The following is a 43,048-nucleotide window of genomic DNA, read 5'->3' on the forward strand; positions in this document are numbered from 1 at the left end:
ATCCGCAACTTCGGTGCGAAGTCCATCGACGAGGTCAAGGCGAAGCTGGCCGGCATGGGCCTGGCCCTCAAGGACAGCCCGCCCGGATTCGACCCGACCGCCGCCGCCTTCGACGCGGACGACAACGGGGGCACGGGCTTCATGGAGACCGAGCAGTACTGAGCGCCTGCCGGGCGGCCTTGCTCCGCAAGGCCGCCCGGCATCCGGAACACGTCCGACCGGGACGGAAACCGAGATGGAATCCGAGACGGACAAAGTCGAAGGGCCCCACTGCGAACAGTGGGGCCCTTCGACATCGTGCCCGGTGAGGCACTGGCGGAGGATACGAGATTCGAACTCGTGAGGGGTTGCCCCCAACACGCTTTCCAAGCGTGCGCCCTAGGCCTCTAGGCGAATCCTCCGGTGGGAACATTACATGACCGAGGGGAGTGCTCGCGAACTCGTTCCCGCAGGCTGTCATCGGGTGCAGCGCCCGGGCCGCGATCGGGTACTGTGGGGCCCAGCCCCTCACGCGGCGCTATCTGACTGAACTCCCCCAGGGCCGGAAGGCAGCAAGGGTAGGTCGGCTCTGGCGGGTGCGTGGGGGGCGCTTGCGTGTGCCGGGCGGAAGCCTTCGGCGGGGTGGGTTGTCGGTGGGCGCCTATAACCTCGTATGCGTGTCGTCTCTCGCGCTGTACCGCCGCTATCGCCCGGAGACCTTTGCCGAGGTCATCGGGCAGGAGCATGTCACCGACCCGCTGCAGCAGGCGCTGCGGAACAACCGGGTCAATCACGCGTACCTGTTCAGCGGGCCGCGTGGCTGTGGCAAGACGACCAGCGCGCGGATCCTGGCGCGCTGCCTGAACTGTGCGCAGGGTCCCACGCCCACCCCGTGCGGCGAGTGCCAGTCGTGCCAGGACCTGGCGAGGAACGGGCCGGGGTCCATCGACGTCATCGAGATCGACGCAGCGTCGCACGGTGGTGTGGACGACGCCCGTGAGCTGCGCGAGAAGGCCTTCTTCGGCCCCGCCTCCAGCCGGTACAAGATCTACATCATCGACGAGGCCCACATGGTCACGTCGGCCGGCTTCAACGCGCTGCTGAAGGTCGTCGAGGAGCCGCCGGAGCACCTCAAGTTCATCTTCGCCACCACCGAGCCCGAGAAGGTCATCGGGACGATCCGGTCGCGTACGCATCACTATCCGTTCCGGCTGGTGCCCCCGGGGACGCTGCGGGAGTACCTCGGCGAGGTGTGCCGGCGGGAGGACATCCCCGTCGAGGAGGGTGTGCTGCCGCTCGTCGTGCGGGCGGGCGCCGGCTCCGTGCGTGACTCCATGTCCGTCATGGACCAGCTCCTCGCCGGTGCGCGGGAAGAAGGTGTGACCTATGCCATGGCCACCTCCCTCCTCGGCTACACCGACGGCTCGCTCCTCGACTCCGTCGTCGAGGCCTTCACCACCGGTGACGGCGCCGCCGCCTTCGAGGTCGTGGACCGGATCATCGAGGGCGGCAACGACCCGCGTCGTTTCGTCGCCGACCTGCTGGAGCGGCTGCGGGACCTGGTGATCCTCGCGGCCGTGCCGGACGCGGTGGAGAAGGGGCTCATCGACGCCCCGGCCGACGTCCTGGAGCGCATGCAGGCCCAGGCGGGCACCTTCGGGTCGGCCGAGCTGAGCCGCGCCGCGGACCTCGTCAACGAGGGCCTCACCGAGATGCGCGGCGCCACCTCGCCCCGCCTCCAGCTCGAACTCATCTGCGCCCGCGTCCTGCTCCCCGCCGCCTACGGGGACGAGCGGTCCGTGATGGCCCGCCTCGACCGTCTGGAGCGCGGCGTCAACTTCGTGGGCGCGGGTGCCGCACCCGCCATGGGGTACGTCCCCGGACCCGAGGCCCACGCGGGCACCGCCCAGGGCGGTGCGCCCGTGCAGCCCGGCGGCGGACCCGCCGCCGCTCGTGCGGCCGTACGGGCCTCGGGTGCCCAGGGTGGCCCCGTCGGCCCGGGCGGCACCGGCGGCCCGGCCGGAGGGGCGCCCACGGCCCCTGCGCCCGCTCCTGCGCCCGCCCCGGCACCGGCACCGGCTCCGGCACCTGCGGCGCCCGCTCCGGCCGCCTCTGCTCCGGCCGCCGTCGCTCCGGTCGCCCCTGCCCCGGCACCCCCTGCTCCGGCAGCCTCTGCTCCGGAGGCGGCCCCGGCTCCTCCCGCCGCTGCCGCCCCCGGCGCGTGGCCCACGGCCGCCCAGGCCGGCGGCGGCCGGCGCCCCGGCGGCTGGCCCACGGCCGCTCCCGCGGGCGGCGCCCCGCAGAGCCCCGCGCCGCCCCAGCCCCAGTACCAGGCCCCCGCTGCCCCGGCGGCGCCCTCGGCCCCGGCTCCGGCCGCCGCCCCCGCCGGGGGCCTCGACCCCCGCATGCTCTGGCCGAACATCCTGGAGGCCGTCAAGAACCGCCGCCGCTTCACCTGGATCCTGCTCAGCCAGAACGCCCAGGTGGCCGGCTTCGACGGCACCACCCTGCAGCTCGGCTTCGTCAACGCCGGTGCCCGCGACAACTTCGCGAGCAGCGGCAGCGAGGACGTGCTGCGCCAGGCGCTGGCCGAGCAGTTCAACGTGCAGTGGAAGATCGAGGCGGTCGTCGACCCCTCGGGCGGCTCGGCGCACCCGCCGTCCGGCGGCTCCCCGGGCTTCGGCGGAGGCGGCGGCGCGGCCTACGGCGGCGCGCCCGCCGGCGGTGGCTACGGCGCCCCGGCCGCGACGCGCCCCGCGGCACCCCAGTCGGCGGCCCCCGCGCCCGCCGCGCCCCAGGGACCCGCACAGCCCCAGTACCAGGCACCCTCCGCGCCGCAGCCCGCCTCGGCCCCCGAGCCGCCCCCCGTCGCCCCCGAGGACGACATCCCCGAGGACGACGACCCCGACCTCAACGAGTCGGCCATGTCCGGCCACGAACTGATCGTGCGGGAGCTGGGGGCGACAGTGGTGGAGGAGTTCTCGAACGAGTAGGTGCATACACCGGCACCACCCCGTTCGTAGGAAGCCACAGCTTCCCCGCCCCCCGACCTTCGGCAACCTTGCCATTAGGCTGACCCCCGTGAAGGTCCTCGTCATCGGTACCGGCGCCCGCGAACACGCCCTGTGCCGCTCCCTGTCCCTCGACCCCGACGTCACCGCGCTCCACTGCGCTCCCGGCAACGCCGGCATCGCCGAGGTCGCCGAGCTGCACCAGGTCGACGCGCTCGACGGCAAGGCCGTGGCCGCGCTGGCCGGCCGGCTCGAAGCCGACCTCGTCGTCGTCGGTCCGGAGGCCCCGCTGGTCGCCGGTGTCGCCGACGCCGTGCGCGAGGCGGGCATCCCGGTGTTCGGCCCCTCCGGGGAGGCCGCGCAGCTCGAGGGGTCCAAGGCCTTCGCCAAGGACGTCATGGCGGAGGCCGGGGTGCCCACGGCCCGGTCGTACGTCTGCACCACGGCGGAGGAGGCCGCCGAGGCCCTCGACGCCTTCGGTGCCCCCTACGTGGTCAAGGACGACGGGCTGGCCGCCGGCAAGGGTGTCGTCGTCACGGACGACCTCCAGGCCGCCAAGGAGCACGCCGCAGGCTGCGAGCGGGTCGTCATCGAGGAGTTCCTCGACGGGCCCGAGGTGTCCCTGTTCGCCATCACGGACGGCCGTACCGTGGTGCCGCTCCAGCCCGCGCAGGACTTCAAGCGCGCCCTGGACGGCGACGAGGGGCCGAACACCGGCGGCATGGGCGCGTACTCGCCGCTGCCGTGGGCGGACCCGAAGCTGGTCGAAGAGGTGCTGGAGACGGTGCTGCAGCCGACGGTGGACGAGCTGCGCCGCCGTGGCACGCCCTTCTCGGGTCTGCTCTACGCCGGGCTTGCGATCACCTCGCGCGGCGTCCGGGTCATCGAGTTCAACGCCCGCTTCGGCGACCCCGAGACCCAGGTCGTGCTGGCCCGTCTGAAGACCCCGCTGGCCGGTGTCCTGCTGGCCGCCGCGAACGGCACCCTCGACGACCTGGCGCCCCTGCGCTGGAGCGAGGACGCGGCCGTCACGGTGGTCATCGCCTCGCACAACTACCCCGGCACCCCGCGCACCGGCGACCCCATCACCGGTCTGGACGAGGTGGCCGCCGAGGACGCCCCGCACGCCTACGTCCTGCACGCCGGGACGAAGCGGGACGGTGACGCCGTCGTCAGCGCGGGCGGCCGGGTGCTGTCCGTCACGGCGACCGGCGGGGATCTCGCCGAGGCCCGCGAGCGGGCGTACCGGGCGGTGGCCCGCGTCCGCCTGGACGGTTCGCAGCACCGCACGGACATCGCGGCGAAGGCTGCGGGCGCAAAGGAAGCCGAGTCGGCCGGGGAGTCGACGGAGGCGTAAAACCGCTGGTCAAGCGCATCCCGTACCCATTCAGGCCCCGGACGAAAATCCGGGGCCTGATCTTTGCTGTCTGTCATCCACCTCTGACCAAAGCCATTCCATCGAGTGAGCAATCGCCTATCCGGCTGACGGGGGCCGAGGCCCCAACTAGGGTGCGGCGCAAGCGTTCCGGCACTTGGCCCACCGGCATTGCGATGTCGGTGCCGGGTGCCACAGTGGGGGAGTGAGCAACGCCAGGACAGCGTGGGATCCGCAGGGAGGGGGTGGAGTCCGCTCGTGACCGGAATCGGTGTGGAGGTGGGTGCGCAGGCCGCGCGCTCGCGGGCCCTCGCCGTGCTGCGCATCCGCGGCCGGGCGCTGGCCGTGGCCGTGCTGCCGGCGGCCGCCGAGGTGATCCTGCTGACCGGCGGTTCCACCGGCCATTTCGTCGGCCCGGTCTGGTCCGCCGCCCGCTGGGTCGTGGGCGTGCTGGCCGTGGTCGTGCTGCTGGCCGCCGCCGGTATCGCCCTGGTCGTGGCCCGTGCCCGCCCCGCCGTGACCCCCACGGTCCCGATCCCGGAGGACTCCGCCCCGGACCTGTACCGGCTGGTGCGCGACCTCGCCGACCGGCTCGAAGTCCCCGCGCCCTCGGCGATAGCGCTCACCCCGGACTGCGACAGCTGGCTGGAGGACCGCACCCACCCGGCCCACGGCCCGCCCCCGCGGCCGGTGCACGACGAGCTGGCGGGCCCGGGCCAGGGCTCCGGTCCCGGCGCCCACCGCCGAGCCGTCACCGCCCCGGTCCTCGTCATCGGCTCCCCGTTCCTGTGGTGGATGCGCGTCGCCGAGCTGCGCGCGGTACTGGCCCCGGTCGTCGCCGGTACGGGCCCCTCCGCGCACCCGGACATAGCCGCGGCCCGTCGCTTCGTGCGCGGTCTGGACGCGGCGGTCGCCGTGGCCTCGACCCCCGGCCGCTGCCCGCTCACCCGGGTCGTGTGCGCGGCCGTGGGCTGGGTCGCCCGACTGCTGCTGCGCGGCTGCCGCGAGCACGCGGCCCTGATGGAGCGCGGGGTCGCGGCGGCCGCGGCCGAGCGCGCGCAGGCCGTGGACTACGGACTGCGGATCGTCGCCCAGGAGCAGGTCGGTCTCGCCTACGCGGGCTGGGACCGGCTGCTGACCCGGGTGGCGCTGCCCGCCTGGCGCATGGGCCGCTGGCCCGCCCGGCTGGACGCGGGCGTCGTGGCCGCGCTCACCGAGCTGTCGCGGCGCGACCGGCTGGCCGAGGGCTTCGCCTCCCGCCTCGGCGAGCGTCCCGCCTGCGATCTCCTGGAGGAGCCGGGCACGGTGGACGAGGCCGCCTCCCTGCTCGCGGCCCGCCTCTTCCACGGCGGCCCGGCCGAGTGCGGCCCGGACTGGGCCCCGGTGGACTGGCAGGCGTACCCGGAGGAGGTCGTCGACCGCACCTGGCGCGCCGACGCGGCCCGCCTGCACCGCGTCCTGGACTCCCTGGGCGTCCGCCCCACCGCCGACCCCACGGCTCCCGAGTCCGCCGGCCCCACCCTGGCCCGCGTCCTGGACCATCTGACCGAGCCCCCCGATCGGAACGCCCCGCGGGGCGCCGCCGCCGAGCACGCCCCACAGGGGCCGCTCGCACCCGGCGACGGCAAAGAAGCCGAGGCGGACCCGGCCGAGGACACCGACCCCGGTACGGAACGCAGCGCCGCCCTGGCCGCGGTCCTGACCGCCGCGCTGGCCCGCGAGGAGGCCGCCGTGCCGAGAGGCGCGACCGCCGCGGGCCAGGGCCCCGACAGCGCCCTGTGGGACGACGGCGCGCTCCCCCTGTTCCCGTTGCAGCCCCCGCGTACCGCTCGTGACCTGCTCGCCGATCACGTCACGGCGATGGTGTGCTGCGCCGCCGTCGACACGGCCGGGGCGGTCCCCGGTCTCGACTGGCTCGACGGCCCCTCCCTGCTGCTGGGCGGCGAGCGAGCCGGCGACCTCGCGCCCAAGGTGCTCAGCCTGATCGAGGAGGGAGATCCGGGCCCCCTGCGCGACTGGCTGGCCGCGTCCGGGATACGCCCGGAGAAGCCGGTGCGGCTCGTCTGAATCCGGACAGAGTCGAATGCCGTGGACTCCCCGGCGGCCTGGGCGTTGTAACGGAGAAGCGTCTTCCACTTCAGGTCAATTCGCAACGAATAGTGACCAGACCCATGCGTTATGTGATGTGCTGGGGATCGACCTCGCACATGGCAAGCGCATGCGACATACGACAGCATCACCGAGCACCACACCGCACCACCGTCAGAGCGACACGGGGGCATGAGGGAGGGGAGCGACCATGGCCTCGGACCACATCCGCCGCTGGGAGTCCGGAGCACTCGCGCACGCCGTCACGGACCCCTTCGGCCTGGGCCCGGTCCCCTGGCTGCGCGGCAGTGAGACCTACTTCGACGACACGGGACACGTCGTGCCCTGGTACGTCGACCCGAGCCCGCAGCAGCCGGCCGGGGAGCGGCCACGCGTCCCGGCGCCGCGCACGGCAGGCTCCGGCCCCCGCTCGGCCGACGACGTGCACCGGCAGATCAAGGGCTTCACCTCCTCCGGCGCGGTCACGCCCGGCGCGGCGATCGACTTCCACATCACGGTCGACCCGCCCCAGCAGTTCAGCGTGGACATCTACCGCATCGGCCACTACGGGGGCGACGGCGCCGCCAAGATCACCACGAGCCCCCGGCTCTCCGGCATCGTCCAGCCCGCGCCGCTGGCCGCCGACCGCACGGTCTCCTGTCACCACTGGTGGCTGTCCTGGCGCCTCCAGGTGCCCTCCCACTGGAGCATCGGCGCCTATGTGGCCGTCCTCACCACTGTCGACGGCTACCGCTCCCACGTGCCGTTCACGGTCCGCGACGACCACCCGGCCGACCTGCTCCTGCTGCTGCCCGACATCACGTGGCAGGCGTACAACCTCTACCCGGAGGACGGCCACACGGGTGCCAGCCTCTACCACGCCTGGGACGAGAAGGGCCGGCTGCTCGGCGAGGCGGACGCGGCCACCACGGTCTCCTTCGACCGTCCGTACGCGGGCGCGGGCCTGCCCCTGCACGTCGGCCACGCCTACGACTTCATCCGCTGGGCCGAGCGTTACGGCTACGACATCGCCTACGCCGACGCCCGCGACCTGCATGCCGGCCGCGTCGACCCCAGCCGGTACCGGGGCCTGGTCTTCCCGGGCCACGACGAGTACTGGTCGCTGCCGATGCGCCGCGCCGTGGAGGACGCCCGTGACCGAGGCACCTCGCTGGTCTTCCTCTCCGCCAACACCATGTACTGGCAGGTGGAGTTGGGCCCCTCCCCGTCCGGTGTGCCCGACCGGCTGCTGACCTGCCGCAAGCGCAAGGGCCCCGGAAGGCCGGTGCTGTGGCGCGAGATCGACCGGCCCGAGCAGCAGCTGGTCGGCATCCAGTACGCGGGCCGGGTCCCCGAGCCGTACCCGCTGATCGTCCGCAACGCGGGCCACTGGCTGTGGGAGGCGACCGGCGCGCACGAGGGCGACGAGATCGAGGGCCTGGTCGCCGGGGAGGCCGACCGCTACTTCCCGCGCACCCCGTTGCCCGAGCACGAGGAGCGCATCCTGCTCGCGCACTCGCCCTACACCGACAACGACGGCGTCCTGCGCCACCAGGAGACCTCCCTCTACCGCGCTCCCTCCGGCGCCTGGGTGTTCGCCTCCGGCACCTTCGCCTGGTCCCCGTCCCTGGACCGCCCGGGCCATGTGGACCCCCGTATCCAACGGGCCACGGCGAACCTGCTTGACCGCATCTGCAAGCGGGACTGACCCCCGGCGGACCGCCACCGCCCCCCTGGCCGAAACCGATCGTCCCCATAAGGGAGAATCGAGGCACTTGGACAGAACCACGGGGAGGAACCGTGTCCGGATTCGTAGAAAAGCCCGAGCCGATCCAGGTTCCGGGCCTGGTGCACCTGCACACCGGAAAGGTGCGCGAGCTGTACCAGAACGAGGCGGGCGACCTCGTGATGGTCGCCAGCGACCGTATGTCCGCGTACGACTGGGTGCTGCCCACGGAGATCCCGGACAAGGGCCGCGTCCTCACCCAGCTCTCCCTGTGGTGGTTCGACCAGCTGCGCGACCTGGCCCCCAACCACGTGCTGAGCACCGAGCTCCCGGAGGGCGCGCCCGCCGACTGGGCGGGCCGCACGCTGGTCTGCAAGTCCCTGAAGATGGTCCCGGTGGAGTGCGTGGCCCGCGGCTACCTCACCGGCTCGGGCCTGGTCGAGTACGACGAGTCCCGGACCGTCTGCGGCCTAGCCCTCCCCGAAGGCCTGGTCGACGGCTCGGAACTGCCCGGACCGATCTTCACACCGGCCACCAAGGCCGAGGTCGGCGAGCACGACGAGAACGTCTCCTACGAGGAGGTCGCCCGCCAGGTCGGCGCCGAGACCGCGGCCCAGCTGCGCCAGGCCACCCTCGCCGTGTACTCCCGCGCCCGGGACATCGCCCGCGACCGGGGGATCATCCTGGCGGACACCAAGTTCGAGTTCGGCTTCGAGGGCGACACGCTCGTCCTCGCCGACGAGGTCCTCACCCCGGACTCCTCCCGCTTCTGGCCGGCCGACCAGTGGCAGCCGGGCCGCGCGCAGCCGTCGTACGACAAGCAGTTCGTCCGTAACTGGCTGACCTCGGCCGAGTCCGGCTGGGACCGCAGGAGCGAGCAGCCCCCGCCGCCGCTGCCGCAGCACGTCGTGGACGCGACCCGGGCGAAGTACGTGGAGGCGTACGAGCGCCTGACGGGCATGAGCTGGGCGTAACGCGAAAGGCCCCCGGTGAGAACCGGGGGCCTTCGTTGTGGAGCGGACGACGAGGCTCGAACTCGCGACCTCAACCTTGGCAAGGTTGCGCTCTACCAACTGAGCTACGTCCGCAGTGCGCCGTGGCGCGAGGCCAACTATACCCAACCTCGGTCCCGTGCGAGACGCACTGCCGCATGACGGTTCTCCGCACCGAGCTTCGTGACGGCCGAGGAGAGATAGTTCCGCACGGTTCCCGGCGACAGCGCGGCCCGCTCGGCGATCTCCGCGACCGGCGCGCCGTCGGCCGCCAGCTCCAGCACCTCGGCCTCCCGCGCGGTCAGCGGGGAGTCCCCGGCGGAGATCGCGTCGGCGGCCAACTCCGGGTCGACGTAGCGGTTTCCCGCGTGCACGGTCCGGATGATCTCGGCGAGCCGCTGGGCGCTGACCGTCTTCGGGACGAACCCCCGCACACCGGCAGCGAGGGCCCGCTTCAGGTGCCCGGGCCGACCGTGACCGGTGACGATCAGCACCTGACAGCCGGGCAGTTCGGCGCGCAGGGATGTGGCGACCTTCACACCGTCGGCGCCCGGCATCTGCAGATCGAGCACGGCCACGTCGGGTTCGTGCGCGCGCGCCATCGCCAGCGCCTCCGGCCCGCTCGCCGCCTCCGCGACGACGATCAGGTCGTCCTCCAGGGAGAGCAGGGCGGTCAGCGCGCCCCGGATCAGATGCTCGTCGTCGGCGAGCAACAGCCGTACCGGGCTGCTCATGAGGTGACTCCGCTCACTTCCTGTTTCACCGGTACCTCGGCCACCAGCCGGAACCGGTCCCTGCCGACGAGCCCGGCCTCCAGCGTCCCGTCCACGGCGGCCAGCCGTTCCCGCAGCCCGGCGAGTCCCGAGCCGCCGTCGCCCGTCGGGTCTGCCGCCCCGTCGTTCTCCACCGTCAGCACCACACGTCCCTCCCGCACCCGCAGCCTCAGCGCACACCGCCCCGCGTCCCCGTGCCGCAGCACGTTGGTGGCTGCCTCGCGCACCACCCAGCCGAGCGCGGACTGCACCTCGGCGGGCAGCCCGCCGGCCTCGGCGCGGACCTCGCAGACGATCCCGGCAGCCGTCAGCACGCCCTGCGCACCGGCGAGTTCGACCAGGAGATCGGCCTCCCGGTAGCCGCGTACGACGTCCCGCACCTCCCGCTGCGACTCCTGGGCGATGCGCTGCACCTCGATCATCTGGTCCACGGCCTCCGGCCGCCCGCGCCGGGCGAGCTGGACGGCCAGCTCGCTCTTCAGGGAGATGACGGAGAGGTTCCGCCCCAGCACGTCGTGCAGATCGCGGCCGAACCGCAGCCGCTCCTCTGCGACGGCGAGCCGGGCCTCGACCTCCCGGGCGCGTTCCGCCTCCCACAGCACGGCGAGCGTCCAGGCGCCGCAGCGGCCCGCGAGCAGCGCGAAGACCGCCTGGAAGGCGGTGATCAGGGCGGTCGCCACCAGGCCGGGGGCGTCGCGGTCGGCGAGCCCGATGGCAGCCGTGAGCAGGACCGTGAACACGGCCGACCGGCGCAGGAACACGCCGACCGGGACCGTGAGTCCGTAGAGCAGCGCGAACGGCAGCAGCAGGCCGCCGATCGAGAACCGGATCGCCATCGGGGTGGCCGCGTCCAGCCCGGCGAGCGCCACGAGCAGCGCCAGGGCCAGCCCCAGCAGGACGGCCGGGGTGCGGTACGTGCCGGCCGGCAGCTCGGCGCGCCCGAGGTAGTGGTCGAGCGCGGTCCTGGTGAGCTTGTTCGACAGGACGCACTGCAGGATCCCGACGAGGGCGACGAGGGCGCCGAGGACGACCGCCACGGGCCGGTGGGCGAGACCGCCGCCGACCAGCGGCAGCAACAGCCAGCAGCCCATGATGAACCAGACCGTGCTGTACCAGGTGAGGAGGCTGTACAGCTCGACCCGCTCGGCCTTGCTGCGCTCTCCCCAGTGCCGCTGCTGCCACCGCCGTATCCGCCCGACCATGTGTGCCCCCGTGCTCAGCGCCGCGGCTCCCACCGGAACCACCGCCGTACAGCAAACACCGCCACGACGGTCCAGGCCAGGGTGGTCGCCACGGCGCCCAGCACCTCGTACGCGCTCAACTGGCCGGTCCAGCCCGCGCGGACCAGCCGGATCGCGGGGGACAGCGGAAGGAGTTCGCAGACGGAGGCGAGCCGGTCGGGCAGGACCTCGGCCGGGATCGCGATGCCGGAGCCGATCATCGAGAAGAACACCAGCGGCAGCGCGGTGACCTGACCGCTCTCCACGCTTCGGGTGACGGACGCGGTGAGCGCGGCCAGCGCGGCGCTCAGCACGAGCCCCGCCACGAGTCCCAGCAGGGTCAGGTACGGCGCCCTGGGCGCCCCGGTGTGCAGCAGCACCGCGCAGCCCGCGCACAGCAGCAGGCACTGGGCCAGGGCGAGGCCGACGGCCGGCAGCGCCGTGCCGGTGAGGATCTCGGCGTCGGAGAGTTCGCCGGTGCGCAGCCGTTTGAGGACGAGTTCCTCGCGGCGGGCGACGTAGGCGTTGACCAGGGAGGTGTAGACGGCGAAGAGGAAGGAGAAGCCGACCGCGGCCGTCATCATCACCGCGCCGACGGAGAGCCCTTCCTTTTTCAGGTCTATCTGCCCGAGGGCCGGCCGCACGCTGAACGGCAGGGCGAGCGGCATGACGAGCGCGGTGAGGACGACGCCGCGGTTGCGGCCGAGAAGGGCGAGTTCGGCGCGGGCCAGCGCCCGCAGCCGCCGGCCCGCCGGTGCCCAGGCGAGAGTGCTCATGCCATGACCTCCTGCTCCCGTGCGATCCCGAGGAACGCCTCCTCCAGCGAGGCCGAGCGCACATCGAGCCGGCGCAGCTCGACCCCGGCCCGCTCGGCCCAGGCCAGCACCCCGGCGGCGGTCCGCTGCAGCTCCCGGGTGCGCAGCCGTACGAGGCGGCCGTCGTTCTCGTGCCCGCAGACGCCGAGGTCGGCGAGGGGCGGCAGATCGCCGAGGAAGTAGCCGTCGGGCAGTTCGAAGGACATCCGGGAGGGCCGGCCCGCGGTGACCTCCGCCGGGGTTCCGGACACGGCGATGCGCCCCTCGTGCAGGATGGCGAGCCGGTCGGCGAGGCCTTCGGCCTCCTCCAGGTAGTGCGTGGTGAGCAGCACGGTCGTGCCCGCGGCCCGCAGGCCGCGCACCAACTCCCAGGTGTCCCGGCGGCCTTCGGCGTCGAGCCCGGCCGTCGGCTCGTCCAGGAACAGCACTTCGGGGTCGCCGAGCAGGGCGAGCGCCAGGTCCAGGCGCCGACGCTCGCCACCGGACAGCTGCTTGACCCGTACGTCGCCCTTCCGGGCCAGCCCGACCAGCTCCAGCACCTCCGTTTCGGGCCGGGCCCCGCTGGTGCAGCCCGCCCACATCCGGGCCGTCTCGGCGATGGTCAGGTCGGAGGGGAAGCCGCCCTCCTGGAGCATCACCCCGGTCCGCGGGCGTACGGCGGCCCGCTCCCGGTAGGGGTCGTGGCCGAGGACCCGGACCCGGCCGCCGGCCGGTGCCGCGAGGCCTTCCAGCAGTTCGACCGTCGACGTCTTGCCCGCGCCGTTGGTGCCCAGCAGGGCGAAGATCTCCCCGCGTGCCACGGAGAAGGTGATTCCGCGTACGGCCTCGAACCCGCCCCCGTAGACACGCCTGAGGTCGGTGACCTCGATCACGTGCTCGTGTTCGTTGGTGTTCATGTCTTCAGCGTCCCGGCGCGCGGGCCGCAAGAGCAGTGCGCGGTGTCATCACCCCGCATGACAAATGTCAGATGGCGGAGGGCACACGAAAAGACCCCGGTCCATTGGACCGGGGTCTCATTCCCGAGCGGACGACGAGGCTCGAACTCGCGACCTCAACCTTGGCAAGGTTGCGCTCTACCAACTGAGCTACGTCCGCACTGCCCCCGACCGGCTCCCACCGATCGGTGCGAGCACCAGCCTACCTGATCCACAGGAGTGGTCGTGTCGACCGGTGCCAGAGCGGGTGACAGGAATCGCACACTGCGCCTTCCCCCTGGAAGGGGGATGTTCTACTACTGAACTACACCCGCATGTCCGTGGGATCCGGCCTTTCGGCCTCGCCCCTCGACGTGTCCCAGACATTAGCTGATCAGCAGGGGGGTAGCGCAAGTCGGTTCCCGGCGCGGCCAAGTGCACGGTCCTCAGGGTCCGCTGACGAACCCTGAGGACCGCCCCTTCGCGGGCTTCACTGCGCGGCGCTGAACGCCTCGTAGACCTTCTTCGGGATGCGTCCGCGCGCCGGCACGTCCATCTTGTTCGCCTGGGCCCAGGCCCGGACGGCCGCCGGATCGGGAGCGACCTCCGTCTGCTTGTACGCCTTGCCGGAGCGCGAGCGTTTGCGGCCGGCGTCCACGTAGGGCGCGAGCGCCTTGCGCAGTTTCTTGGCGTTGGCTTCGTTCAGGTCGATCTCGTACGACTTGCCGTCGAGTCCGAAGGCGATCGTTTCCGCCGCTTCCGAGCCGTCGATGTCGTCAAAGAGAGTGACCACGACCTTTTGCGCCACGAATATCGGTCCCTTCGTGCGGCACGTCGATACAGCTCATCGGCGATGACGTGCCGAGTATCGGCTATTGCCAATTCATTTGTACAGTGCCCGGCAATGCAAAGTGAAGCCCGACTAAATCCGTCAGCGTGTCCCAGTGCAATAGGCGTCGTGGGCGGACCTGGGGAACTTTCCCAGAACTTTTCGCGAGGGTGCCTGCCTGTCACCCGATCGTGATGCGCCTCACGTAGTTTCCTACAACTCTACTCGCGTAGAAATTTTGTGCGGGTAGTCTGAAGGAACCTGCTCAGCACCACACACCGGGAGTGCCAGTGGCACGCGTCGTAGTCGACGTCATGCTCAAGCCGGAGATCCTCGACCCCCAGGGCCAGGCGGTCCAGCGTGCGCTGCCGCGCCTGGGTTTCGAAGGGATCTCGGACGTACGTCAGGGAAAGCGTTTCGAACTGGAAGTTGACGGGCCGGTTGACGAGGCCGCACTCGCCCGCATCCACGATCTTGCGGAATCCTTCCTCGCCAACACCGTGATCGAGGACTTCACCGTCAAGGTGGAGGAAGTCGCGGAGGCTGCGAAGTGACCGCTCGTATTGGCGTCGTCACTTTCCCGGGGAGTCTCGACGACCGGGACACCCAGCGCGCGATCCGCCTCGCGGGTGCCGAACCGGTTGCCCTCTGGCACAAGGACAAGGACCTCAAGCAGGTCGACGCCGTGGTGCTGCCCGGCGGTTTCTCCTACGGTGACTATCTGCGGGCCGGTGCCATCTCCCGGTTCTCGCCGGTGATGGAGTCCGTCATCGAGCAGGCGAAGGCCGGACTTCCGGTCCTCGGTATCTGCAACGGCTTCCAGGTCCTCACGGAGGCCCACCTTCTTCCGGGCGCGATGCTCGGCAACAACCATCTCCACTTCATCTGCCGCGACCAGAAGCTGCGGGTGGAGAACGCGGGGACGGCCTGGACCGGCGACTACCGCGCGGGCCAGGAGATCCACATCCCGCTGAAGAACATGGACGGCCGGTACGTCGCCGACGAGTACACGCTCGACAAGCTGGAGGCGGAGGGCCGGGTCGTCTTCCGGTACCTCGACTTCAACCCGAACGGCTCACTGCGGGACATCGCCGGCATCACCAACGAGGCCGGGAACGTCGTCGGTCTCATGCCGCACCCCGAGCACGCCGTCGAGCCGCTGATCGGTACGGGCCGTACCGACGGCCTCCCGTTCTTCACCTCGATCCTCAAGAAGCTGGTCAACGCATGAGCCGGACGCCTCTGGACACGGTCGAGCACGCGGCCGCGACCCCCGACGTCGAGCTGCCCTGGGCCGAACTCGGTCTGAAGAAGGACGAGTACGAGCGGGTCGTGGAGATCCTCGGCCGCCGGCCCACCGGTGCCGAGCTCGCCATGTACTCGGTCATGTGGTCCGAGCACTGCTCGTACAAGTCCTCCAAGGTCCACCTGCGCCAGTTCGGCGAGAAGGCCCCCGAGAACGACGCCCTGCTCGTCGGCATCGGCGAGAACGCGGGCGTGGTCGACGTCGGCCAGGGCTACGCGGTCACCTTCAAGGTCGAGTCGCACAACCACCCGTCCTACGTCGAGCCCTACCAGGGCGCGGCCACGGGTGTCGGCGGCATCGTGCGCGACATCATCGCGATGGGCGCGCGTCCGGTGGCCGTGGTCGACCCGCTGCGCTTCGGCGCGGCCGACCACCCCGACACCAAGCGCGTCCTGCCGGGCGTCGTCGCCGGCATCGGCGGCTACGGCAACTGCCTGGGTCTGCCCAACATCGGCGGCGAGGTCGTCTTCGACGCCTGCTACCAGGGCAACCCGCTGGTCAACGCCGGTGCCATCGGTGTGATGCGGCACGAGGACATCCACCTCGCCAAGGCCTCGGGCGCGGGCAACAAGGTCATCCTGTACGGGGCCCGGACCGGCGGCGACGGCATCGGCGGCGCCTCGATCCTGGCCTCCGAGACCTTCGACGACGCCAAGCCGTCGAAGCGCCCCGCGGTCCAGGTCGGCGACCCCTTCCAGGAGAAGCTCCTCATCGAGTGCACCCTGGAGGCCTTCCGGGAGAAGCTGGTCGTCGGCATCCAGGACCTCGGTGCGGCGGGCCTGTCCTGCGCCACGTCCGAGCTGGCCTCCAACGGCTCCGGCGGCATGCGCGTGACCCTGGACGACGTACCGCTGCGTGACTCGACTCTCTCGCCCGAGGAGATCCTCATGAGCGAGTCGCAGGAGCGCATGTGCGCGGTGGTCGAGCCGGAGAAGGTCGACCGCTTCCTGGAGATCTGCGCCAAGTGGGACGTCATCGCCACCGTCATCGGTGAGGTGACCGACGGCGATCGCCTCGAGATCTACTGGCACGGCGGCAAGATCGTCGACGTCGACCCGCGGACCGTGGCCCACGAGGGCCCGGTGTACGAGCGCCCGTACGCCCGCCCGTCCTGGCAGGACGAGCTGCAGGCGGACGACGCGAACAGGCTCGCGCGCCCGCAGACCGCCGAGGAGCTGAAGGACCAGGTCCTGAAGCTGGTCGGCTCGCCCAACCAGGCGTCCAAGAAGTGGATCACCTCGCAGTACGACCACTTCGTGCAGGGCAACACGGTGCTGGCCCAGCCCGAGGACTCGGGCATGATCCGCATCGACGAGGAGACCGGCCTCGGCGTCGCCATCGCGACGGACGGCAACGGCCGCTACGCCAAGCTCGACCCGTACACGGGTGCCCAGCTGGCGCTGGCGGAGGCCTACCGGAACGTGGCGACGACCGGTGCCAAGCCGCTCGCCGTCTCGGACTGCCTGAACTTCGGCTCGCCCGAGGACCCCGCGGTCATGTGGCAGTTCGCCGAGGCCGTGCGCGGTCTCGCCGACGCCTGCCAGCAGCTGGGCACCCCGGTGACCGGCGGCAACGTCTCCCTCTACAACCAGACGGGCGAGGTGGCCATCCACCCGACCCCGGTGGTGGCCGTGCTGGGCGTCATCGACGACGTCGCCCGCCGCACGCCGGTCGCCTTCCAGGAGGAGGGCCAGCTCATCTACCTCCTCGGCGACACCCGGGAGGAGTTCGGCGGCTCGGCCTGGTCCCAGGTGGTCCACGACCACCTCGGCGGCCTGCCCCCGCGGGTCGACCTGGAGCGCGAGCGCCTGCTGGCCGAGATCCTGATCTCCGCCTCCCGCGACGGCATGATCGACTCCGCGCACGACCTGTCCGACGGCGGTCTGGTCCAGGCGGTCGTGGAGTCGGCGCTGCTCGGCGGCAAGGGCGCGCGTCTGGTCGTACCGGACGGGCTCGACGCCTTCACCTTCCTGTTCTCCGAGTCGGCCGGGCGTGCGATCGTCGCGGTGCCGCGCTCGGAGGAGGTCCGCTTCAACGACATGTGCGGTGCCCGGGGTCTCCCGGTCGCCCGCATCGGTGTCGTGGACGGCACGGCGGCCGACGCGGATGCGGTGGTCGAGATCCAGGGTGAGTTCGCGCTGACCCTGGCCGAGCTGCGCGAGGCGCACGAGGGCACGATCGAGGCGCTGCTCGCCTAGGCGGTGGCACGAAGCGAGGGGCCCGTCCGGATCTATCCGGGCGGGCCCCTCGCCGTCCGCGGCGCGCCGCACGGTCACCGCGGGAAGCCGGCGCCGGGCGTCCGCTGCCGGCTCACGAGGCCCGAGTGCCGTGTCGGACGTCCGTGGGGCCGGAGGCGACCCGGTCCTCCACACGGAGCCCGCCGGCCGTTCCGGCCTCCGCCGGCGTGACCGGGGCCGGCGCCGGGCGGGACCGCGGCAGGCGCAGCGCCAGCACCAGGCACAGGGCCATCACCGCGGCCCCGCACAGGAACACCGAGTCCATCGCGGAGACGTACGCGGCCACTCCCCGGGCGTGTGCGGCGCCCCGCAGGGCAACGAGCGAGCCGATGTCGCCGGGACCGTCGTACAGGCGGTTGAGGAGGGTGCCGAAGAGGGCGGCGCCGAGGGCCGTGCCGAGGGTCTGGAAGAAGCGGATCGCGGTGGTGGCCACGCCGAGCTGGTGGCGGGGCGCCGCGTCCTGCACCAGCTGGACCAGCTGGCCGAGCAGCTGGCCGAAGCCGATGCCGACGAGCAGCAGGGCGGCACGCAGCTGCCACAGGGAGGTGTTCGTGCCGGTGGTGGCGAGGAGCAGGAAGGCGCCCGTGGTGACCACGGACCCGCTGATCACGAAGGTCCGCTGGGACCAGCCACGCTCGGTGAGCCGGCCGGTGACGGTGCCGACCGCCATGATCCCGGCCGCCATCGGGATGAGGAACAGCCCGGCGGAGGAGCTGGCGACGCCACGGGCGACCTGGAGGTAGACCAGGACGTAGTACATCGCGCCGGTCATCGCGATGCCCATCAGTCCCTGGATCGCGAAGCCCAGGCGCAGCTCGGGGACGCGGAACAGCGAGGGCGGCAGGATCGGTTCGGCGGCGGTGGACTGGCGGTGCAGGAAGAGGGCGAGCGCGGCCGCCGAGGCCAGGCCCAGGGTGAGGATCTGCGGCGAGGCCCAGGCGTACTGCTTGCCGCCCCACTCGGTGACCAGCAGCAGCGTGGTGGAGAACGCGGCGGCGAGGGCCGCGCCGGGGAAGTCGATGGCGCGGCTGTGCGTGTCGCGCGGGAGCCTGAGGACCACGGCCGCGGTGGCCAGGGCCGCGATGCCGAGCGGCAGGTTGATGTAGAAGGCCCAGCGCCAGCTCGCGTGGTCGGCGAGGAAGCCGCCGAGCCAGGGGCCGACGGCCATGCCGCCGCCGGCGACGATCCCGCCGGTGCCCGCGCCCTTTTTCTTCTTGTCCCCGGGCCCCTGCAGCTGCGCGATCACCACCATCGTGACGCTCATCAGCCCGCCCGCCCCGATGCCCTGCACGGCCCGGGACGCGATCAGCCAGCCGATCGAGGGGGCCGCGCCGCACAGCGCCGAGCCGGTCAGGAAGGCGCCCAGGGCGCCGAGGAAGACCCACTTGGCGCCGAGCACGTCGCACAGCCGGCCGTACAGGGGCAGCACCGCGGCCGACGCCAGCGAGAAGGCGCTGACCAGCCACGGGATCTTGTCGACGCCGTGCTCCGGATCGAGGTCCCGGACGATCGGCACGGTCGCCGCGGACACGATCTGCATGTCGAGGACGGCGAGAACGATCGTGACGAGACAGACGAGGAAGCCGATCTTGCGCTGGGTTTCGGTCATGGGCATCACCATGCCGTGTGTTCATGGACCGAGTCAATATTTAAGCTCGGCTCAAGCTTCATCTCGGCATAAATTTCATCGCGGTAAGGTGTCCGTATGGCTGAGGCGATGGGGCTGCGCGAGCGCAAGAAGCTGCAGACGGCGATGCGGATCTACCAGGTCGCGATCGGCCTGTTCGTCGAGCGGGGCTTCGACAACGTCTCCGTGCAGGAGATCGCCGACGCCGCCGAGGTCTCCAAGATGACCGTCTTCAACTACTTCGGCACCAAGGAGGACCTGGTCTTCCGGCCGATGGAGGAGCACTTCGGCGACGCGGCCCGGGCCGTGCGCGAGCGGCAGCCGGGCGAGTCCGCCGTGGCCGCCGTGCGCCGGCAGTTCCTGGAGATGGTGGAGAGCCGCGACCCCTCCATCGGGCTGAACCCCGAGCCGTTCGCCCGCCAGGTGCGCCATCTCGTGCGGGAGACCCCGGTGCTGATGGAGCGCGCCTTCCTCGCCGCGCAGAAGGGCACCCGGGAGCTGGCCGCCCTGCTGGCCGCCGAGACCGGCGACCGGGTGCAGGCCATGATCGCGGCCGCCACCCTCAGCGCCGCCCGCAACGCCCTGATCGAGGAGCACCACTTCCGGATCGCCGAGGGCGAGAGCACCGATCTGGTCGCCGCCGACGCTGCCGAGCGCGCTCGCGCCGCCTTCGCCCTGGTCGAGAACGGTCTGAGGGACTACGCGGTGAAGCAGTAGGCGGCCCTGGCGCAGCAGCGGGGCCCGCGCGGCCGGGGCGAAATCCGGCTGAAGCCGCGCCCTCGGCAGGCATAGGGTCACCGCATGCCACCGGCCAAGAAGCGCGCCCGCAGCTACGACCCCGCCAAGACCCGCGCCGCGGTCTTCGCCCAGCTCGGCAACGTACGGGAGGCCGTACGCGGTCTCACGCCCGAGCAGCTCGCCCGGCCCACCCGGCTCGGCGACTGGACCGTACGGGAGCTGGTCGCGCACATCGGCATGGCCGTCACGGCCGTGCACCGGTCCCTGGACCTGCCGGCCCCGCCGAAGCAGGACGTCCAGGTGGTCGAGTGGCCCTTCGCCACCGCCGCGAGCTCCGCCGCGATCGCCGACTTCACCCGCAACCTCGCAGCCGAGCACCCCGACCTCGACACCTACCTCGCCGACGTCGAGCAGAGCCTGCGCGCCCTGCTCGACGCACACCCCGGCAGCCGGCTCCTGCAGACCAACGCGGGCGCGCTGCCCCTGGACGACTACCTGGTCACCAGGGCCGTCGAGCTGGTCGTGCACACCGACGACCTCAACGCCGCCGTCCCCGGCCTCCAGGTGCCGTACGACCGCCAGGCCCTGGCCGCCGCCACCCGGCTCCTCGCCGACGCCCTCGCCGTGAAGGCGCCCGGCGGCTCCACCGAGGTGCGCGTGCCGCCGTACGCCGTCGTGCAGTGCGTCGAGGGGCCCCGGCACACCCGCGGCACCCCGCCCAACGTCGTGGAGACCGACCCGCTGACCTGGATCCGGCTCGCCACCGGCCGCGTGGCCTGGACGGGTGCCGTCGAGGAGGCCCGGGTCAGCGCGAGCGGGGAGCGTGCGGACATCGGGGACCTGCTGCCGCTCATGTCGTGACGGAACCGGCGGCCCGGACGGGCCGTCGAATCCGTATGAACCGGTACGAGCAACTGAACCGGCACAGGCAACCGAACCGGCACGACCGGCCGAACCGGCACAAGCAGCGCATGACCCTGACGGCGGCCGCCGTGCTCGTCCCGCTCACGCTGGCCTGCGGCAGCAGCCAGGGCGGGCAGGCAGGGGGCGGCCCGCCCGACGCACGGCAGCCCGTGACCGGCGTCGACTGGCGGGTGGACAGTCTCACCGCCGACGGCACCACCCGGCAGGCGCCCGCCACGGCCCACATCCGGATCGGCGCGGACGGACTGGCGGCCGGCAACCTCGGCTGCAACCAGTTCAGCGCCCGGGCCACCGTGCGCGGCGACCGGATCACGATCGGGGACGTCCGCGCCACCAGGATGGCCTGCGCCCCGGAGCGGATGGACTTCGAGCGCGCCTTCGCCCGCACCCTCACCACCGGCACGCTCACCGCCCGGACCGACGACGGGAAGCTGACGCTCACGGACGGCGACGGTGATGTCGTGCACCTCGGCCGCGGCGCACCAGAATGATGTGCGACACCTCACTCATGCATGCGGTGAATGGGTCCGGGGCTGCCGTCCACAGGGCCTCCGACGGTCGCCCCGGCCGCCTCGGAGCCTTGCTGACCTGCGGAAACGAAGAAACCGCCAAGGTGATCGACAAGCCCTGACCCATTGCCGCCGTGCATCCCCAATTCGGACCAGTGGTCGACCTCGCCTACACTCGGTGCCGTGCCACGTGGTGACGGTCGACTCAATCACGATCTGCTTCCCGGCGAAAAAGGCCCCCAGGACGCTTGCGGCGTCTTCGGTGTCTGGGCTCCGGGTGAAGAGGTCGCAAAGCTCACGTACTTCGGGCTCTACGCCCTCCAGCACCGGGGTCAGGAATCCGCGGGAATCGCGGTCAGCAATGGCTCCCAGATCCTCGTCTTCAAGGACATGGGCCTCGTGTCCCAGGTCTTCGACGAGACCTCTCTCGGTTCGCTCCAGGGTCATATCGCGGTCGGACACGCCCGCTACTCGACCACCGGTGCCTCCGTGTGGGAGAACGCCCAGCCGACGTTCCGTGCCACCGCGCACGGCTCGATCGCGCTCGGCCACAACGGCAACCTGGTCAACACGGCGCAGCTCGCCGAGATGGTCGCCGAGCTCCCGAACGACAACAACAGCCGTTCCACCCGGGTCGCGGCCACCAACGACACCGACCTGCTGACGGCCCTGCTGGCCGCCCAGGTCGACGAGGACGGCAAGCCGCTGACCATCGAGGAGGCCGCCCACACGGTCCTCCCGAAGGTGCGGGGCGCCTTCTCCCTCGTCTTCATGGACGAGCACACCCTCTACGCCGCCCGTGACCCGCAGGGCATCCGCCCGCTGGTCCTCGGCCGGCTGGAGCGCGGCTGGGTCGTCGCCTCCGAGTCCGCCGCCCTCGACATCTGCGGTGCGAGCTTCGTCCGCGAGATCGAGCCGGGCGAGTTCGTCGCCATCGACGAGAACGGTCTGCGCACCTCCCGCTTCGCGGAAGCGAAGCCCAAGGGCTGTGTCTTCGAGTACGTGTACCTGGCCCGCCCGGACACCGACATCGCGGGCCGGAACGTGTACCTCTCCCGGGTCGAGATGGGCCGCCGCCTGGCCAAGGAGGCCCCGGTCGAGGCCGACCTGGTCATAGCGACCCCGGAGTCCGGCACCCCGGCCGCCATCGGCTACGCGGAGGCCTCCGGCATCCCCTTCGGCGCCGGTCTGGTCAAGAACGCCTACGTGGGCCGCACCTTCATCCAGCCCTCGCAGACCATCCGCCAGCTGGGCATCCGCCTGAAGCTGAACCCGCTGAAGGAAGTCATCAAGGGCAAGCGCCTGGTCGTCGTCGACGACTCGATCGTGCGCGGCAACACCCAGCGGGCCCTGGTCCGCATGCTGCGCGAGGCGGGCGCCGCCGAGGTCCACATCCGGATCTCCTCGCCGCCCGTGAAGTGGCCCTGCTTCTTCGGCATCGACTTCGCCACCCGCGCCGAGCTGATCGCCAACGGTATGACCATCGAGGAGATCGGCACCTCGCTCGGCGCCGACTCCCTGGCGTACATCTCCATCGACGGCATGATCGACGCGACCGCGATCGCCAAGCCGAACCTGTGCCGCGCCTGCTTCGACGGCGAGTACCCGATGGAGCTGCCGGACCCGGAGCTGCTCGGCAAGCAGCTGCTGGAGACCGAGCTGGCCGCAGGTCCGGCCGCCACGGCCGCGGCCGACGCGATCCGTCGCCCGTAAGCCCCCGTAGGACGACACGAAAGTTCTCAAGGTCATGTCAGCTGAGTTTGATCAGCGTGCCCCGCACGCGGGCAGTGGTGCCAGCTACGCGAGCGCGGGCGTCGACATCGAGGCGGGCGACCGCGCCGTAGAGCTGATGAAGGAGTGGGTGAAGAAGACCCAGCGCCCCGAGGTCCTGGGTGGCCTCGGCGGCTTCGCCGGGCTCTTCGACGCCTCCGCCCTCAAGCGCTACGAGCGCCCGCTGCTCGCCTCCGCCACGGACGGCGTCGGGACGAAGGTCGACGTCGCGCGCCGGATGGGTGTCTACGACACCATCGGCCACGACCTGGTCGCCATGGTCATGGACGACATCGTGGTGTGCGGTGCCGAGCCGCTGTTCATGACCGACTACATCTGCGTCGGCAAGGTCCACCCCGAGCGGGTCGCCGCGATCGTCAAGGGCATCGCGGAGGGCTGTGTGCTGGCCGGCTGCGCCCTGGTGGGCGGCGAGACGGCCGAGCACCCGGGTCTGCTGGGCGAGGACGACTTCGACGTCGCCGGCGCCGGTACGGGTGTCGTGGAGGCCGACCGGCTGCTGGGCGCGGATCGTATCCGGACGGGTGACACCGTGATCGCCATGGCGTCCTCCGGTCTTCACTCGAACGGGTACTCCCTGGTCCGTCACGTGCTGCTGGACCGCGCGGGCCTGGCCCTGGAGTCGGAGGTCGCGGAGCTGGGCCGCACGCTCGGCGAGGAGCTGCTGGAGCCCACCAAGATCTACTCGCTGGACTGCCTGGCGCTGACCCGCACCACCGAGGTGCACGCGTTCAGCCACATCACCGGCGGTGGGCTCGCGGCCAACCTGGCCCGGGTCATCCCGGACGGGCTGCACGCCACCGTCGACCGGTCCACCTGGACCCCGGGCGCGATCTTCGACCTGGTCGGCAGGACCGGGAACGTCGAGCGCCTGGAGCTGGAGAAGACCCTGAACATGGGCGTCGGCATGATCGCGATCGTGCCGGAGGAGTCCACGGACGTGGCCCTCGCGACCCTGGCCGACCGCGGGGTCGACGCATGGGTCGCGGGCGAGATCACCGACCGGGGCGACAAGGAGACCGGCGCGGAGCTGGTCGGGACGTATTCAATCTAAAAGCGCCGCCGTCTGAACCTGCGGGTAGCACAGAACCCGGTCGGTGGCAGTGCCACCGACCGGGTGAGTGCTCAGTGCAAGGTCAAGCGCCGCGACGGTGTTGTGAGGGACCTTCGTCCTCGTCCTCGTCGTCGTCCTCATAGAGGTCGGCGTACCGAGAGTAAAGATCGTCCTCGTCATGCTCATCATCCTCGAACGGCTCGCCGTTCGGCGGCTGGTTCGAAGTCGATGCGCCCAGTTCATTGGCCAGACGTGACAGGTCAGTCCCACCGCTGTTGTACTTCAGCTGGCGGGCGACCTTTGTCTGCTTGGCCTTGGCCCGGCCGCGCCCCATGGCTCGACCCCCTCGGTGACGGGGCTTGACGGCCCCAGAGTCTGACACGCGTTCATGATCCGGAACGGACCCTCCGCAGAGAGGCCGGTCCGTAGGGCTTCCACGGTACCTGAGCCCGCGCCCATACGGTACGTCGCCCGCAGCACGCGCGTGTGCACAGGACCCTCGAGGTGCCCTGTCCTCGCTGGTCAGTGGCGATTTTAACCACTTATCGGGGTACGACCCGCCGGTGGAAGTGAGAGTTCTCTCGAAGTTCCCGCCGGCGGGTACCGCTCATGCGTGCGATCGGACGCCCGATCGCGAGCGTCAGCGTGCCGCGCGGGCCTCGGCCATGCGCTGCTCGGCGATCCGGTCGGCCGCGGCGGCCGGCGGGATCCCGTCCTCCTTCGCACGTGCGAAGATGGCCAGCGTGGTGTCGAAGATCTTCGCCGCCTTCGTCTTGCACCGGTCGAAGTCGAACCCGTGCAGCTCGTCGGCCACCTGGATCACGCCACCGGCGTTCACCACGTAGTCCGGCGCGTAGAGGATCCCGCGGTCGGCGAGGTCCTTCTCCACACCCGGGTGGGCGAGCTGGTTGTTGGCGGCACCGCAGACCACCTGGGCGGTCAGCACCGGCACGGTGTCGTCGTTCAGGGCGCCGCCCAGGGCGCAGGGGGCGTAGATGTCGAGGCCCTCGACGCGGATGAGCGCGTCGGTGTCGGCGACCACCTGCACGGTCGGGTGCTGGTCCGAGATCCGCCCGACGGCCTCGCGCCGCACGTCCGTGATGACGACCTCGGCGCCCTCGTCGAGCAGGTGCCGGACCAGGTGGTGGCCCACCTTGCCGACGCCCGCGATACCGACCTTGCGGCCGCGCAGCGACGGGTCGCCCCACAGGTGCTGGGCGGAGGCGCGCATGCCCTGGTAGACGCCGAAGGCGGTGAGCACCGAGGAGTCGCCGGCGCCGCCGTTCTCGGGCGAGCGGCCGGTGGTCCAGCGGCACTCGCGGGCGACGACGTCCATGTCGGCGACGTACGTGCCGACGTCGCACGCGGTGACGTAGCGCCCGCCGAGCGAGGCGACCATGCGGCCGTAGGCGAGCAGCAGTTCCTCGGACTTGTCGCGCTCCGGGTCGCCGATGATCACGGCCTTGCCGCCGCCGTGGTCCAGGCCGGCCATGGCGTTCTTGTAGGACATCCCGCGCGCGAGATTGAGGGCGTCGGCGACGGCCTCGGCCTCGGTCGCGTAGGGGTAGAAGCGCGTTCCGCCGAGGGCCGGGCCCAGGGCGGTGGAGTGGATGGCGATCACGGCCTTGAGACCGCTGGCGCGGTCCTGGCAGAGCACGACCTGCTCATGGCCGCCCTGGTCCGAGTGGAACAGGGTGTGCAGGACATCAGCAGATGCGCCGGTTACGTCGGTCACTGTGGTGACTCCTGTGTAAATAGCGGCGAGTGGGGCTCAGCTCCCGTGCGGGTGGCGGGTGCTGTGGCATGAGCGTAGAGCCTGTGCCCACCAGCCATCCTCGCAGTGTTCAGGATCACTCTGCCGTGCCTTTGGCGTACGCATGACCGTGGCACGATTTGCAGTGGTTTCGAGCCGGGTCCGATGGGGAGGGAGCAGGCGTGCCCAAGGTGTCCTCCGTGGTCGTCCCCTATGCCGCGTACCTGCGCGTCTACGAGCCGCTGGCCGCCTTCCCGGAGCCGGAGCGCACCCACTGGGCGCGCTACGCCCGGCGCCCCGACCGTCCCTCCTACCAGGACGAACTGCGCCGTTCGCTGGCCGACTTGCTGCCCACCCCGCCGATCCCGGTGCCGGTCCACGAGAGCAGCGACGCCTTCGTGCTGGACATCGACGGAGTCGTCTGCGTCTGCCCCTGGCGGACCCGGCTGCGCGGCTGGCAGGCCCTGGGCGAGCTCGCCGAGGAGCTGCCCGCTCCGGTGCTGGACGCGGTGCTGCCGCCGCTGGTGCGCCACCAGGCCGCCCAGGACTACGAGCGCTGGCTCGCCCGCAACCCGGACGCCCGCCCCTGGATCCGCACGGCGACCTGGCAGGTCCCGCTGAACTGGTTCGTGCTGGTCTCCGACGAGGAGCGCCGGTACGAGAAGGGGTCCGGCGAGGTGCCGCCGATGCTGCGCTACCGCACCCCGATGGTGCAGGCCAGGCGCCGGGTGGCGCGGGCGCTGCGCACGCTGAGGGACACCATCCAGGAGGGGCCGCTGATCGACGGCCTGGTGGACGTCGGCCGCTGGCTGGAGGAGTTCCACCCGCGCTCGCTGGTGGAGCTGGACTACGGCGGCCTGGTGCACGCGGTGCCGGCCGGCGAACTGGAGGGCGACCACTCGGCGGCCGACGTCGCCGACGGCATCGAGGCCCTGCGCCGGGGGGACGGGACGGCCGCCGGGGAGGCCTACGGGCGGCTGGTGGAGCGGTGGCGGGCGGTGCGGGACCGGCGTTCCGCGAACTGAGTGACGCACGTCACGGTCAAAACAGCCCTGAACGACGTACGGTCTACCGCACTTGACCACCTGACGGGACGTTGATCCCGATCCGGGCTTTTGTCCAAAGGGTGATGGACGGCACTTACACGGCTCTTGCGCCGCTTGCCGCCCCTCGTGCCAAAATAGGACAAGGAGTCCGGGGAGGGCTCTGTCCGTCCAACTATGCTCCACTCTGGGCGGAATCCCAGCATTGCGAGCTTTGGGGGGTCTGGTGCCTCCTGATCGCCCTGTGACTGATCGTCACAGTGGCGTGACTGTCCGCTATGGCATGGTCCATCGGCTTCCGCGGCTGATGAACACCTGGGAGGGCAATTCCATCGGTTTGGCCGACGTGGCTGGACAGATGGTGTAGTTGTAGTGCCGAGGACAAGCCGTTCGTCCTATAACCGACTCGGCCCGCGTCCGCCATTTCGGGCAACGTGGGTCAAGGTGCAGAATTTAGAGGAAAGAACCGAGAAGGTTCGGTTCTCCCGAGGAGGCCGCTCATGACCGCTCGCACCCCTGATGCCGAGCCGCTGCTGACCCCGGCTGAGGTCGCCACGATGTTCCGCGTGGACCCGAAGACGGTCACGCGGTGGGCGAAGGCCGGCAAGCTCACTTCGATCCGTACGCTCGGCGGGCACCGCCGTTACCGCGAGGCCGAGGTCCGCGCTCTGCTCGCGGGCATCCCGCAGCAGCGCAGCGAGGCCTGAACAACTGAATAACCGGGCAAACCGGCTGGTCCCCCAACTGACCGAGGTGCCCGGAACCCTAGCTTCAAGCGACGCGGGACCTGCCCCAACAGGGCCCACGCCCAAGCCGAAGAGCACGTTGTAGGCAGCGACACAGGGTGCGTCGTAGATCGCGCTGGACTCCGCCGGGTCCAGCGCGATCTTTTTTGTGCGCCGGTCGTGGGGGTGCCGAGGTCGCTGTGAGCGGCCTTGTCGGAGTCTGGGGAGGGCTGTCGGAACTTCTGTGCACAGTCACTGAGTCGAGTGCAATTGCACATATTAAATTGACCAGTTGTAGGAGGGGGGTAAGTTCCGCCGTTTCAAAAAGTCATGCGGTGACTCCCGTCACATGCCAGGGATCTTGTTGCCTCTGGCGCCGGTGCGGTAGTGGAACCACCCCTTCCAGCGTGCCACGTCCGGGCGGGTGTTGGGTCCGCCGTCGGTCACGCGCTCCGGGGGCTGTCGTCCTTCAGGGCCTCTTCGTCCGTGTCCTCGGGTCGCGGGCCGGTGTCCATCGCCAGCCGCAGCAGGTGATGGCAGATCGGGCAGTGGCGGGTGAGGTGCCGCCGGTAGGACGAGGCGGCCGACAGATGCGCCCTGAGCAGCGCCCGTGTCTCGTGCCTGGCCGATGCCGCCATACACCACCTCCAGGGGCCGCACAGGGGGGCGGGCCCTGGTTTCTGGGTACCGGCGGAATGTGACGTCGTCAATCCCCGGGGGGCGGGCCGGGCGCAAGAAGAAAGCCCCCATCCGGATCGGATGAGGGCCTTCTCTTTTGCGGTCCTGACGGGATTTGAACCCGCGGCCTCCACCTTGACAGGGTGGCGAGCACTCCAAACTGCTCCACAGGACCAGGTTTCGCTGCGCTCTGCTTGCTGCGTTGCGCTGCGAGAAGGACTGTACAGGAGGGTGAGGGTCCTGGTCGAACTCACCCTCCGTACATGTGTGATCACGGTGCGGCGGCGTCGATCGCCTTCACGATCCGCTTGTCGGAGACCGGGTACGCCGTGCCCAGCGCGTGGGCGAAGTAGCTGACCCGGAGCTCCTCGAGCATCCAGCGGATGTCCAGGACCTGCTGCGGTACGGGCCGGCCCTGCGGGAGCTGCTCCAGCAGCCAGGCGTACTCGTCCTGCATCTCGTGGACCTTCTCCATGCGCGTGGTGTCCCGCTGGACGCCCGTCGGCATCTGCTGCAGGCGCCGGTCCGCGGCCACCAGGTAGCGCATGAGGTCGGGCAGGCGGCGTATCCCCGCCCAGGTCACGAAACCGGGCTTCACAAGGGCGTCCAGCTGCTTGCGGACGTCCGTCAGGTTCGCCAGCAGGACGGGGCTGCGGGTGGCCTTCAGACGGCGCTCACAGGCCTGCCAGGCGGCGAGGACCTGCTGCACCTGGGCGACCGTACGGACCGTCGTGTCGACGATCTCCGCCCGCACCTTGTCGTACAGCTTCCGGTACGACTCCTCGTCCCACACCGGCCCGCCGAAGTCCGCGATCAGCTTGTCTGCCGCGGCCATCGCGCAGTCGTCGAAGAGGGCCTGGATCGAGCCGTGCGGGTTGGCGGAGAGGGCCAGCTTCTGGGCGTTCGTCAGCTTCTCGGACGCGAACTTCGCCGGGTTCACCGGGATGTTGCGCAGGATGAGGCGGCGGGTGCCCTTCCACATGGCTTCCGCCTGCTCGGCCTCCGTGTCGAAGAGGCGGACCGAGACCGTGTCGCCGTCGTCCACCAGCGCCGGGTACGCCTTCACCGGGTGTCCGGCCCGGCGGGTCTCGAAGACCCGGGTGAGCGTGCCGATCGTCCAGTCGGTCAGGCCCCTGCGCTCCAGGGACTCCCCGCCCTCGCGGGAGGCGGTCGCGGCCGCCGCCTGGGACAGGGCCTTGCGCGCCTTCGGCTTCAGCTGGAGCTTCAGCGCCTCCAGGTCCTTGTCCTCGGCGAGCCCCCGCCGCCGCTCGTCCACGATCCGGAAGGTGATCTTCAGATGGTCGGGGACCTTCGCCCAGTCGAAGTCGTCCGCCTCGAAGGGGACGCCGACCATGCGCTTCAGCTCGCGGGCCATGGTGACCGTCAGGGGCTCCTGCAGCGGCACCGCGCGCTCCAGGAACGCCTTCGCGTAGTTCGGCGCGGGCACGTAGTTGCGGCGGATCGGCTTGGGGAGGGTGCGGATCAGCTCCGTCACCACTTCCTCGCGCAGACCGGGGATCTGCCAGTCGAAGCCCTCGTCCGTGACCTGGTTGAGGACCTGGAGCGGGATGTGGACGGTCACACCGTCCGCGTCCGCGCCCGGCTCGAACTGGTAGGTCACCCGGAACTTGAGCTGCCCCTGCCGCCAGCTGTCCGGGTAGTCGGCCTTGGTGACCGCCTCCGCCGACTCCCGGATGAGCATCTCCCGCTCGAAGTCCAGGAACTCGGGCTGTTCGTGCCGCTTCCGCTTCCACCAGGAGTCGAAGTGGGCGCCTGAGACGACGTGTTCGGGCACCCGCTGGTCGTAGAAGTCGAACAGCGTCTCGTCGTCCACGACGATGTCCCGGCGCCGCGCCCGGTGCTCCAGCTCCGCCACCTCGCCGAGGAGTCTGCGGTTGTCGGCGAAGAACTTGTGGTGCGTGCGCCAGTCGCCCTCGACGAGCGCGTTGCGGATGAACAGCTGACGGGAGACCTCGGGGTCGACCCGGCCGTAGTTCACCTTCCGCTGGGCGACGATCGGGACGCCGTACAGCGTGACCTTCTCGTACGCCATCACGGCCGCCTGGTCCTTCTCCCAGTGCGGCTCGCTGTAGGTCCGCTTCAGGAGATGGCCGGCGAGCGGCTCGACCCACTCCGGCTCGATCTTCGCGTTGACCCGGGCCCACAGACGGGACGTCTCCACCAGTTCGGCGGACATCACGAAGCGGGGCTGCTTCCGGAACAGCGCCGAGCCCGGGAAGATCGCGAACTTGGCGTTGCGGGCGCCCAGGTACTCGTTCTTGTTGCCGTCCTTCACGTCCTTCATCCCGATGTGGGAGAGGAGGCCGGCGAGGAGGGAGACGTGGACGCGGTCGGCGGGGGCGTCGTCCTCGTTGAGATGGATGCCCATCTGCTTGGCGACCGTGCGCAGCTGGGTGTAGATGTCCTGCCATTCGCGAATGCGCAGGAAGTTCAGGTACTCCTGCTTGCACATCCGGCGGAAGGACGACGAGCCGCGCTCCTTCTGCTGCTCACGGACGTACCGCCACAGGTTCAGGTAGGCGAGGAAGTCGCTGGTCTCGTCCTTGAAGCGGGCGTGCTGCTGGTCGGCCTGGGCCTGCTTCTCGGCGGGGCGCTCGCGGGGGTCCTGGATGGACAGCGCGGCCGCTATGACCATGACCTCGCGGACACAGCCGTTCTTGTCGGCCTCCAGGACCATCCGGGCAAGGCGCGGGTCGACGGGCAGCTGGGCGAGCTTGCGGCCGTTGTCGGTGAGCCGCTTGCGCGGGTCCTTCTGGGCCGGGTCCAGCGCGCCCAGCTCCTGCAGCAGCTGCACGCCGTCGCGGATGTTGCGGTGGTCCGGCGGGTCGATGAAGGGGAACTTCTCGATGTCGCCGAGGCCGGCCGCGGTCATCTGGAGGATGACGGAGGCGAGGTTCGTGCGGAGGATCTCGGCGTCCGTGAACTCCGGGCGGCCGAGGAAGTCGTCCTCGGCGTAGAGCCGGATGCAGATGCCGTCGGAGGTACGCCCGCAGCGGCCCTTGCGCTGGTTGGCGCTGGCCTGCGAGATCGCCTCGATGGGCAGCCGCTGGACCTTGGTGCGGTGGCTGTACCGGCTGATCCGGGCGAAGCCGGGGTCGATGACGTACTTGATGCCGGGGACGGTGAGGGAGGTCTCGGCGACGTTGGTCGCCAGAACGATCCTGCGCCCGGTGTGCGGCTGGAAGACGCGGTGCTGCTCGGCATGGGAGAGGCGGGCGTAGAGCGGCAGGATCTCGGTGAAGCGATACTGCTTCTTCGTCAGCGCATCCGCCGTGTCCCGGATCTCCCGCTCACCGGAGAGGAAGACGAGGATGTCGCCCTTCCCCTCGGCCATCAGCTCCTCGACGGCGTCGGTGACCGCGGTGATCTGGTCCCGGTCGGCGTCCTCGGAGTCCTCTTCGAGGAGCGGCCGGTAACGGACCTCGACCGGATAGGTGCGGCCGCTGACCTCGATGATCGGGGCGTCGCCGAAGTGCCGGGAGAAGCGCTCCGGGTCGATGGTCGCCGAGGTGATGACGACCTTGAGATCGGGCCGCTTCGGGAGCAGCTGGGCGAGGTAGCCCAGCAGGAAGTCGATGTTGAGGGACCGCTCGTGCGCCTCGTCGATGATGATCGTGTCGTAGGCGCGCAGCTCGCGGTCGGTCTGGATCTCGGCGAGCAGGATGCCGTCCGTCATCAGCTTGACGAAGGTGGCGTCCGGGTTCACCTGGTCCGTGAAGCGGACCTTCCAGCCGACGGCTTCGCCGAGCGGGGTCCGCAGCTCCTCCGCCACCCGCTCGGCGACGGTGCGGGCGGCGATACGGCGGGGCTGGGTGTGCCCGATCATGCCGCGGACGCCGCGCCCCAGCTCCATGCAGATCTTGGGGATCTGCGTGGTCTTGCCGGACCCGGTCTCGCCGGCGACGATCACGACCTGGTGATCGCGGATGGCCTCGGCGATCCGGTCCTTCTTCTGGCTGACGGGCAGCTGCTCGGGGTACGTGACGGCGGGCACGCGGGAGCGCCGCTCGTCCATCCGGGCCTCGGCCTTGGCGATCTCGGCCTCGATCTCCACGAGGACGGCGTCGCGGGCCTCCGGCTTACGGATCTTGCGCGCGCCCTCGAGCCGCCGGCCGAGGCGGTGCGCTTCGCGCAGCGACAGCTCGGTCAGGCGGTGGGCGAGGGTGCCGAGGGCGGGGGCTGGGTGCGTAGACATACGCGGTCCAGGATCGCACCTCGGGGAAATCACTGGCGAACGATTTGCCCCGGGGCGCTCAGGGCGTGCGCTGAGCGGGTGGTGCCGGCTCCGTGCGCTGCCGACCCGACGTGTCCCCGAGGGCGATCGACTTCGCGGTGTTGGACACGGCCTTGATGCCCAGGTAGGCGGTGGTCAGGCTGGTCACCGCGGTGAACGCGGCGGTCAGCACGCCGACGATCACGGCCTTGTCCCCGTCCAGCCGCCACACCCCGAAGATCGCGACTCCGGCGATGGCGAGATTGCTCACGACGACCGCGAGCAGCCCATAGCGCGCGCGGTCCTTCTCCAGCTCGGTGTCCCGAATGGCTCTGGCCTCGTCCCGGCTCATCGTCCTGCCCCCCGACGGTCCCGCCCGATCATCCAGAACGTAGCGCTGACGGGGTCACCTGCCAAGAGTCCGCCCGGTCAGCCCCGCAGCTCCGCCAGCCGGGCGTCCACCTGCGCCCGGTCGTACCCCCGTCGGGCGATGTCGAAAGCGGGCGGTGCCCCGGGCGCGGTGCCGGCGGCCAGCCCGGCCAGGTAGGCGTCGACCTGTGCCCGGTCGTATCCCCGTCGCACGATGTCGAAGCCCCGGAAGTCCTCTGTCACCTCTGCCTCCCCAGTGCCGGAACGGCGAAGGCCCCGCTCGGCTGAACGCGGACGCACCGGCAGCCTTCCGCCGTCGGCGCAGCCGCCGTCAAGCAGGGTAGTCGCGGACCATACGAGAACACCCCCTCCGGAATCTCTCGGAGGGGGTGTCTGCCCTGATGGGGCGGTTGTGGCTGGGGCCGGGGTCGAACCGGCGACCTTCCGCTTTTCAGGCGGACGCTCGTACCAACTGAGCTACCCAGCCACGGTGTTTCACGTGAAACCCCAGCGGTCCTGACGGGATTTGAACCCGCGGCCTCCACCTTGACAGGGTGGCGAGCACTCCAAACTGCTCCACAGGACCAAGCTTGTGCGTGCAACAGTGTCGCACACGGTGTTGCGCGCCCCATGGTGTGTCCCTGCTCACGGTGGTCAAGTCGGGCGCGGCCTACGTCCCGATCGATCCCGATCGATCCCGACTACCCGGCCCGGCGTTCAGTTCCTTTCGGCCGATGCCATCCGTCGGATCTCGTCCACGAGTTCCGCTTGGCGCAGCGCGTCCTGGGCGTGATCCTCGAACCCGTCCCCGGACAGCGCCGTCGCGGCGAAGCAGCGCATGGCGAGAGCGAACTGGTCGGCGGCGGGCAACCGCAGCTCCTCGGCCTCGCCCCCGCGCTCGATCCTGATCACCGGCGTGTGCCCGGGCGGAGGAGTGAAGGCCCGGTCCACCCGGATCACCCCTTCGCTGCCCCATACCTCGTAGGCGCACTGGTAGGCGTTGTCCAGCCCGAACGTCAGCTGCGCCACGGTCCCGCCCGGGGTGCGCAGGAGAGCGGCGCCGCCGACATCCACACCCCGGGCCGGGTCGTGGGTGAGCACCGCGCCCATCACGGCCGGCGGCCCGTCCAGCAGGAGCCGGGCCGCGCGCAGCGGATATCCCGCGACGTCGAGCAGGGCACCGCCGCCCAGCGCGGCCTGGTAGCGGATGTCGTCGTCGGGCCGTCGCGGGATGGTGAAGGCGGCGTGAAACGCCCGGGGTGCGCCGATCGCGCCCTCGGCCACCAGTCTCCGCACCTCGGCGTGGAGCGGGTGCCGGACGAACATGAAGTTCTCCATGAGCAGCAGACCGCGTTCGCGAGCTGTCGTCACCAGCGCGGCAGTCGCCTCCGCGCTGGTGGTCAGGGGCTTCTCCGCCAGTACGTGCTTGCCGGCCCGCAGTGCCTTGTCCGCCCATTCGGCGTGCAGTCCGGAGGGCAGCGGGATGTACACCGCGTCGATGTCCGTACGGGCGAGCAGCGCGTCGTAGCCTTCGACCGCGTCGCAGTGGAACCGCTCGGCGAAGGTCCGCGCTTTTGCCCCGTCTCGGGAGGCCACAGCCGCCAGGCGGACCCCTGGGGTCGTGAGCAACGCCGGAATGCCCCTTCGCAGGGCGATGTCGGCGCACCCGAGCACACCTACCCCGAGCACCGCGCTCTCCTCTGTCATGCCGCCACCTCGGTCGCTTCCGCCGTCCTGGTTCCCGTGCCACCCGGGCCGTCAGGGGTACGCCGATCCTCGGCCGGAGGATTCGAGCCCGCGTAGGGGCCCGCTCAAAGACGGCTGCCTACGCTCCCCGACATGGAGATCACACCTCTTCGCGTGCCCGACAGCTTCCTCATCGAGCCACGTCAACTGCGGGACGAGCGGGGCTGCTTCTACGAGTCCTTCTCGTACGAGGCGCTCGCCGCAGTCGGCCATCCCCGACCGCTGGCACAGGTCAACTACTCGGTCTCCCGGCGCGGTGTGGTCCGGGGGATCCATGGCGTGCTGCTGCCGCCCGGCCAGGCGAAGGTCGTGAGCTGTCCACGCGGCGCGGTCCGCGACTTCGTTGTCGATCTGCGGCTGGGCTCACCTACGTTCGGCCGGTACGACACGACCCTTCTGGACGCCGAATCGGGCCGGTCGGTGTACATCGCGGAGGGTCTCGGCCACGGTTTCGTGGCCCTCACGGACGACACCCTGGTGAGCTACCTCTGTTCGTCCGGCTATGTGCCTGGCACCCAGCTCGACATCAACCCCTTCGACCCCTCCCTCGCCCTGCCCTGGGACGTGGCGGGCGAGCCGATCGTCTCGGCCAAGGACGCCGCCGCGCCCACGGTCGAGGAAGCCACCCGGGCCGGGCTTCTGGCCACGTACGAGGAGTGCCAGGAGCTCTACGAGCAGTTCGCTCGTGAGGACCGGTCCGCTTCGAACGGTTCTCCAACCGCACCCCCGACCATCGGTCCGTCGGCCGCCGCGGCGCTGTGAGGACGGGGCGGCCTCAAGCAGGTGCCTTGAGCAGGCACGACAGGGAGATACTCATGACCGATGACGCGGCCGATGACGGCCTCCGCCTTACCCGCTCGGCCCTTGCCGCCGAATCCCCGCTGACCTCCGACGACGCGCTGGAGTCCTGGCTCCGCGAGCGGGCGGTGGCGCATGACTTCGACGTGACCCTCAGTGCGCTGAGCGAACTCGACGGCTGGTTCTTCGAGCCCGAGTACGGCGACCTGGTCCACCGGAGCGGCCGGTTCTTCTCCATCGAGGGCCTGCGGGTGAACGTCGGGGAGAGCGGGTGGGACCAGCCCATCATCAACCAGCCCGAGACCGGGATCCTGGGCATCCTGGTCAAGGAGTTCGACGGGGTCCTGCACTGTCTCATGCAGGCGAAGATGGAGCCCGGGAACGTCAATGTGATCCAGCTGTCGCCCACGGTGCAGGCCACCCACAGCAACTACACCGGGGTCCACGGCGGTCAGCCGACGCCGTACGTCGAGTACTTCCGCGCCCCGCGCCCCGGGCGCGTGCTGGTCGACACGCTCCAGTCCGAACAGGGCTCCTGGTTCCTGCGCAAACGCAACCGCAACATCGTCGTGGAGACCACTGAGGACGTACCGGAGCACGAGGACTACCGCTGGCTCACGCTCGGCCAGGTTCTGCGGCTGCTGACCGTGGACAACGCCGTCAACATGGACGCGCGCACGGTCCTGTCGTGCATGCCGTTCGCCGCGCCGCCGGAGTCCGGGACCGAGGACGGTTACCGGGCGGCGCTGCGCCGCTCGATCGACCACGCCCCCGGCCGCCACAGCACCCAGGAGGTTCTCGGCTTGCTGACCGAGCAGCGCGTCGTGCAGCGCCATGTGCAGCGCCGCATACCGCTCGGCCAGGTCGCGGGCTGGGACTGCTCCGACAAGGAGATCACTCATGAGGACGGCCGGTACTTCCGGATCGTCGGCGCCCATGTGAAGGCGGCCAACCGGGAGGTCGGGCGCTGGTCGCAGCCGCTGCTCGAACCGCGCGGGCCGGAGGTGTCGGCCTTTCTGACCAAGGAGTTCGACGGGGTGCTGCACCTTCTCGCCCGGGCGCGGACCGAGGCCGGTTCGCTCGCCGGGGCGGAGCTGGCCCCGACCGTTCAGTGCAGCCCCGGTGATCTCCGGGGCCTGTCCTCGCCTCCCTACCTGGAGGAGGTGCTCGCCGCGACCGGCGACCGCGTGCGCCACGACTCCACGCAGTCGGAGGAAGGCGGCCGTTTCTATCACGCGCAGAACCGCTATCTCATCGTCGAGGCGGGCGAGGACACCCCTGCCGACGCCCCCGACGGCTTCCTCTGGATCACCGTCGGGCAGGCCATGGACCTGCTGAAGCACAGCAATTACCTGAACGTGCAGGCGCGCAGTCTCATCGCCGCCCTGCACACCACCTGGTAGCGGGCGGCGCCCGCGCGATCGCTGCTCCAATCGCCCTCCAACGCCCGGCCACACCATCGTCATCGCACCGACGAACTCCATGGAAAGGGCAGGCATGACGAGGCTGGGACTCGAAGGGCGTGTCGCCCTGGTGACCGGGGCGACGCGGGGACTGGGCCTGGCGACTGCGCGGAAGCTGTGCGCCGCCGGATGCCACGTGTACCTCAACTACGGGCACTCCTGCGCCGATGCGGACGCCGCTGTGGCCTCACTCGGGCAGCTCGGGGGTACCGCCACCGCGCTCAAGGCCGACGTCTCGCGGCCCGAGGGGATGCGGACCGCGATCGAGCAGGTGGCCAAGGACCACGGTTCCCTGGACGTCTTCGTGCACAACACCTCGTCCCTGCGGCCCATGCGGGCGGCCGAGCCGGATCTCGACGGTTTCCGGGACACCCTGGAGGTGTCGCTCGTCCCTCTGCTGAGCGCGGCGCCCGCACTCGCCGAGGCGATGACCAAGGGCTCCGGCAGGATCGTGGCGGTCTCCAGCTCCGGCGCCGGACGGGTCGTGCCGGGCTACGTCGGTCTGGGGGTCGCGAAGGCGGGCCTGGAAAGCTTCGTGCGCTACCTCGCCGTCGAGCTCGCGCCCCATGGCATCGCGGTCAACGCGGTGTCCACAGCCAAGCTGGACAAGGGCGGGGCGACGACGGCATCGGAGGCGGCGCGCGTGCTGGCCACCCGTACACCTGCCGGACGACTGACCACACCCAGCGATGTGGCCGACGCCATCGCCCTGCTGTGCACCGACGAGGCCGCCTGGATCCAGGGCCAGACCGTCACCGTGGACGGTGGCCTGGGGCTCCGCGCCTGAGGCGCGGTGGGGGAGACTGAGTTGAACGAGATCAAGACGGACTTCTGCATCGTGGGAGGCGGCCCCGCCGGGCTCGCCCTGGCGCTCATGCTGCTGCGCTCGGGCGCCCGCGTGCTGGTCGCCGAGCGGTCCCTTTCCCTCGAACGCGAGTACCGCGGCGAGATACTCCAGCCCGGTGGGCTGCTGCTGCTCGACCAGCTCGGGGTTCTGGACGGCGCCCAGAACCGGGGGTGTTTCCGGCACTCCAAGTTCCGGTTGGTCGAGGGCGACCGTACCCAGCTCGACATCGACTACCGCAAGCTCCCGGAGCCGTACAACTACCTCCTGAGCATTCCCCAGCGGCATCTGCTCAGCGAGCTCCTTGACCGGTGCCGTGCATACGAGGGCTTCACCCTGCTCGCCGGGGGCAAGGCCAGCGCGCTGCTGGAGGAGGGCGGAGCGGTCAGGGGGATCGTGGCCAAGGGCCCCGAGGGCGAGTTCACCGTCCACTCCCACTGTGTGATCGGCGCGGACGGCCGCTACTCGAAGATCCGGCGGCTGGCCGACATCGAACACGAGCGGAACGACGTCTTCGACTTCGACGTCCTGTGGTTCAAACTCCCCGCTCCGCCGCCCACGGACCGCGATCCGGATGTGCAGATCTTCCGCTACGAAGGCAGCCCGGTCATCGTCTACCACTCCTGGCCCGGCAGTGTGCAGATCGGCTGGACCCTTCCCCACAAGGGCTACCGGGAGGTCGCGAAGCACGGCATCGAGCACGTGCGGGAGGAGATCGCCAGAGCGGTCCCGCCCTACGCCGGTCTGATCCGCTCCGGGCTCACCAGCCTGCACGACCTCACGCTCCTGGACGTTTTCGCGGGTGCGGCGAAGAGCTGGGTGCGCGACGGGCTTGTTCTCGCCGGTGACAGCGCCCACACCCACAGCCCGCTCGGCGCCCAGGGCATCAACCTCGCCCTCCAGGACGCGGCGCTCCTGCACCCCGTCCTCATGGAGTCGCTGCGCGAGGGCACCGCCGACGCAGGCTTCCTCCGGCGCTACGAGGACGCTCGCCGTGGCGACATCGACACGGTGATGCGGATGCAGGTGATGCAGGCCAAGGGGATGTTCGCGCAGGGCAGCGGTCCCGCGGCCGTGCTGCGGCCGCTGATCGGCAAGCTCATCACCAAGACCCCCATCGGCATGAAGATCACCCGCCGGATCGCCTACGGCCCCACGCCGGTACGGGTGCGGACCGACCTCTTCACGACCGACTGACCCATCCCCCGATCCGACTGACCGAAGGAGTCAGAATGCGCTTGATCGATCTTTCCTCACCGGTCGACGCGGCCGGCTGGGAGCCCGAGCCGATCTCCCACACGGTCATGACCCCGGCCGAGGGCGCCGTGCACATGAGCGAGGAGATGCGCGAGCACTTCGGCATCGACTTCGACCCGTCGGTGCTGCCCGACGGCGAGCTGCTCTCCATCGACACCCTGAGCCTGACCACGCACACCGGGACGCATATCGACGCGCCGTCCCACTACGGGTCGAAGGGGCCCGACGGGGCGCCGCGCCACATCGACGAGATGCCGCTGGAGTGGTTCCACAACCCGGGCGTCGTCCTGGACCTGACCGGCCTGGAGCCGGGTGCGGTGGACGCCTCGTACGTGGAGAAGGAGCTGGCCTCCATCGGCTACACGCCCAGCGCACTCGACATCGTGCTGCTGAAGACGGGCGCCTCGGAGCTTGTGGGTACCCCGAAGTACTTCACCGACTTCGTCGGGCTCGACCGCTCGGCCGTGCACCTTCTCCTCGACATGGGCGTGCGGGTCATCGGCACCGACGCCTTCAGCCTGGACGCGCCGTTCACCAACATGATCGAGCGCTATCAGGCCGGCGGGGACCGCGGGGTGCTGTGGCCCGCCCACTTCGCGGGCCGGGAGCGCGAGTACTGCCAGATCGAACGGCTGGCGAATCTCGACGCGCTGCCGAGTTTCGGTTTCACCGTGTCCTGCTTCCCCATCAAGATCGTCGGTGCGGGGGCGGGCTGGACCCGTGCCGTCGCGATGATCGAGGACTGAGGCCGACCGCGGCGGCGGCCCGCCCCTGACGGAGAGATCCGGGGGGCGGGCCGCTGCCGTGTGCCTCAGGCGCGCAGCGCGGCCTCGCGGAGGTCGCGCCGTACGATCTTCCCGTTGGGCGAACGCGGGATGGCCTCCACGGCCGTCACGCGCTCGATCCGCTCGTAGTACGGCACCTGGCCGTTGACGAAGGCCGCGACCTCCTCGACCGGCGTGGCAGGGTCCGACAGGACGACGAGCGCATGGGCGACGGCGCCGCTCTGCTCGTGCGGGTAGTCGAAGACCACGCACTCGCGCACGGCCGGATGGCGGGCCAGCACGCGCTCGATCTCCGTGGGCGACACCAGCCAGTTGTCGTGCTTGAACACGTCCTTGAGCCGATCCACGAGGAAGAGCCGGCCCTCCTCGTCCTGGTAGCCGAGGTCGCCGGTGGAGAACCAGCCGTCGGCGTCCAGCGGCGACGGCAGACCGAGGTATCCCTTCATCAGCTGCGGGCCCCGGACCTGAACCTCGCCCTTCTTGCCCGCCTCCAGTGTCGTCCGGAGGTCGACGTCGACGATCCGGCATTCGGTGTCGCCGACGACGTGCCCGACAGAACCCGGCACCGGAGCGTCAAGGCGGTCGGAGTGTGTCAGCGGAGACGTCTCGGCCAGCCCGTACCCCTGGGCCACCGGAACGCCGAAGTGGGCGGAGAGCGTGCTCGCGGCGGCCACCGGCAGGGCCGCGCCGCCGGACTGGATGCCCCGGACGGTCGTCAGCGCCAGACCGGGCAGCCGGGGGTCCTCGGCCAGTCTGATCAGTCGCACGGGCAGGCTGTAGTAATGGGTCGCGCCGTGCCGGTTGGCCATCTCGACCGCCACCGCCGAGTCGGGCGCGGCGCACAGGATCTGCTCCGCGACCGCGTGCACGCCCGCGTTGAGATGCATCGGGTGGAAGTTCGGCAGGTGGTTGAGCATCTTCGAGTCGGCGTCCAGGCCGTGTGCGTCGGCGATCTGGGCGGCGTTGACCACCAGGTTGCGGTGCGTGAGCTGCACGCCCTTCGACGGGCCGGTGGTCCCGCTGGTGAACTGGACGCACACCACGTCGTTGGGATCGTGGTCCTTGCGGGCTCTGGCGGCGGGGCCGTCTGCGTCGGCGCGCAGCAGTTCGTCGAAGGCGGGGCTGCCGAACTCGATCAGCCGCTCCACGGCCGGGGGCAGGCCCTCGGCGTCCTCGCCGAGCCGCTGGGCGACCTCGGGGGTGGAGATCAGCACCCTGGCCGCGGACAGGGTGAGCACGTGCCGCAGGGCGGCACCGCGCAGCAGTGGGTTCACGATCGCGGCGACGCACCGGGCGCGCGCGATGCCGTAGTACGCGGCCGCGAACGCCGGGTCGAGCGTGGAGACAAGGGCGACCACGTCACCGGGCTCGGTGAACCGGGACAGCCCCGCCGCACACGAGCTCGCGGCCGCGTCCAGCTCACGAAAGGTGACGGTGCGGTCCGCGGTGACGATGGCGGCCCGGTCCGGCGCTTCCTCGGCGGCGTCGAACAGCAGCGCGTCCAGCGATCGGTCTGATCTGGCGGACACCATGAATCGGACTCCTTCTCACAGAAGCGAACGGTTGGCCGACCCTTCTTAACCGCCGGGCGGCGAGCGCCGTTCGAAGACCGTTTGAGCGACGGGCCGTCGCGTCGACCCCCCCTGGATCCACCCTCCAATCACCCTGCGAATCCTGAGGGGGGCAACTGGAACAAGGGCGAGAGACCTGGGGAACGCATGAGTGACGAAGCGGACGGCCCGACGCAGGTACTGATCGCGGGCGCCGGACCGGTCGGGCTGACGACGGCGTACGAGCTCCACCGCCGGGGCGTCCGGGTGCGCCTTGTCGACGCCGCCGACGGGCCGGCCACGACCAGCCGCGCCGTCGCCACACACGCCCGCTCGATGGAGATCTACGACCAGATGGGCCTGGCCCCCGCGCTGCTGGCCCGTGGCCGGCGCATGCAGGCGTTCAGCATGCACAAGGGCGGCACCCGGCTGGCCCGGATGGGCGCCGACTACAGCGCGCTGCCCACGCGTTATCCGCAGACGACGCTGCTGGAGCAGGCGGGCACGGAGGAGGTCCTCCGCGACGCCCTGGCCGCACGCGGTGTGAAGGTCGAATGGGGCGTGCGCCTCGGGACGTTCACCCAGGACGACCGTAGTGTCACCGCGACGCTGCACCACGCCGGGGGCGACGAGGAGACCGTCGAGGTCCCCTGGCTGGTGGGCTGCGACGGTGGCCGCAGCCACGTCCGCAAGAGCCTGGGGCTGCGCCTGGTCGGGGACTCCACCGAGACCTGGCTGATCGCCGACGCCGTCATCGACATGGACGTCCCCGACGACAGCATCCACTGGTTGCACGTCGAAGGCGGCACGATCATGGCGGTTCCCTTCCCGGAGACCGGCAAGTGGCGGCTTCTCGACACGGTGGACGTGGACTACGACGGTGACCCCGCCGAGGTCGCCGCGCGGTTCTCGCGCAAGCTCGCCAAGGGCTTCGGCGTCCGGGCGGTGGTGCACGAGCCGAGCTGGGTCTCGGTGTTCACGATCCAGCAGCGGATGATCGAGAGGATGCGGGTGGGCCGGTGCTTCGTCGCAGGCGACGCCGCCCACGTACACAGTCCCGCTTCGGGCCAGGGCATGAACACCGGCGTCCAGGACGCCTTCAACCTCGCGTGGAAGCTCGCGATGGTAGTGCGGGGCCAGGCGGACCAGGAACTGCTCGACAGCTACGCCGTGGAACGCGTTCCCGTCGGCCGGGCCCTGCTCGGCGCCACCAAGAAGGCCACCGCCCTTGTCGCCCTCAAGGGAGCCCTCCAGGAGGTGATGCTGCCGGTCGCCTTCGCGGTCGTCAGGAACACCCCGCCCCTCAAGGGCCGCATCGAGCGGAAGATCATGGCCGCGATGTCGGGGCTGAAGCTGTCCTATCCGCAGAGCCCGCTCACCACGACAGATCCGGGCGGTCGCCTGCCGCGGCCGGGTGAGCGGGTCACCCGCATGACCGAGGAGGACACGCGACGCTCCCCCGGCTGCGCCGCCCTCGTCGAGGCGCTCCGCGATCCCCGCTGGACCCTGCTGGTCTTCCCCTCCCCGTCTGGTGCGGCCGGTGCGGCCGACGCCGCCGAGACCGTACACGGAGCGGACTGGCTCTCGGTGCGCGTCGCCACAGCCGACCTGCCCGACCCGGACGGTGGCCTGCGCTCCGCGCTGGGGGTGGGGCGCGAGGGGTGGCTCCTGGTCCGGCCCGACGGCTATGTGGCCGCGCGCGGTGATCGTGTCACGCCGGACGCCCTCCGCGCGGCGACGTCCTTCGGCCGGCGGGTGACGACGCCCCGGCCGGAGGGACACGGGCCCGCCTGACCCCGGGGGGGGGGGGGGGGGGGGGGGGGGCGGGCGGGGTGGGGGGGGGGGGGGGGGGGGGGGGGGGGGGGGGAAAAAACACACCGGAGTCGCGGACCAGACAA

35 protein-coding genes, 7 tRNA genes, 1 other RNA gene and 1 pseudogene are annotated in these 43,048 nt (G+C 70.9%); 23 read left to right on the plus strand and 21 right to left on the minus strand.

From position 1 onward, the window contains the following. Nucleotides 1-162, plus strand: a pseudogene (locus AC07DS_RS40730) (DNA-directed RNA polymerase subunit alpha); the annotation flags it as partial. A 151-nt stretch (nt 163-313) separates the two neighbouring features. On the opposite strand, the gene AC07DS_RS40735 reads toward AC07DS_RS40730, so the two are convergent. Beyond that, nucleotides 314-401: transfer RNA gene (locus AC07DS_RS40735), tRNA-Ser, on the minus strand. 97 nt (nt 402-498) lie between these two features. Here AC07DS_RS40735 and ffs point away from each other — a divergent pair. The 6 genes from ffs (at nt 499) to AC07DS_RS40765 (ending at nt 9,153) form a co-directional block, all read left to right on the plus strand. Beyond that, nucleotides 499-597, plus strand: an RNA gene (gene ffs / locus AC07DS_RS40740) — signal recognition particle sRNA small type. Between the two features lie 59 nt (nt 598-656). Next, nucleotides 657-2,972, plus strand: coding sequence for a DNA polymerase III subunit gamma and tau (locus AC07DS_RS40745; RefSeq protein WP_479153810.1), 2,316 nt, complete (start codon nt 657-659; stop codon nt 2,970-2,972). Nucleotides 2,973-3,060: 88 nt separating this feature from the next. After that, the gene (gene purD / locus AC07DS_RS40750; RefSeq protein ID WP_479153811.1) at nt 3,061-4,347 is read left to right on the plus strand and encodes a phosphoribosylamine--glycine ligase; all 1,287 of its coding nucleotides are present in this window, start codon (nt 3,061-3,063) and stop codon (nt 4,345-4,347) included. Between the two features lie 276 nt (nt 4,348-4,623). After that, complete coding sequence (locus tag AC07DS_RS40755) at nt 4,624-6,432, plus strand: M48 family metalloprotease (RefSeq protein ID WP_479153812.1); 1,809 nt, start codon at nt 4,624-4,626, stop codon at nt 6,430-6,432. Nucleotides 6,433-6,664: 232 nt separating this feature from the next. Next, entirely contained in the window at nt 6,665-8,161 is a 1,497-nt protein-coding gene (locus tag AC07DS_RS40760; RefSeq protein ID WP_479153813.1) for a N,N-dimethylformamidase beta subunit family domain-containing protein, read from the plus strand. Between the two features lie 92 nt (nt 8,162-8,253). Continuing rightward, on the plus strand, nt 8,254-9,153 hold the full coding sequence (locus tag AC07DS_RS40765; protein WP_145885229.1) for a phosphoribosylaminoimidazolesuccinocarboxamide synthase: 900 nt from the start codon (nt 8,254-8,256) through the stop codon (nt 9,151-9,153). 38 nt (nt 9,154-9,191) lie between these two features. On the opposite strand, the gene AC07DS_RS40770 is transcribed toward AC07DS_RS40765, so the two are convergent. The 8 genes from AC07DS_RS40770 to AC07DS_RS40805 form a co-directional block, all read right to left on the minus strand. Next, nucleotides 9,192-9,267, minus strand: a tRNA-Gly gene (locus AC07DS_RS40770). A gap of 23 nt (nt 9,268-9,290) precedes the next feature. Then, complete coding sequence (locus AC07DS_RS40775; RefSeq protein ID WP_145885228.1) at nt 9,291-9,905, minus strand: response regulator transcription factor; 615 nt, start codon at nt 9,903-9,905, stop codon at nt 9,291-9,293. Further along, complete coding sequence (locus AC07DS_RS40780) at nt 9,902-11,146, minus strand: sensor histidine kinase (RefSeq protein WP_479153814.1); 1,245 nt, start codon at nt 11,144-11,146, stop codon at nt 9,902-9,904. The genes AC07DS_RS40775 and AC07DS_RS40780 overlap by 4 nt, the downstream gene beginning before the upstream one ends. 14 nt (nt 11,147-11,160) lie before the next feature. Then, the gene (locus AC07DS_RS40785; protein ID WP_479153815.1) at nt 11,161-11,940 is read right to left on the minus strand and encodes an ABC transporter permease; all 780 of its coding nucleotides are present in this window, start codon (nt 11,938-11,940) and stop codon (nt 11,161-11,163) included. After that, nucleotides 11,937-12,875, minus strand: coding sequence for an ABC transporter ATP-binding protein (locus AC07DS_RS40790; protein WP_479153816.1), 939 nt, complete (start codon nt 12,873-12,875; stop codon nt 11,937-11,939). Before AC07DS_RS40790 ends, AC07DS_RS40785 begins: the two co-directional genes overlap by 4 nt. Nucleotides 12,876-13,001: 126 nt before the next feature. Then, nucleotides 13,002-13,074: transfer RNA gene (locus AC07DS_RS40795), tRNA-Gly, on the minus strand. Nucleotides 13,075-13,156: 82 nt separating this feature from the next. Continuing rightward, nucleotides 13,157-13,228 (minus strand) — tRNA-Gly (locus tag AC07DS_RS40800). Nucleotides 13,229-13,383: 155 nt separating this feature from the next. Next, entirely contained in the window at nt 13,384-13,701 is a 318-nt protein-coding gene (locus AC07DS_RS40805; protein WP_403953011.1) for a histone-like nucleoid-structuring protein Lsr2, read from the minus strand. Between the two features lie 311 nt (nt 13,702-14,012). Between AC07DS_RS40805 and purS the strand changes: the two genes are divergently transcribed. Genes purS through purL form a run of 3 tightly spaced genes read left to right on the plus strand, consistent with a single transcriptional unit; the run spans nt 14,013 to nt 17,226 of the window. Beyond that, nucleotides 14,013-14,276, plus strand: a complete 264-nt coding sequence (gene purS / locus AC07DS_RS40810; protein WP_015659417.1) for a phosphoribosylformylglycinamidine synthase subunit PurS — start codon at nt 14,013-14,015, stop codon at nt 14,274-14,276. Then, on the plus strand, nt 14,273-14,953 hold the full coding sequence (gene purQ / locus AC07DS_RS40815) for a phosphoribosylformylglycinamidine synthase subunit PurQ (RefSeq protein WP_145885223.1): 681 nt from the start codon (nt 14,273-14,275) through the stop codon (nt 14,951-14,953). The genes purS and purQ overlap by 4 nt, the downstream gene beginning before the upstream one ends. Next, nucleotides 14,950-17,226, plus strand: coding sequence for a phosphoribosylformylglycinamidine synthase subunit PurL (gene purL / locus AC07DS_RS40820; RefSeq protein WP_479153817.1), 2,277 nt, complete (start codon nt 14,950-14,952; stop codon nt 17,224-17,226). Before purQ ends, purL begins: the two co-directional genes overlap by 4 nt. Nucleotides 17,227-17,338: 112 nt before the next feature. On the opposite strand, the gene AC07DS_RS40825 is transcribed toward purL, so the two are convergent. Further along, a complete protein-coding gene (locus AC07DS_RS40825; protein WP_479153818.1) occupies nt 17,339-18,874 on the minus strand; it encodes an MFS transporter in 1,536 nt (511 codons plus the stop codon). A 96-nt stretch (nt 18,875-18,970) separates the two neighbouring features. Here AC07DS_RS40825 and AC07DS_RS40830 point away from each other — a divergent pair, with 96 nt between their 5' ends. From AC07DS_RS40830 to purM, 5 genes are all read left to right on the plus strand, one after another. Continuing rightward, a complete protein-coding gene (locus AC07DS_RS40830) occupies nt 18,971-19,609 on the plus strand; it encodes a TetR/AcrR family transcriptional regulator (RefSeq protein WP_479153819.1) in 639 nt (212 codons plus the stop codon). Nucleotides 19,610-19,693: 84 nt separating this feature from the next. Beyond that, on the plus strand, nt 19,694-20,491 hold the full coding sequence (locus AC07DS_RS40835; protein WP_479153820.1) for a maleylpyruvate isomerase family mycothiol-dependent enzyme: 798 nt from the start codon (nt 19,694-19,696) through the stop codon (nt 20,489-20,491). A 110-nt stretch (nt 20,492-20,601) separates the two neighbouring features. After that, a complete protein-coding gene (locus AC07DS_RS40840) occupies nt 20,602-21,045 on the plus strand; it encodes an META domain-containing protein (protein WP_479153821.1) in 444 nt (147 codons plus the stop codon). A 201-nt stretch (nt 21,046-21,246) separates the two neighbouring features. Continuing rightward, nucleotides 21,247-22,776 (plus strand): amidophosphoribosyltransferase, encoded by a 1,530-nt coding sequence (purF, locus tag AC07DS_RS40845; RefSeq protein ID WP_479153822.1) that lies wholly within the window; start codon nt 21,247-21,249, stop codon nt 22,774-22,776. 34 nt (nt 22,777-22,810) lie between these two features. Beyond that, on the plus strand, nt 22,811-23,905 hold the full coding sequence (gene purM / locus AC07DS_RS40850) for a phosphoribosylformylglycinamidine cyclo-ligase (protein ID WP_479153823.1): 1,095 nt from the start codon (nt 22,811-22,813) through the stop codon (nt 23,903-23,905). Nucleotides 23,906-23,987: 82 nt separating this feature from the next. Here the strand turns inward: purM and AC07DS_RS40855 are convergent, their stop codons facing one another. Next, nucleotides 23,988-24,239, minus strand: coding sequence for a DUF3073 domain-containing protein (locus tag AC07DS_RS40855; protein ID WP_479153824.1), 252 nt, complete (start codon nt 24,237-24,239; stop codon nt 23,988-23,990). A gap of 306 nt (nt 24,240-24,545) precedes the next feature. Further along, the gene (locus tag AC07DS_RS40860) at nt 24,546-25,640 is read right to left on the minus strand and encodes a Leu/Phe/Val dehydrogenase (protein WP_479153825.1); all 1,095 of its coding nucleotides are present in this window, start codon (nt 25,638-25,640) and stop codon (nt 24,546-24,548) included. Nucleotides 25,641-25,840: 200 nt separating this feature from the next. Between AC07DS_RS40860 and AC07DS_RS40865 the strand changes: the two genes are divergently transcribed. Beyond that, the gene (locus tag AC07DS_RS40865) at nt 25,841-26,683 is read left to right on the plus strand and encodes a DUF8083 family protein (protein ID WP_145885213.1); all 843 of its coding nucleotides are present in this window, start codon (nt 25,841-25,843) and stop codon (nt 26,681-26,683) included. A 518-nt stretch (nt 26,684-27,201) separates the two neighbouring features. Beyond that, nucleotides 27,202-27,408, plus strand: coding sequence for a developmental transcriptional regulator BldC (gene bldC / locus AC07DS_RS40870; protein ID WP_003949541.1), 207 nt, complete (start codon nt 27,202-27,204; stop codon nt 27,406-27,408). Nucleotides 27,409-27,869: 461 nt separating this feature from the next. On the opposite strand, the gene AC07DS_RS40875 is transcribed toward bldC, so the two are convergent. From AC07DS_RS40875 to AC07DS_RS40910, 8 genes are all read right to left on the minus strand, one after another. Then, on the minus strand, nt 27,870-28,064 hold the full coding sequence (locus AC07DS_RS40875; protein ID WP_479153826.1) for a DUF6274 family protein: 195 nt from the start codon (nt 28,062-28,064) through the stop codon (nt 27,870-27,872). Between the two features lie 140 nt (nt 28,065-28,204). After that, a tRNA-Asp gene (locus tag AC07DS_RS40880) sits at nt 28,205-28,279 on the minus strand. 96 nt (nt 28,280-28,375) lie between these two features. Further along, on the minus strand, nt 28,376-32,320 hold the full coding sequence (gene hrpA / locus AC07DS_RS40885; RefSeq protein WP_479153827.1) for an ATP-dependent RNA helicase HrpA: 3,945 nt from the start codon (nt 32,318-32,320) through the stop codon (nt 28,376-28,378). Nucleotides 32,321-32,378: 58 nt separating this feature from the next. Then, on the minus strand, nt 32,379-32,690 hold the full coding sequence (locus tag AC07DS_RS40890) for a 6TM ABC transporter family protein (protein ID WP_186581868.1): 312 nt from the start codon (nt 32,688-32,690) through the stop codon (nt 32,379-32,381). A 77-nt stretch (nt 32,691-32,767) separates the two neighbouring features. Beyond that, complete coding sequence (locus AC07DS_RS40895; protein ID WP_479153828.1) at nt 32,768-32,950, minus strand: DivIVA domain-containing protein; 183 nt, start codon at nt 32,948-32,950, stop codon at nt 32,768-32,770. Nucleotides 32,951-33,120: 170 nt separating this feature from the next. After that, a tRNA-Phe gene (locus AC07DS_RS40900) sits at nt 33,121-33,194 on the minus strand. A 24-nt stretch (nt 33,195-33,218) separates the two neighbouring features. Next, a tRNA-Asp gene (locus tag AC07DS_RS40905) sits at nt 33,219-33,293 on the minus strand. Nucleotides 33,294-33,424: 131 nt separating this feature from the next. Beyond that, nucleotides 33,425-34,414, minus strand: coding sequence for a Gfo/Idh/MocA family protein (locus tag AC07DS_RS40910; RefSeq protein WP_145885209.1), 990 nt, complete (start codon nt 34,412-34,414; stop codon nt 33,425-33,427). A 132-nt stretch (nt 34,415-34,546) separates the two neighbouring features. Between AC07DS_RS40910 and AC07DS_RS40915 the strand changes: the two genes are divergently transcribed. The 5 genes from AC07DS_RS40915 to AC07DS_RS40935 all read left to right on the plus strand — a co-directional run bounded on the left by AC07DS_RS40915 (nt 34,547) and on the right by AC07DS_RS40935 (nt 39,561). Continuing rightward, a complete protein-coding gene (locus tag AC07DS_RS40915; RefSeq protein ID WP_479153829.1) occupies nt 34,547-35,215 on the plus strand; it encodes a dTDP-4-dehydrorhamnose 3,5-epimerase family protein in 669 nt (222 codons plus the stop codon). 53 nt (nt 35,216-35,268) lie between these two features. Continuing rightward, nucleotides 35,269-36,654 carry an NDP-hexose 2,3-dehydratase family protein gene (locus tag AC07DS_RS40920; RefSeq protein WP_479153830.1) on the plus strand — a complete coding sequence of 462 codons (1,386 nt, stop codon included), beginning with the start codon at nt 35,269-35,271 and terminating at the stop codon, nt 36,652-36,654. Nucleotides 36,655-36,748: 94 nt separating this feature from the next. Beyond that, nucleotides 36,749-37,501, plus strand: a complete 753-nt coding sequence (locus AC07DS_RS40925) for an SDR family oxidoreductase (RefSeq protein WP_479153831.1) — start codon at nt 36,749-36,751, stop codon at nt 37,499-37,501. A gap of 21 nt (nt 37,502-37,522) precedes the next feature. Then, nucleotides 37,523-38,755: an FAD-dependent monooxygenase gene (locus AC07DS_RS40930; protein WP_145885205.1), complete on the plus strand. Its 1,233-nt coding sequence runs from the start codon at nt 37,523-37,525 to the stop codon at nt 38,753-38,755. 35 nt (nt 38,756-38,790) lie between these two features. Beyond that, a complete protein-coding gene (locus AC07DS_RS40935; protein ID WP_145885204.1) occupies nt 38,791-39,561 on the plus strand; it encodes a cyclase family protein in 771 nt (256 codons plus the stop codon). 65 nt (nt 39,562-39,626) lie between these two features. Here AC07DS_RS40935 and AC07DS_RS40940 read toward each other — a convergent pair whose 3' ends face one another. Continuing rightward, nucleotides 39,627-41,132: a class I adenylate-forming enzyme family protein gene (locus tag AC07DS_RS40940; protein WP_479153832.1), complete on the minus strand. Its 1,506-nt coding sequence runs from the start codon at nt 41,130-41,132 to the stop codon at nt 39,627-39,629. A gap of 186 nt (nt 41,133-41,318) precedes the next feature. On the opposite strand from AC07DS_RS40940, the gene AC07DS_RS40945 reads away from it, so the two are divergent. Next, a complete protein-coding gene (locus AC07DS_RS40945; protein ID WP_479153833.1) occupies nt 41,319-42,944 on the plus strand; it encodes an FAD-dependent oxidoreductase in 1,626 nt (541 codons plus the stop codon). The last annotated feature ends 104 nt before the right edge of the window (nt 42,945-43,048 follow it).

Source organism: Streptomyces sp. NPDC044064, from assembly GCF_056434245.1.

Coding starts and splice junctions, on each gene's coding strand:
- bldC (WP_003949541.1), top strand. CDS start 27,202: ATGACCGCTCGCACCCCTGATGCCGAGCCGCTGCTGACCCCGGCTGAG.
- AC07DS_RS40875 (WP_479153826.1), bottom strand. CDS start 28,064: ATGGCGGCATCGGCCAGGCACGAGACACGGGCGCTGCTCAGGGCGCAT.
- AC07DS_RS40840 (WP_479153821.1), top strand. CDS start 20,602: ATGACCCTGACGGCGGCCGCCGTGCTCGTCCCGCTCACGCTGGCCTGC.
- AC07DS_RS40945 (WP_479153833.1), top strand. CDS start 41,319: ATGAGTGACGAAGCGGACGGCCCGACGCAGGTACTGATCGCGGGCGCC.
- AC07DS_RS40855 (WP_479153824.1), bottom strand. CDS start 24,239: ATGGGGCGCGGCCGGGCCAAGGCCAAGCAGACAAAGGTCGCCCGCCAG.
- AC07DS_RS40925 (WP_479153831.1), top strand. CDS start 36,749: ATGACGAGGCTGGGACTCGAAGGGCGTGTCGCCCTGGTGACCGGGGCG.
- AC07DS_RS40830 (WP_479153819.1), top strand. CDS start 18,971: ATGGCTGAGGCGATGGGGCTGCGCGAGCGCAAGAAGCTGCAGACGGCG.
- AC07DS_RS40825 (WP_479153818.1), bottom strand. CDS start 18,874: ATGACCGAAACCCAGCGCAAGATCGGCTTCCTCGTCTGTCTCGTCACG.
- hrpA (WP_479153827.1), bottom strand. CDS start 32,320: ATGTCTACGCACCCAGCCCCCGCCCTCGGCACCCTCGCCCACCGCCTG.
- AC07DS_RS40760 (WP_479153813.1), top strand. CDS start 6,665: ATGGCCTCGGACCACATCCGCCGCTGGGAGTCCGGAGCACTCGCGCAC.
- AC07DS_RS40835 (WP_479153820.1), top strand. CDS start 19,694: ATGCCACCGGCCAAGAAGCGCGCCCGCAGCTACGACCCCGCCAAGACC.
- AC07DS_RS40890 (WP_186581868.1), bottom strand. CDS start 32,690: ATGAGCCGGGACGAGGCCAGAGCCATTCGGGACACCGAGCTGGAGAAG.
- AC07DS_RS40940 (WP_479153832.1), bottom strand. CDS start 41,132: ATGGTGTCCGCCAGATCAGACCGATCGCTGGACGCGCTGCTGTTCGAC.
- AC07DS_RS40935 (WP_145885204.1), top strand. CDS start 38,791: ATGCGCTTGATCGATCTTTCCTCACCGGTCGACGCGGCCGGCTGGGAG.
- AC07DS_RS40915 (WP_479153829.1), top strand. CDS start 34,547: ATGGAGATCACACCTCTTCGCGTGCCCGACAGCTTCCTCATCGAGCCA.
- AC07DS_RS40785 (WP_479153815.1), bottom strand. CDS start 11,940: ATGAGCACTCTCGCCTGGGCACCGGCGGGCCGGCGGCTGCGGGCGCTG.
- AC07DS_RS40780 (WP_479153814.1), bottom strand. CDS start 11,146: ATGGTCGGGCGGATACGGCGGTGGCAGCAGCGGCACTGGGGAGAGCGC.
- AC07DS_RS40920 (WP_479153830.1), top strand. CDS start 35,269: ATGACCGATGACGCGGCCGATGACGGCCTCCGCCTTACCCGCTCGGCC.
- AC07DS_RS40775 (WP_145885228.1), bottom strand. CDS start 9,905: ATGAGCAGCCCGGTACGGCTGTTGCTCGCCGACGACGAGCATCTGATC.
- purM (WP_479153823.1), top strand. CDS start 22,811: ATGTCAGCTGAGTTTGATCAGCGTGCCCCGCACGCGGGCAGTGGTGCC.
- AC07DS_RS40910 (WP_145885209.1), bottom strand. CDS start 34,414: ATGACAGAGGAGAGCGCGGTGCTCGGGGTAGGTGTGCTCGGGTGCGCC.
- purL (WP_479153817.1), top strand. CDS start 14,950: ATGAGCCGGACGCCTCTGGACACGGTCGAGCACGCGGCCGCGACCCCC.
- AC07DS_RS40790 (WP_479153816.1), bottom strand. CDS start 12,875: ATGAACACCAACGAACACGAGCACGTGATCGAGGTCACCGACCTCAGG.